This window comes from Anaerococcus obesiensis ph10 (assembly GCF_000311745.1).
Lineage (GTDB): Bacteria > Bacillota > Clostridia > Tissierellales > Peptoniphilaceae > Anaerococcus > Anaerococcus vaginalis.
On record NZ_HE978532.1, the window covers coordinates 598,171 to 655,841 of the forward strand.

Below are 57,671 nucleotides of genomic sequence, written 5' to 3' on the forward strand. Positions count from 1 at the left end.
TAGTATTTTCTGGATACTTTGCCTTAAAGCCCCTGTGTGCATAATTTAACATAAAACCTCCTTATAGACGCAAAAAGCCCAGAAACAAATCTGAGCTTTTCTCCATCATATAAAATTACTTTTGTATTATAGCATATTAGTTTTTATTTGACAATACTTTGTTATCAAAAATATAATAACATTATTCAAACACAAAAAATGAACCCATACATAGGACTTCTTAGCTGTATAGGTTCATTTATTTTTATTTTAATCTGAAATTTTTTCAGGATTTTTTATTTTTTTAATTCTTACAATTTTAATTCGAGTTTCTTCAATATATAAAATTTTAAATTCGTAATCTTTGTAGATTACCGCTTTTTCACAGCCTTCATCTGGAATAAAGCCAAGTTTATCGATTATAAAACCACCTACTGTATCGTATTGGTCGTTTTCTTCATCTATATCTAGTCCCAAAAATTCATTTAAATCTTTTATTGATGTCGAACCTTTTACTATATAGGAACCCTTGGTTGAACTTCTAATATCTGGTAGGTCCTTGTCGAATGTATCGTCCATATCTCCAACAATTTCTTCAACCAAATCTTCCATAGTAACAAGTCCCGAAAATCCACCGTACTCATCTATCAAAATCGCCATGTGAGTGTGATCTTTTTGCATTTGAGAAAATAATTTATCAATTTCAATTTTTTCTGGCACAAAAAAGGCTGGTTTTATTAATTTTCTAATATCAACACTTGCAATTCCCACATCAAGTGCCTCTAAGAGATAATCTTTGGTATAAATTATTCCCAAAATATTATCGACTTCTTCATCGTAGACTGGAATTCTTGAATGTTTTAATTTGATAAATTCATCCAAATATTTTCTTTCCCTATCTTTTATATCAATCATAAATACTTCAGGCCTTGCAGTCATTATCTCCTCTGCCCACACGTCGTCAAATTCCATGATCGAATGAATCATTTTTGATTCTAATGGTCTTAAAACTCCTTGGTCTTCTCCAACTTGGACAATGGATTTTATTTGCTCTGCCGTAACTTCTTTTTCAATAGCCTTAGACTCAATTCCAAAAATATTCATAATGATATTTGTAATTTTATTTATAAAACTTACAAAGGGCCTTGTCAAAAACAAAATCAATTTTGCAAATCCTCTTGTCTTTTTAGAAATAGTATAGGGATTTCTAATTCCAATTCTTTGAGGAATCATATTGGCAAAAATTCTTTTTATAACTACAAAAACAATTACCATAAGAATCATTATAAGCATTTGCATAAAATCTGATTCTCTATTTAAAAAATTTTTCAAAGAATCTTTTATATTTAATAAAAGAAAGGCAATTGTAATTATTGACAAAACTCCATCTTGGAAATTTTGACTTTGCATAAGTCTTTGTTGGTCTTGAGATAAAATCAAAACATCTTTAGCTTTACTATCTCCATTTTCTACCATCTCTCTTAATTTTTGATGATTTAGGGAAGTTAAAGATGAAAAAATCATATTAACCAAGGCATTTAATAAAATAAGTGCCAAAACTATTAAAAAAATTATTAAATTCGCGTAGGGTCCTTCCGTATCCATTTGTTTCTCCTTCAAAATTTATTTATTAAAAGGACGCTTAACACGTCCCTTTTATCTTTATTACTAAACTATGAAATTTTCTATTTTCAAGACTTAGGCTTCGGATATAATATCTTTAACTTTCATAAGTCTTGAAATAGTTGCTCTTTCATTTTCTTCTAGCTTAGCTCTAATATATTTTATTGTTTCTTCCAAATCTGGAATTGTCCTATATTCTAGGGCGTTTACCCTTCTTCTTGTTCCTTCAATTTCATCTGCCATAAGTTGAGTTGACTTTTCAAGCTCTGCCAAGGTTAAAAGTTTATCCATAACCTTATTTAATCCTTTTATGGCAAGGTCCAAATCAGCTGATGTTTGGGCAAGACCATAAGGATACATGGAGGCATTTTCGTTTCCTCCCTTGTCAATTTTAAATTCCATTTGAGGAATTCTTACACTCATGACATTTTTTACCTTTATATCTACCCCAATTTTTTGTGTTGGAAAACTTACTGCTTCTTCCAAAAATTCTGGGCTCATAAATGATGATGCCATCAAAAATCCTTTTGATGATTCTTTCAAATCAGCTTCAACTTCTTCACGAAGTCTTTTATTTTCTCTGATTTTTTCAAGAAATTGTCTCATCAGCTCATCTTGTTTGTCTTTTAAAAGTTTATAGCCTCTTTTGGATGTGGCAAGTCTTTTCTTTAGGGTATTTAAATTCATCCTGGTTGGAGTTACATTAAGCCTTGTCATAGCCTAAGACTCCTTTTTGTTTTCGTCTTTATCCAAATATTTATCGATTAATTCGTCATCGATTCTCTTTAGTTCAGATTTTGGTATTATTTTTAATAATTCCCAACCAAGATTTAGGGTATCTTCTATGGATCTATTTGTGTAGAATCCTTGATTTATATATTTTTCTTCAAATTGTTTTGCAAATTCTGCAAAGGCAAGGTCAGCCTTTGAAAGGGCAGAATCTCCAAGAATTTTTTGAAGCTCTCTTGCGTCAACTCCGGATGCATAAGCTGCATAAATTTGGTTCATGGTATCTGCATGGTCTTCTCTTGTTTTTCCTTCACCAATTCCCTTATCTTTAAGCCTTGATAGGGATGGAAGAATTGAAACTGGTGGGTTTACTCCTTGGTTATATAATTCGTTTGATAAAATAATTTGTCCTTCTGTGATATAGCCTGTCAAATCTGGGATTGGGTGGGTTATATCATTTTCTGGCATGGTCAAAATTGGAATTTGGGTAATTGTACCTGGTTTTCCTTTTAATTTTCCAGCTCTTTCATATAAAGTTGCAAGGTCTGTATAAAGATATCCCGGATATCCACGACGGCCTGGAACTTCTTTTCTTGCTGCTGAAACCTCACGAAGAGCTTCTGCGTAGTTTGTCATATCTGTCATTATAACCAAAACTTGCATATTTTTTTCAAATGCCAAATATTCTGCTGCTGTAAGAGCCATTTTTGGTGTTGATAAACGTTCGATTGCAGGGTCATCTGCAAGATTTATAAACATTACTGACCTGTCCAAAGCTCCTGTTTTTTCAAAGTCTTGTCTAAAAAATTGAGCTTCTTCGAATGTAATTCCTATAGCTGCAAAAACAACGGCAAAGTCTTCGCTATCATTTAAAACTTTTGCTTGTCTTGCAATTTGGGCTGCAAATTTATTGTGTGGAAGTCCTGAGCCTGAAAATATTGGAAGTTTTTGTCCACGAACAAGGGTGTTTAATCCGTCGATTGTTGATACACCTGTTTGAATAAATTCTGATGGATAATCACGGCTTACAGGATTTATTGCAACTCCGTTTACATCTCTTTTTTCTTCAGGAATAATTGATGGGCCATCATCGATTGGTCTTCCTAGTCCATCAAAAGTTCTTCCAATCATATCTTCGCTTACGCCAAGTTCTAGTGGTCTGCCTAAAAATCTTACTGATGTTGATTTTAAGTTAATTCCAGAAGAACCTTCGAAAAGTTGGACAACAGCATTGTTTTCGTCAATTTCTATTACTCTTCCTCTTCTTCTTTCTCCTGTTTGAAGTTCTATATCAACTAGCTCTTCATAATCAACTCCACTAACATCTTCGACAAGCATTAGGGGTCCAACTACTTCTGATACGCTTTTATATTCTTTTAGCATTATTCATCCTCCCCCTTTGCTACAGCTTCTTTGCATTCTTTGTCGATTTGTTCTTTAACTTGGTCAAATTCTTCCAAGTTTTCATCTTTTATCAATTTTAATCTTGTGATTTTTTCTTTTACTTCAAGCTCTTCAAGTCTATCAAGATTTGCTCCATCAGATAGAGCTTCTAGACTTTTATCATAGAAATAAAGAATTGTATCAAGCATTAAATCTTGTTTTTCCATTGGACAGAAAGCATCTGTTTCGTGGAAGGCGTTTTGTTGCAAGAAATCTTCTCTTAGTGATTTTGTTACATCAAGTTTTAATTTATCATCATCACTTAACCCATCACGACCAATTAATCTTACAATTTCTTGTAGGGATGATTCTTGTTGGAGAAGACTCATTGCTCTCATCCTGTTTTTTGAGAATTTTTCATCAACAGTTTTATCTATATATGAATCCATCTTGTCTTGGTAGAGTGAGTAAGAATTTAACCAGTTTATAGCTGGGAAGTGTCTTTGGTAAGACAAATCATAATCAAGTCCCCAGAATACTTTTACTATACGAAGTGTTGCTTGGGTAACTGGTTCTGATAAGTCTCCACCTGGAGGAGAAACTGCTCCTATTACTGAAAGTGATCCTTCTTTTTCTACTTGTCCATTTACAATAACTTTTCCACTTCTTTCGTAGAAATCTGCTATACGGCTTGCAAGATATGCTGGGAATCCTTCATCTCCTGGCATCTCTTCCAAACGTCCACTCATCTCACGAAGGGCCTCTGCCCATCTTGATGTAGAATCTGCCATTAGGGCAACTGAATATCCCATATCTCTGTAATATTCTGCCATGGTAATTCCTGTATAAACACTTGCCTCTCTGGCTGCAACTGGCATATTTGATGTGTTTGCTATAAGTACAGTTCTTTTCATGATTGATTCGCCAGTTTTTGGATCGATTAGTTCTGGAAATTCGTCAAGTACATCAGTCATCTCGTTTCCACGTTCTCCACAACCTACATAAATTACAACGTCAGCATCGGCGTATTTTGCAATTTGGTGTTGGATAACTGTTTTTCCTGATCCAAATGGGCCCGGGATTGATGCAGCTCCACCTTTTGCAACTGGGAAAAATGTATCAATAACTCTTTGTCCTGTTATAAGTGGTGTGTCTGGATCAAGTTTTCTATTAAATGGTCTTGGAGATCTTACTGGCCATTTTTGAATCATATTTAATTCTTTATCGCCATTTTCTGTTTCAATTACAGCAACTGTTTGATCAACTGTAAATTCTCCATTTTTTATTTCTTTAACTTTTCCTTTTATTCCATTTGGAACCATAATTTTATGGTTAATTATTGAAGTTTCATCAACACTTCCTAGAATATCTCCAGGGATTACTTCATCGCCAACTTCTTTTTCCGCTTTAAATTCCCATAATTTTTCTCTATTTAGTGGTGGGGCTGTAACTCCTCTTTTTAGGAATTCTCCTGCCAATAATTCAAGTTTTTCTAGTGGTCTTTGGATTCCGTCATACATTCTTTCAAGTAGTCCAGGTCCAAGTTCAACTGATAGTGGAGCTCCTGTTGAAACTACTTCATCTCCAGGTCCAATTCCAGTTGTTTCTTCGTAAACTTGAATATTTGCAACATCCCCTCTCATCTCTATAATTTCTCCGATGAGCTTATCTTTTGAAACTTCGACCACATCATAGATATTAGCATCAGATAATCCCTTTGCCTCTACAAGTGGACCTGATACTCTTGTGATTTTACCTTTATTCAAATTTGGTCTCCTTTTAGTTCAAAATGTTAGCTCCAACAGCTTTTTCTACACTCTTATTTATATCTGCCATTCCAAGTCCAAGATCTTCTTTGTTGGATGGTATAAGTATAATTGCTGGAGTCATTTTTTCTCTGTATTTGTCTATAGTATCTTGGATTTTTGCTGCAAAATCTTCTGTAATAAATATTATTCCCACATCTTCTTGGGCAAGTTTATTTACAAGTTTTTTTGCATCTTCTCCATCTACTGCTGTATATACGTCAACTCCCAATGCCTTAAACATTAGGACAGAATCTTTATCTCCTATTACGGCTACCCTATACATACAAATCACGCAACCTTTCTTCCATAAATTCACGAGAAAGTGAATTTAGTTTGGCTGTTAGGATAATTCTCAAGTTTTTAATTTCCATTTCACGACTTATAAGATAACCCATAATTACTTCTGGACCATAACTTACTTTTTTGCTTTCTTTTGCAAAATCCATCAAGTGATTATCGATTATTTTTTCTATTTTTTGCATAGCCTTATACAAATCATCTTCTTCCAAAGCATTTTTTACTTGTGGGTAAATTTTTTCTTTGAAAAATAGATTTGAATATGAAGTTTTTTCTGCATTTAGTGAATCTCTAAAGAGATTTTTTTCAATATTTCCTCCATCTATTAGGGCTTTTTCTAATAAGTCTACACTTTGATCTTGACCTTTAATTCTTAAAAGTGTTTTTAAATTTGTAAGGTCAATTCTTTCTTTGGTAAATTTTATTAAACTTTCATAATTGAGATTTTCGCTATCTTCCAAAAGTTTTTCATAAAAATCTTTATCCAAAGATAAGTCTATATCTTGAGGATCCTTATTTTCTTTATAAAGGTCTAGGGCTTTTTTTGCATAAGAAAAATACTTGTCATTTTGATTTATGTCTTCTTTTAGATTTCTCTTTATTTTTACAAGGTCAATTTTTCCTATATCAATATAAATAGACTTGTAGTCCTCATCTTGAATAAGCTCTTTTAATAAAACTTTCAAATTATGAAAATTATATTTTTCTTCCAAATATTTTACCAAGTTTTTGTCAGGGCTTATTTTTATCATATCTTTGTATGAATTTAAAAGCATTTGAGATAGGGCTTTTTCATAATCTTCATATCTATCTAATTTTTGTAAAAGCTCGCCATATTTTGTATCGTTTAAGGATGATATAGCCTCATTTAGGTTATCTGTATCTATTAGCCTTTTCAAATTTTCTGAAGTAAGGAGATTTTTTTCGTATACTCTTGTAGTAATGGATGGGCGAATAAATTTTTCTCTATCCATCTAAATCACCTCACTTAAATATTTCATCAACTATAATTTTTTCTAAAGAATCTTTTTCAAAGTTTACCAAAGACTTGTAGGTGTTATCGTAGGAAATTTTTCCGTTTTTTACAACAAATCCACCTTCTACGCTTTCATTTGATACTTTAAGCCCATTAAAATCTTCTTCTTTGAAATGAAATTTCATATCTTTTTGTAAAAGTATTTCGCCTTTTTCGATTTTTGAATCTTTGAGTCTATTTAGGACAAAATCTTTGTAAGAATTAGGTCCAAGTTTTTCTAATTTTTCAATTAATTTTTCTAAAACTTCTTCTACAACTTGATTTTTTGCTTCAATTTTTATATCTCTTGCCTGTCTATTTACAGTTACTTTTGAATTTTCTTTTATTCTTTTTGCTTCTTTTTTGGCATTTTCTATAATTTTTGAAACTTCTTTTTGGGCTTTTTCTTCTGATTCTTTTATTATTTCTTCTTTTCTTTTTTGACCATTAGATAGGATATGATCGGCTTCTTTTTTGCCGTCTTCTTTTATTCTATCTAATAATAAATCAAGATTGTTCATAATAAAGCCTTATATATTGTTTACTAGAAGTAGGGAAATTACAAATCCTAAGATTGCATATAACTCAACCATTACTGCATAAACTATTCCTTGTACGAAATTATCTTCGTTTTTTGCAAGTATATTCATACCTGATACTGCTACTTTTGCTTGAGCTATTGCTGAGAAATATCCTACTACTCCAATTGGAAGAGCTGCGAAAATATAATAAAGTCCTTGTTGGAAATTAAGATCTCCACCTAATTTTCCTAAAATCATAAATCCTATTACGAATCCGTAAAGTCCTTGTGTACCTGGTAAAAGTTGTAGTACAAGTGCCTTACCAAATTTTTGTGGTTCTTCTACAGTTAAGCCCGCAGCTGCTTCTCCTGTCATTCCTGTTCCTTTGGCAGATCCCATTCCTGATAAGAATACTGCTATAGCAACAGCAACTGCTCCCATTATCTTTCCACCGTTTTCAACTAAAAAATCAACCATTGTATCCTCCTGTGATTATATTTATAAATTTACTGTTTTCTATCATTTGTCTAAATTTCTTGCCGCCACCTTCATAGAACTTGTTAAACATTTCTACATAAACAAGTCTTAATGAGTGAACGTATGCTGATAGGGTTGATAGGAATAAGTTAAATAATTGGAAAATTACAAAAACTATAATAGCTCCTATCTTTCCTAAAATTCCCGCTGGCCACAACATTCCTACAATCAAGTTTACTGAATAAGCTACAAATCCTCCTGAAAGAACAAGTGCCATAAGTCTTAAAAATGATACAAAATCTCCAATCCAAGAACTCATACCATATAAAGAATATAGACCTCCTGCAACTTTTCCTCCAACAGATTTATTTTCACGTCCTCCTGTAAGAACTATGCCTATCATGCCTATAATCATTATTATTTTTGCAACATTTTTTCCTGATCCATCAAGTAAATATAAGGCTATAGCTCCACCTACTGCCATATACCACAATAATACATCAAATATTGCACCGAGTGGATCGCCATCACGAATTAACATATAGGCTTTTACGCCCAAAGCTGTAAATAATGATATGCCACCGATTATAAGTGAAATAACCATTAGGGTGTTGAAATCTTTTTGTGTATCAATTAGACCTGGTAGTGGAATAATTCCTCCAAAAAATGAACCGAATATTAGTCCAAATACACATCCTGAAAGACCAACTCTTGTAAAAAGTCTTGCCATTTTGTCAGTTGACTCTGGCAAATCTTTGTATTTTCTAAGTAAAATTGTTCCAATAAAAAGTATTAATCCATATCCCAAATCCCCAAGCATAAAACCTGTAAATATTGTATAGAAAATTGAAACCAAAAGTGTTGGATCAACTTCGTTATATTTTGGTAGTGAGTAGGTTTCTACTACTGATTCGTAAGGTTTGATAAGCTTGTTGTTATCAAGAATTACTGGAACGTCTGGATCATCTTTGTCTGCTTCATTTATATCAAGTACAAAATCTTCTCCCAAAACTTCCTTCAAATCTTTTTTAAACTTTTCGTTTAGATTGTGAGGAATATAGCCTTCAACGAAGTCTATTCTTTTTGTTTTGATGAAAAATTCGCTACTTGCTTCTTTTTTTCTTAAATTTTCTAGATAAGTTTGGTAAAGGTAAAAATCTGGCAAAAATATTTTCATTTGCTTAATTTTTTCTTCACTATCTTTAAGCTTTTTGTCTAAATTTTCAATTTCTTCTAGATTTAAAGCTATTTTTTCACTAACTTTCTTTTTGGTCTTAATATTTGCTTTTGAAAAACCATGATCTCTTAGAAATTCTCTAAAATCTTTTGCTTCCTCAAGACTTGATATAGCTATTAGATAATTTAGGCTATCTTTTTTGGAAAGATCTACAACTAGGGCAGTTTTGAAATCTTTTTTGACTAAATCTTGGTCAAAATCTTTATAAAACTGATCTGCAATTGAGCCAATTTCTACGAAAAATCTGTGTGAGTTTTCAATAGAATTTATATCCAAATCCAAAGCCTTAAAGCTTTCTAGTTCTTCATTTGCTGCTTTTAAATTTTTAATCTTATCTTGACTTTTATCCCTTATATCAATGTATTCTTTTAGTTGAGGATATATTTCATCAAACCTAAAATTTTCGCCTTCTTTATAGAGATTATCAAGACTCATGTCCTTTTTTGTTAGGGAAGATTTTTCTTCCTTATCCAAAAACTTCTCTATAGAATTTATTGCATATTCTAGCTTTGATCTTTTTTCATCAATTCTTGTAAGATTATCTTGGTTAGATACCTTTTTGAGGTAGTCTTCCTTTTCGTCGACCACAAGATCGTTAAAATGAACATAGTTAAACTTTTGTAAAATATCTAGAAGGCTTTTTCTATTATTTTCAAAAGAGAAAAGATTAAACTTATCCATTTTAACTATTGCCATTATTTACAATCCTTTCTGTTAAAAGATTTAAAAGCCCTTCAATTTTTTCCTCATCTTGGTCTAAAATATCTTTGCTTTCATCTTTTGCCTTGTCAATAAGTGGAATCTTTTCTTCGCTTGCTTCTTTCTTTGCATTTTCGATTAAATCACTGGCATCTTTTTTTGCCTTTTCGATTTTTTCTTTGTAAGAATTGCTTGCTTCGATTTTTGATGATTCAATTATTTCCTTGGCTTTTATTTTGGCATCGTCTACAAGTTTGTCAGCTGCAATTTCTGCATCTTTAACTTGATTTATTACATCGCTTGCCATCCTTCACCTCCTACTATATATAGTTTAATTATAGCATATTGACCATATAGATGTATATTACCCATTTTAATCAATTTTTATAGAAAAATTCGAAAAGATTAAATAATTATTTTCAAATAATTTTTTAAATACATTCTTTTGAATTTAAAATTTTCTATAAAATTTTGCTTTGTTTTTTATTCTATTTTAAAAATTTATTTTTTTTATGTACTTTGTTGACAAAAATTTCTGATTTTATATAATAAAATTGATAACAGTTATCAATAACTTTGAGGAGTTTTTATGAAATCTTTTAATAAATCAAAAATTTTTAATAAAAAAATTTTCAATATAATAAAAAATAATAGAAAAGCTCTGTACTTTTCTTTGTTTGTTTTTACATATTTTTCTATGGCTTTTAATTATTTAATAATTAAGGATTTTGTTTTATCCAAAATTTTGTGCATTTTTTTGGGGATTATGAGTTTATTTTTTTTAAATAAAACTTACATAATCCCCAAGAAATCTCAATTTATTTTAAAATCTATCCTTATTATTTTTATAAGCTTGTCGTTTTTGTCTTTATTTTTGGTCTAGTTTTTGATCTAGTTTGTGGACAGAGTCGATGTATCTAATTGTTCCTGATGGAAGTCTTAGAAGTAGTGATTGGGTTTTTGCCATATTATTTTTTGTGTAGGATACGCCTTTTAGGAAAGTTCCATCGGTTATTCCTGTTGCTGCAAATAATACGTCATCGCCTTTTACCAAATCGTCTATTGTGTAAACTTTGTCGAAATCTACTCCCATTTTTAGGCATCTTTTTACTTGTTTTGAATCTGATGGGGCAAATACTCCTTGGAAATCTCCTCCCAAACATTTTAGGGCTGCGGCTGCTATAACGCCTTCTGGCGCTCCGCCTATTCCCATTATCAAATCAATTTTTCCATCTGATAATTCTGTGGCTATGGCTGTCAAAACATCACCGTCTTCTACCATAGAAATTCTAGCCCCTGCTTCTCTTATTTCTTCAACTAATTTTTCGTGTCTTGGTCTGTGCAAAACTGAAACTGTAATATCTGAAACTTTTTTGTTTAAAGCTTTTGCTACATTTTCTATATTTTCTTTTGTTGATTTTTTTATATCTATTACGCCTTTTGCCTTGCTTCCTGCGGCAATTTTATTCATATAAACATCTGGAGCATTTAGTAAGCAACCTTGTGGTGCAACTGCAATTACTGATATTGAATTGCTAGTTCCATTTGCAAGAGATGCTGTTCCATCTATTGGGTCTACAGCTATATCTACAACATCATCTTGGCTCATATCGCCAATTTCTTCACCTATATATAACATAGGAGCTTCGTCGATTTCTCCTTCTCCGATTACAACCCTGCCGTTTATTCCCAAATAATTAAACATTGCTCTCATTTGGTCTACTGCAATATTGTCAGAATCGTTTTTCTTACCCTTGCCTAAATATTTTCCGCTTGCAAGAGCTGCTGCCTCTGTTACTCTACATAAGTTGATACCTAAATCTCTATTCATTTTTTCTCCTCTAAATTCTCTTGTTAAAGTCAATAGGAAATAAACCATTTCCTACATTTTTATCATACCAAGAAGTGGAACTTTTTTAAAGACCTTTTTAAAATTTTTAATTTTTTGTAAAAATCTTTTTATTTGTTTAATTTTTAAGGATTTATGATATAATCAATAGGTAAAATAAAATTTGGAGATCGTATGAAAAAATTTTTGATTGTTTTATTTATATTACTTTTTTCATCTTGCATAAATTTCGATGAAAGTATAAATAAATCTAATGACTGCACAATAAAAGAAAAAATATCAGCAAATAGTATTTCAAGCGAAAAAGAAAAAAGAAAAGATTAGAATATAAGCACGAAAATATTGAAGGATTTCAAAGAGATAATTCCTTGTTCGTTGAAAGAATGATGGGAGATTATCCAAATGATATTTCCACTTCTTCCAATGAGCCTTATACAAAAGATGAGCTTAAAAATCTTGATTACGACAAAAATATTTTCTTGGAAGCTTTTAATATAAGGATACCAAACAGGTGCAAAGTTTATTCTAATACTTCTAATAAAAATACCTATGTGATTGATTTTCCAAAATCTGATGATTATGATATTTCAATTAATATAAAAAAATTATTAGAAGAAGGAAAAAAATCAGAAGACGAAATAAAAAATGAGCTTTATAAAATTTCTGACAAAGAAACATATAATTCGGAAATTGAAAATGCAAATGTAGTTCAAAAACCTGTTGGACTTGAAAGCGACTATAAGAAAACTTATTATTCAATTGTTGAAGATAATCAATTTTCTTACACAAATATATTTATGGCAACGCCTACAAATATTATTCAATTTCAAATTGTAGAAGATAAGGAAAAATCCCAAGCCTCTCCTTATATAATGGCAGATTTATTGTCGACAACCTATCCAGAAAGTGAAGATTTTAATATGGTTGCCAAATCATTCAAATCTTTTGACAAATATATAAATCTTTACGCAACAGAAAAAATTGATATGGGAGATTTTTCTTTTAATATTCCTCAAGATATGAAAAATATCCAAGAAAGCGAAGCTTTGACCGTTTATGAAAATCAAGTTTCAGGAAAAACAATAAATCAAATTATAATTTCAAAAATAAAAAAAGATAAGGCAATTGATTTGAAAAATTCTTTTGCCCAAAGTCAAGGCAGTCAAATTCCACCAGCTTTTATAAGCCCGATGGGAGAAGTAAAAGAAGAAATGGTAAAAGAAAAATTGTTTTTAAAATCAAAAGTAAGAATTTATACCGAGCAATTTTCACTAGAAGGAGAAAAAATAGCCTTTGAAACCAAAGATTATTTTGTAAATATTATCCTTGCAGGTACATTAAAAAATACAAATAAAACCCAACTTTTAAATGAAAATATTATAAATTCTTTGAAATTTGAATAAGAGATTTTTATGATAATTTTTCATAAATAAACTAAACGATACTTAACCCATATCGATTATTAGTCGGTATGGGTTTTTTCTTTACTTTTTTTGATAATTAATGATATTAATTTTTAAAAAATATCAATAGTCTTACAAATTTTTTCCAAATAATTATTGATAAACTTTCTCATTTTCTGGTAAAATATTAGGGGAGTTTCTATGAAAAAATTTAACTTTAATTTTAAAAATCTTTCAATACTTATACTTATTTTGATTTTTTGGCAATTTATTTATAAAATCGGAATTTTTTCGCCAATTTATTTGCCTGGGCCTTTTAAAGTTTTTGAAACTTTTTGTGCTATGCTTGTTGATGGTTCGATTTTTGCTAATCTTTTTGCAAGCCTTTTTAGAGTATTTGTTGGATATTTTTTGGCTTTTCTTGTAAGCTTTTTTTTGGCTTTGATTTTTTATTTAAAACCTAAAACCTACCCATATTTTTCAAATATTTTGAATTTTTTTAAAAGTATTCCGCCTCTTGGTCTTGTTCCCCTCTTGATTTTGTGGCTTGGAATTGGAGAAATTAGCAAAATCGCCATAGTTTTTTTGGCGTCATTTTTTCCTATTTTTTTAAATATTCAAAAGGGTTTTATGGTAGCAGAGCCTGATTTAATTGAAATGGCGCGTGCTTTTTCTTATAACAATAAGGAAATTTTTAAAAAAATTATCCTGCCATCAAGTTTGAAAGATATTTTTGTTGGCGCAAGAATTGGTCTTGGCTATGCTTATAGGTCAATTATTGCAGCAGAAATGATAGCCGCATCAAAAGGCCTTGGTTATCTTATAAATTTTTCAAGGCTTATGTCTAGGACTGATAAAGTTCTTGTGGGGATTTTTCTAATAGGCTTTGTTGGAATGATTTCTGACAAAATTTTTGTTAAATTTGCAAGCTTTTTTTTGAAGGGAGATCTTAAAAATGAATGGTATAAGTCTAATTGACCTTTGTAAAACTTATAATATCGACGATAAAAATATAAAGGCTTTGGATAAAATAAATTTAACTTTAGATCCTCAAAAAAGAAATATCCTAATAGGCCCATCCGGTTGTGGAAAATCAACTTTAATCAAGGCTATTGGCGGACTTTTGGAAATCGACTCTGGAAAAATTATTAAAAATGACATAAAAACTTCCATAGTTTTTCAAAATCCAAGACTTTTGCCATGGCTAAATGTCAAAGAAAATATTCTATTTTCAAATCAAAATGAAAATCTTTGCAAAAAGTGGATTAAAATAATTGGCCTTGAGGGCTTTGAAAACGCCTACCCTTCTCAGCTTTCTGGTGGTATGAAAGCAAGAGTTTCCCTTGCTCGCGCTCTTATTTTTCCAAATAATTTTATGCTTTTGGATGAGCCTTTTGCATCTGTTGATGAGATTAGCAAAGAAAGGCTTGAAAAAGAATTAATTTCTTATATGAAAATCAAAGATTCTGGATTTTTATTTGTAAGCCACGATCTTGAAGAAGCTCTCAATTTAGGTCAAAGAATTATAGTAATGAAAAATGGAAAAATAGTTTCTGATTTCAATCTTGAAGATAAAAAAATCTCCAAGGAAATTTTGAGAGAAAATTTTAAAAAAATAATAGGAGAAGAAAATGAAAAATAAATTTTTAAAAATTTTATCAATTTTTGCCTTAGTTTTTGCAATTACATCATGCTCAAACAAAGACAATGCATCAAACGAAAATATTTCAAATGCTAATATGTCAAATCCTTCATCAAATACCAAGGAAAAATTATCAATCGACGAATTAAATGTGACTTATGTAACATCGCCTTTAAATGTTCCATCAATTATCGAAAAAAATAAGGAAATTTTTGCAAAACATCTTCCAAATGTAAAAATTAATTACAAGGAAATCACAAGCGGTGCAGACCAAACAGCTGCTCTTGCAAGCGGAGACGTTGATTTGCTTTATGGACTTGGCGGTTCTTCTGCAATTCTTGCAAAAGCAAATGGTCAAGATTTGAAAGTTTTAAATATGTATTCAAAAGCACCAAAGGCATTTTCACTTTTTGCCAAAGATGATTCAATAAAAAATCCATCAGATTTAAAGGGCAAAAAAATCGGAGGCCCTGCAGGAACAAACTTACACCAAGAACTTCTAGCATATTTAGAAAAAGAAAAAATGAGCGAAAAAGACGTAGAATTTTCAAATATGTCAATTCCAGATGCAGCTGCTGCCCTTGATTCAGGAAATTTAGACGTAGCACTTTTGGGAGGACCTGCAGCTTATAAGGCAAAAGAAGCAGGACTTTATGAAATTACAAACGGCGAAGATTTAATTGACGCTATAATTTGCGTAGCAAGTTCAGAAAAATTTGCCAAAGAACATCCAGATGTAATAAAGGCAATAAATGATGCCCAAAAAGAAATAGCAGAATTTATGGAAAAAAATAAAGACCAAACAAAAGAAATTGTAAAAAAAGAATTAGACCTTGACGATAAAGCCTACGATTATATGTATCCAATGTATGATTTTTCAACAAAAATTACAGATAAAGACAAAGAAGGCTTTGAAAGAACAAAAAAATTCATGCTAGATAATAAAATGATAGAAAAAGATTTTGATATTAATCTTTTATTTAAATAAAATTTTAAAACCTATAAACCATCTCGAAAAAATCGAGGTGGTTTTTTTATAAAAAATTAAAGATATAATTTAAAGTAAGGATAGATTTGCTCAACTTTATACGAATATATAGGCAAAGGAGGAAATAATGGATGATAAAAATTTAATAAAAGGAATTAAAAACAAAGATGAAAAATATTTGATTGAATTCATTAACCTTTATGGGCCTATATTAAAAGGAGTTATTGTAAAAACTATAGGAAATAGGAGAAATATTCTAGATGAAATTTTAAATGATGCTCTCCTTGGAATTTGGGATAATATAAATTCTTATGATCCTACTAGGTCATCTTTTAAAAATCGGTGTGCAGGAGTTGCCAAATACAAGGCAATTGACGCAATTAGAAAAGAAGCAAAACACGACTGCCTTGACCTTGATGATATTTCAGGTTTTATTTATGATAAAAATTTAGAAAATTATGATGAAAGCGAAAAAATTCTTGAAATGTTGTCAAAAAAAGACAGAGAGATTTTCAAAAAATTATTTATAGAAGGATATTCATACGATGATTTAGAAAAAATCACAAAAATTCCAAAAGACAGACTCTATAACAAAGTAAGCCGTGCCAAAAAAACTTTAAGGAGCAAATTATGAAAAATATCTATGACAAAATAAATGATATGGATTTTGAAATTGAAAAAATCGAATTAAACGACTTTGAAAAAGAAAAATTAATAAAAACTGCAAAATCCTACAAAAAAAATAAAAAATCAAAAAAATTTTTGCCAATAGCAGCTGCATTAATCCTAGTAGCTGGACTTAATATTCCAATTGTAAAAGCAGAAGTTTCAAAATTTACAACAGACATAAAAGTAACAATGATGGAAGCCTTTGGTGCAAGTCCTGATTCCTACAAATATATGGCAGAAATTAATAAACCAGTAACAGTGGGAGAAGATTCATTTGTGATAGGAAATATAGCCTTTGAAGATAATAAAATATTTATAAATACCCTTAGAAATGGAAAAAATTTAGAGGAAAATACAAAAAACAATTCATATTTGTATAAGGTGGTAGTTGATGGAAAAACTTATAAAGCTATGAGCTCATCAGGAGGAGAAGGCCTATTAGAAGATAAAAAAACATCCTCAGAAAATCTTATGATAAGTTTTGACAAATCTTTTCCAAAAAAAGATAAGGCGAACGTAGATTTATATTTTTTAGATGCAAATAAAAGCCAAATAATTTCAATAGAATCTCCAATGAATACAATAAACGAAGAGAACAAAATTTTCGCTGAAAATTTAAAAATAAAAGGAACAAACGCCACAATTTCATTGATGAAAATAAATCCAATGACCCTTACAGCAACAATAAAAAATCTCGATCAAGCCTATGTTTATGAACTAAAAGGAGTTGACGAAAAAGGAAATAAAATTTCTCTAGATGAAAGAGTTGCAGATGAAAATTCAACAACTTTTATTTTCAACAATTATTTCTCAGACCTAAGCCTAGACGAAATAAAAGACGGAAGAAAATTTAATTTCACCCTAAGTCGTTCAAAAATTAATGAAACATCCGGCAAAGAAAGTGATGGAAACTTTGAAAAATTTGCAGAATTTTCATTAAGTGCCAAATAAAATAAGGACAAAAAAAATCCTCAAATGAAATTAAATTCATTTTGAGGATTTTTAACTTTATTTTGCCAATGATTTTTGCATTTTTATATTTCTTTTTCTTAATCTTAGGATTATATAAGCCAAATATATAAGAGTATATATAACCACTCCTAACATATTTTCTTTCCAATTAGCTGAATATAACACCATAACGTGGACATATATTCCTATGAAAAATGGATATGCCATTTTTTGCAAATTTTTCCAACTTTTAGCTTTCATTTTGCGACGAACTGTCTTAAAAGAAGTTACAAAAAGAGGAATCAGCATCAACAATAAAAATATTGTTATTATTGATGCTATTAATTGTCTTTGAGGCATAGAGCTAGGATTTGTAAAAAGAATTGGGAAATAACGCAAACCAAATATTATATTGTGGCTAAAAACTAATAAGCTTGCCATTATAGACATTTCTCCACGAATTGCCATCAATTTTTTTGAAAAATCATTATGTTTTGTAATAGTTCCTAAAAACATTACTATCATAAATGAAGCTGTAGCAAATATCCCCCTTGAAAATATCTTCATAAAATATTCATTAAACCAAGTAGGGAAATTTCTATCAAAGCCCATATTATAATAATAAACTACAAATCCTGTCCAAGCATATATTCCTAGATAAAATATGACAGGATATTTTTTAATCAAATCCTTAGTTAAACTATAAAAAATTATAGTAAACAAAATTCCAGTAATTAAAGTCATCTTATTCTCCTTTCTATTTTCATAAGCTTATTGTTCCTTTTGTGTAGGATTTTTACTTTCATCAATGATAATTTCCTCTTTATTTTTTTCTAAAGGGGGCAATTGAGAGTTTTTTGTGCTTTGAATTTTGAGAGAATCTTTTTCGCTTTCACTATTTTCTTTTTCAGTTTTTTCTAACTCTTTATTACCAGAATCTTTATTCGATTCATTTTTATCAGGATATTTTTTCTCATTTACAGAAGGTTTTAAAGAAGGTTTCTCCTCTATTTTATTTTTAGAATTTTCCTTTTTCTTTATAGCCTTTTTGCTAGAAGATTTATCTTGACTATTTTCTTTTTTAACAGCTTTTTTCACTATTACCATCACGTAAGCTTCGCCTACTTCTTTTGTTCCTTTGCTTTTGAATTGTAGGTACACTCTTTGTGGGGCTTCGCTTACTTTGCTATAGTCTGGTTCGTTTTTAAAGCTTACTTCTACTGAACCGTCTTTTGGTATGTTTGAAAATCTTTCTTTGTAGTCTTCTAGCCTTGGGGCTTTCCCTTCTACTATTATTGGTTTGCTTGAGCTTCTTTGTGGTGTGAATTTTTCGCCGTGATCTTTATCTTCGTCATCGGATATGCCATCTCTATCTTTGTCTCTGTATAACCAATATGTGATTTTTCTTACTAAGAGTTTGCCTTTTTTCTTTGCTTTGAATTTTAGTGTTATTGTTTTAAATCCACTGCCGTCTTCTGGCCAACCTTCATTGCTTGGTTCTGGGATTCCTGTTATTGTTTTTCCGTCAAAGATTAAGCCTTTTGGTAATCCGTCTATTTCTTTTAATATTTCTGCGTCTTTATCTAGACTTGTTACTGTTGCTGGTCTTATTTCTTTGCCTTCTATCCACTGTTGACCGTTTGATTCCATTAGACTTGTGTCTATTACTTTTTGGTCTACTTCTATTTCTTCTTCTTGTGGTTTTGGTTTTTCTTCTTTTTCAACGGCTTTTTTCACTATTACCATCACGTAAGCTTCGCCTACTTCTTTTGTTCCTTTGCTTTTGAATTGTAGGTACACTCTTTGTGGGACTTCGCTTACTTTGCTGTAGTCTGGTTCGTTTTTAAAGCTTACTTCTACTGAACCGTCTTTTGGTATGTTTGAAAATCTTTCTTTGTATTCTTCTAGACTTGGGGCTTTCCCTTCTACTATTATTGGTTTGCTTGAGCTTCTTTGTGGGCTGAATTTTTCGCCATGATCTTTATCTTCGTCATCGGATATGCCATCTCTATCTTTGTCTCTGTATAACCAATATGTGATTTTTCTTACTAAGAGTTTGCCTTTTTTCTTTGCTTTGAATTTTAGTGTTATTGTTTTAAATCCACTGCCGTCTTCTGGCCAACCTTCATTGCTTGGTTCTGGGATTCCTGTTATTGTTTTTCCGTCAAAGATTAAGCCTTTTGGTAATCCGTCTATTTCTTTTAATATTTCTGCGTCTTTATCTAGACTTGTTACTGTTGCTGGTCTTATTTCTTTGCCTTCTATCCACTGTTGACCGTTTGATTCCATTAGACTTGTATCTATTACTTTTTGGTCTACTTCTATTTCTTCTTCTTGTGGTTTTGGCTTTTCTTCTTTTTCTTTTTCTTCTACTAAATTTTTATCGGATTCTTCTCCTGATAATTGGAAGTTTACATATATTGTCTTTGGTGTATTTGGATTTTCTTCTTTGAGCAATGTATATTTTACTTGTCTATTTACTGGCAATTTATCGCCTGTGTACTCATAACGATTACCATTTTTTGATACTGCTCTAAGTTTTACTTTTTCAAATTCAAATGATGTTGGTGCATCGATAACTTGATGGTCGGAAATATTTCTTTTATCTACGTAATCCATTTCAACTTTATCGACTTTGTACCACTTATTTCCATCTGCGCTGTATTCTAATCCGATTATATAATCTTTACTATATTTTCCGATTAAAATTCTAAAGTCATCATAGGATAGTGATTTTTGGTGCATTACTTTTGCTTTTATAATTTTTTTGTCAGCATAATTTTTTAAGTCGCTTCCGTTTTCTATTATTTTTCCGTTTTCGTCTGTAATGCTAATTCCATTTTCTTTGAAATCTTTCCATTCTACTTCTTTTTGACTTCCATCTTTTTTGATTAAGTTTACTTTCATTTCTGTAAAATCAACTCCATCGCCTTTGTTTACTTCTATGTTTTTATTTTTTGGAGCTGTTATTGTGATTTCTTTTACATCTGAATTTGTAATGTAATCATTTGATGATTTTTTTGTAGCCTCTCTTGCTGCTGATGATATTCCACTAGCACTAACTGTTGCACCTGTAACGCTATCAAATAATTCTTTTGACTTATATTTTTTGGACATATAAGCTTTAACTGTTCTTGAAATTAGTGTTAAATCTGATTCTGAATTATCATTTCTATATCCGTTAAGATTATTTGCATATTCTGCACCAAAAAGTTCTAATGCTTTTGCTTTTGGGTTACTACTTTTTCTTATTGTTTCAAAATACTCTCTGTATAATCCCATTTTTGCAAGATTTAGTCTTGCTTCTTTTCCTTTTATAAAGGATAAAACTTTTTCTGCTTTTTGTCTAAATGGTCCCATATCATCGCCGTATTCTGAATTTTCTCCTACTCTTATTTCAGAAATTTCTCCATTTTCGACTTTTATATATGTTCTGATTTTTCTTGTATTAATATATCCAATGCCCCATCCTGTATATTCGCCGTCTTTTAATGGTTGATCGTTATAATATTTTTTAAGGGCTTCATCTATTTTTTCTTCGCTTGGTTTTTCTGGTTTCTTATCTTCTTCTGGTTTTTTATCTGGCTTTTGTTGGTCTGGCTTTTTGTCAGGTTTTGATGGACTATTTTCAATTCCAGCTTTTGATACTGCATTATTTATAGCATCTATTATTCCTTTGCTTGAGAATGTTGCTCCTGATACTGTATCCACGTTTTTGCCAGGCTTACCAAGCATTTTTGAGATTACTCCTTTTGATTTGCTAAAATAAGGATCATCTTCTTTGTGTGAAAGGATTTCTACTTTTGTTATTGAACCTTTTGCTATGGTTACTTTTACTTTTATTGGACCATTAAAGCCTTCTGCTACTCCTTCGTATACACCATCTTTGTATTGTTTGTAAATCTTATTATCTTTACTTGGTTTTTCTGGTTTTTTATTTGGTTTTTTTGCTTGATTTGTATTTGATGGTTTTTTATTTTTATTATCAACATTTTTGCTTCCACCCGCTTTTGATAGAGCATTTCTTACTGCATCAAGTATTCCTCTACTTGAATATGTTGCACCAGAAACTGTATCAACACTTTTGTCAGCTTTTCCTAAAATTTTTGATATAACTGCTCTTGCTCGACCAAAATATGGATTGTCATCGCTGTGTGAAAGTATTTCCACGTTTGTTATTGAGCCTTTCGATATGGTTACTCTAACTCTTATTGGTCCATTAAATCCTTGACCTGAGCCTGTGTAAACTCCATCTTTAAGGTCTTTATTTCCAATTGCTACTGTCCCTTTAGCATTTGCTCTTTTATTATTGCTTGATGCTTTATTTACAGCTTGCACTTTTGCATTTTCCTTAGAGCCAGCTTTGTGAAGGGCATCAGCTACTGCCATTTTTATAGCGTTTGATGATACTGTAGCTCCTGTTACTGAATCTACATTTACACTTCCACTACTTAAAATTTTATTTATTACAGCATAAGCTCTATTAAAATATTCTGGTGTTTCATTTTGTGAAACAACTTCTATTCCACTTATTTTTCCATTTTTTATGATTACTTTTACGGTTAAATTTCCACCATATCCATTTGCGCTACCAAAATACTCTCCATCTTTTAACCCTTCTACTGGTTTTTTATCTTCTTTTTTAGCTTTTTCTTTTATTTTTTCTTTCGAACCAGCTTTTTGGAGTGCTTTTAAAACAGCATCCTTTATAGCATTTGATGATATGGTTGCTCCTGTAACAGAATCTACATCTACTTTTCCTGTTCTTAAAATTTCTTTTATTATCGCTGAAGCCTTTTTAAAATATTCCTCAGTTTCATTATGGGATAAAATCTTGATGTCTGTTAATTTTCCATTTTTAACAGTTATTCTAACAGTCAACAAACCACCATAACCTTCAGAACTTGCTTCGTATTGACCATCTTTTAAATCTGTTGCAAGACGAGCGCTATCGCTTACTATTTTGTCTTTTTTTTCAGCCGCAAGCTTATTTTTTTCTAAGACAAACATAGACGATTTTATCATAGCCATAGACGCTAATCCTACAATAATAAAGGTCAATACTTTCTTTAAAAATGTATTTTTCATCTTTCCTCTTTACAAAATATATTTAGGTTATTAAAGGTAACCTAAACCTTTTTGATTTTCATTTACATAAAAATCTTAAAAATTATTGAGTTGTGGAGTATAAACTCCAAATTGCAAATAAATTAAATAATCTATTTTGCAAGGATGAATTTTTAGATATTTTTCAAAATGTTTAAATCAATTTTAATTTCTATCTAAAATATTCGGTTTATAAGTCTTGATATTGGTAAAAATAACTTTGCTTTTCTCATTTTTATAGTATTTTTAAAAATAACTAATTTTTATTTGATATTCTTAGTAAAGTTTTCCATAATATTTTTATCTAATCAAATATTTTGCCGAATAAATACAAATCTAAATCCTTATAAATTTTTATAATTAAAACCTTTATATGATTACTTTATTCGCTTTATAATCTAGCTATATTTTTTCAATATCAATTTTTATTTTTTCACTTTTCCCCCTTTCTAAAAATTTATAAATTCTTACAAGTTTTTTATTTAAAAACCCGTTAGTTCTAATAGTGATAATCACTATCTGTTCTATTATACAAAATTGTAGAAAAAAACACAATATTTCAATTTATTTTTTTGTTAAATATAAAAATTTTTAAAAAAACTAAAAAAACAACAAAATCCAAGTCTTTAAAATATTTTTACTATAAATTAAATAAGGCTAAGTATAATATTTTAAATTAAATTTATATCAAAAATTTTCAAAGATTTCAAATCAAACACCATTTCCTTTAAATTAATTGAAACTTTGGATTATTTTTAAATATCTTCTATTTTTACAAAAAATTTTTATAAGGCAAAAGTCTAATTTTCTTAGATTTTTTGCAAATAAAAAACTGCTGTAAAATAGAAATATCTATTCTACAACAGTTTATAAAATTTATTTTATAAATCATCTTCAATAACTGAAGATTTAGAATAAGCTGAAACTTTTCCTTCAAAGAAATCTGTTTTTACTTGGTTTGGATCTGAATATTCACTAACCCATTTCATTGATTGAGGTTCATCTTCATATCCTTCATAAATTGTTCCAAGTCCAAGTCCTTTTGCTCTTAGATTTCCCAAATATTTTATATAATCTTCAATCATTTGTGAATTTAATCCTTGGATTTCATCTCCAATGGCATATTTTCCCCAGGCAATTTCTTGTTCTACTCCCTCTTTTAATAGTGATAAGTAGAATTCTTTTAATTCGTCAGTAAATAAGTCTGGTCTTTCTTCTTTCAAATCATTTATCATTGACCTAAAAAGCCACAAGTGAGTATTTTCATCTCTATTTATATATCTAATTTCTTGGACAGTTCCTGGCATTTTGCCATTTCTTCCAAGATTGTAGAAAAATGAAAAGCCTGAATAGAAATAAATTCCTTCAAGTATATAATTTGCAATCAAAACTCTCATCAAATTAAATTCGCTATCGTCTTTTATAAATTCATTGTATTGGTCGCCGATAAATTTATTTCTTTTTAAAAGGTGGTCATCTTCCTTCCACAAATACAAAATTCTAGTTCTCTCATCAGGAGAGCAAATTGTATCAAGTATGTAGGAATAAGATTGGGAGTGGATTGCCTCTTGGTAGGTTTGAATAGCAAGGCAAAGATTTATCTCGTTTGCTGTTATATAGGTTTGAAGATTTGGCAAATTTGCAGTTTGAATTGAATCAAGATAGGTCAAAAATGACAAAATCCTATCATAAGCCTTTTTTTCAGCCTTAGATAAATTTCTATAATCTTTTATATCTTGGTTTAAATTAATTTCTTCAGGAATCCAAAAATTATTCATAGCTTGTCGATACCAATCACTTGTCCATGTGTATTTTACATTGTTAAAATCATTAAGATTGGTTGTATTTCCATTTATTATTCTTCTTTTAGAAAGATCAATATCCCCATCCTCATTAAAAATTCCTCTTTTAGAAACTTCTTCCTTATATTTTTTTTCCATATTTACTCCTTTATTAAAATAAAAAATAAGCCTTTAAATATATTTACCCATTCATCTAAATCAAATAATAATATATTTTTCTTACCTATATTATATCCTATATACCGAATTATTGACATATATAAACTTTCTGATACAATATAGATAAGGAACAAGGCCTTGCCATACGTGGCGGGGCGTTTTTTTATGAGGTAATTTACTATGAAACCATTTAAAACCTACGATGAACAAATTGATATTTTAAAATCTAGAAATTTAGAAATTAAAGATAAAAGTAAAGCCAAAGACATACTTTCACAAATAAATTATTATAATTTGATTAATGGCTACAAAGATCCTTTTTTAATAAAAAATGATAAATTCAAAGATAATGCTAGCCTTGAAGAAATCTACTCCCTCCATGAAATGGATAGAGAATTAAAACAAGTTGTATTTTCTTCACTTTTAAAATTTGAAAAACTTTTAAAAACATCCTGCGCCTATAATTTTTCTAATCTACATAAAGATGGATTATATCCTTACTTACAAGTTGAAAATTATTCAAATTCTAAATATCAATTTTCTTACGTTCTAAATAACCTTGCTACTTTGTCTAACGCTATTAGAAAACAAACAAGAAATTCAAATGCTAAAAAACCTATAAGACACTACATCGACAAACACGAAGATATTCCCCTATGGGTTCTTGTAAATTTTCTTACCTTTGGAAATATTTCTCATTTTTATAATTCTCTAGATGAATCTCTTCAAAATACCATTGCTAAAGATTTTGGACAAAGATATAAAGAAAATTATAATTCCAAAGAAAAAATAAGCAAAAGTGAGCTTATAGAAGTTATTAAAATATGTAATTTTTTCAGAAATATCTGTGCTCATGATGAGGTTATGTATTCTTTTACTTTAAATAAATCTTGTCAAACTGCTATTTTTGAAAAGTTTTTTGACGAAGAATTTAGTGGTAAAAATTTACACGATTTAATTTTATCTTTAAAGTTAGTTTTGCCAAAAAATGAATATCAAAACCTAATAAATTCAATATCAAAAATCAAAAATAAATACAAAGATGAATTTAAAAGTATAAGTATAAATAAAATATTCGAAATTTCAGGCTTTAAAAATCAGTAATTTAGTATTTTCTAAATTACTGATTTTTTAATTTTTTATATTTTATACATTATTATCTTATGGGAAATAATTTTTTATAAACTAATATTTTTAATTTTATACCCCATTTTCAAAATCGAACTTATATTTTTACTTTTAAATAATTATAAAATATTTAAAAACTATTAAAATTTTTTTCTTTGCTAAATATTTTATTTAAATTAATACAATACTTCGTTAAGTTAGGGCGGAGGAAATGGGGGAGTTTCGAATTCTCCCCCTTTTTCCTCCCCCTAACAACCCCCACTTTTTTGCCCCCCTGCAAACGACCGCTGCGCGGGCTAAATTTGTAAGAAGCTTCGCTTCTTTCAATGATTTTATAACAGTAATAAATCATCAAGCTAAGAAAGTAATAATGAGAAAATTATTTTAATTTAAATTTTTAAAATAAATCTATGACGCACATGAATCACAATCTTCTACTTCAAGTGATTTTCCTCTTACATAATATAGGGATTTTACTCCTGCTTCCCATGCTGTTAGGTAAATATTTAAAATTTGTCTCATTGTGTATTCTGTTGTTATATAAACATTTACTGATTGGGCTTGGTCGATGTGTCTTTGTCTTACTCCGCATGCTCTCATTGAAATATTTTGGTCAATATTATAGGCATTTTCGTATAGCCAGAAGGTTTTTGTATTTAGTCCTGGAGCAACTCTTGGTACTATTGCTCCCTTTTTTTCTTCTAGGAAATATTTGTTCATTATTGGGTCAACTCCTGCTGATGTTCCTGAAATTATTGAGGTTGATCCTGTTGGAGCTACTGCCAATAAATATCCATTTCTAAGTCCGTTTTCGTGAACGTCTTTCTTTAAATTTTCCCATCTTTCGCTTTCATATCCTCTTTGTTTGAAATAATCTCCATTATCCCAATCACTTCCATCAAAACAAGAATATGATCCCTTTTCTTTTGCAATTTCATTTGATGCTTTGATTGCAAAATAGTTTATATCTTCATAAACCTTGTCCACAAAATCAAGATGAGCATCTTCTTCTGACCATTTTATATCATTTTTTACCAACATATGATGGTAACCACTTGTTCCAAGTCCGATTGCCCTGTATTTTTTATTGGTTACTTTTGCATAAGGAGTTGGGTAATAATTTAAATCTATTACATTATCCAAAGCTCTAACGATTGTAGAAACAACTTCTTCTAATTCTTCTTTGTCGTTTACATCAATATTTCCAAGAGTTAGACTTGCAAGATTACATTCTACAAAATCTCCAGGCTTGGTTGTATTTACAATTACAGTTTCTCCATCAACAGTTTTTATCTCTTCGCTGACCGTCTCTGATGGGCTCATATTTTGGGCAATTTCAGTACAAAGATTTGAGGAATATATAATTCCCTTGTGCTTGTTTGGATTCGCTCTGTTTACTGCATCTCTATTAAATACAAAAGGTGTTCCTGTTTCTGTCCATGATTTTATCAAAAGCCTAATCAAATCTTTTATGGCAATTACTCTTTTTGAAATTTCCTTGTCATTTACAAGTTTATGGTAAAATTCTTCAAATTCTTCCCCGTAGGTATCTTCGATTGATTTGCCATATTTTACCAAAACTTCGTGAGGATCAAACATATACCAATCTCCACCAATATTGTCCCTACATTCTTTCCAGAATAAATCTGGCACACATACTGCTGGGAAAATATCATGGGCCTTCATCCTGTCATCACCATTATTTGTTCTTAGAGATAAAAATTCTGGTACATCCTTATGCCAAATATCCAAATAACAAGCCACAGCCCCTTGTCTTACACCTAATTGGTCAACGGCTACTGCTGTGTCATTGGCAAGTTTTATCCACCTTATAACTCCACCTGCTACATTTTTTATTCCCCTAATATCAGAACCTTGGGCCCTAACTTTTCCAAAATAAAGACCCATTCCACCACCGTGTTTTGAAACTTGGGCGAAGTTTGTAATTGAACGGTAGATTCCCTTCAAGGTATCAGGAACTGTGTCTATAAAACATGAAGAAAGTTGGTTAAATGGCTTTCTCGCATTGGTCATGGTTGGAGTTGCCATGGTTGCCTTTAATTGGGATAAAATATCATATAATTTTTTGGCAAAAGAAACTTGGTCTTTTTCTCCAATGGCAAGGTGCATGGAAATTCCCATAAACATTTCTTGGACGCTTTCAATATATTCACCTTCAAATGTTTTAATCAAATATCTTTTTGCAACCAAGTCCAAACCAGAATAGGTAAATAATTTATTCCTATCTTCTTTTAGATAAGCTCCCAATTCCTCCAAATCCTTATTTGTGTAGGATTCTAAAATATATTTTCCATAAAGACCAGCTGAAGTTAGGTATTGAACTTTTGACCTAAAATCAACAATTCCATATTTTTCTTCGCTAAGGCTAATTTTTAAATTAATCAAATGAATCATAAACCTTGCAGCAATAAATTCCCAATCCGGAGCTTCCTTGCTGGTAAGCTCACTTGCAGCCTTTATAAGGGCATTTAGCAAGGCTTCCTTGGTCATATTTTTCTTGGTAAAAGATTCAAATTTTAAATACAAAGACTCGATTGGATATCTTTGGTTGTCATACTCATCATTAATATCTTTGATTATAGAAAGAGTATATTCATCATCAATAAAAGATTCAAAATCGGTTAGGACCTTCCTGTCCATATTGTGTTTTGCCCTATAAAGAATGTAGGATTTAACTTCCTTATAGTAATTATTTTCAATAAGCTCAAGCTCAACCAAATCTTGAATTTCTTCAACAGTAACTACATGGTCTTTTGGGTATCTTTCCTTGATTGTTTTTTCTATATTAAGAGAAATTCTATCCAAATTTTCATCGCTAATAACAGAATCAACAGACCTAAAAGATTTAAAGATTGCACGATTAATCTTTTCCCTTTCAAAGTCAACAACTTGACCATCTCTTTTTTTAACTTCCATATCCACCCCTAAATATTGTTATTTTTATATTTAATCCACTATATATAGTGGTAATTCCGAAATTTCTACCTAACAATCATATCACAAGATAGGAATTTTAAAAAGTATAAAGTACTTATAATTTTTTAAAAAACAATCCCTATAGATTTAATATAAAATCTTATAGGGATTATTTTTTAAAATTGATATATTTTTTATTTTTATTTTTAATTTTCTATTAAATGAATTTAACAAATTAGGATTTGTCGAATGGCTTACGCAAATAATTATTTTATTTTCTATCTCTTTAATTATTTGAGCTACTAAATTTTCATTATATGTATCAAGACCTGATGTTACTTCATCAATAATAATCATAGATTTATCTGAATAAATAGCTCTAGCAAGATCTATCCTCTTTTTTTCTCCTCCCGAAAGAGTTGTTTTATCTATTTTGTAATTGAGATTTCTGTTTTTTATTAAATAGTTTAGACCTACCATATCTAAAATTTTTAAGCATCTATCATAATTTTTGTCCTCATCAAACAAAGTTATATTATCTATTATTGATCCAGTAAAAATAATTGTATCTTGAGGGATGAAATATATATTTTCATAATAAGATTTTTTATTCAATTGAGATAGGGCATATCCATTTATAAATATTTTCTTATTCTCATTTGCAAAAATTCCTAAAATTAAATTTAGAAAACTAGATTTTCCACTTCCACTATCTCCTAATATAAGACATTTATTACCAGATTTGATTTCCAAATTTATATTTTTTATTATGTAATTATTCGCAAATTTCAGATCAATATTATCAAATCTTAACTTATCAATTTTTCCTATCTCTATAGTTCCTTTATCTATATTAGTTTCTTCTAAATATTCTAAATATTTATCAAAAATTTTTTTAGATGAAATAATTCCACTATATGAATCTGCAATTGACTGAATAGGACCTGCTATTGTTACCATAAGTGTTGTCATAGCAATTAGCGATGGTAAATCTATCAAATTTTTATATACAAAAAATCCGCCGACTATCCAAGTCCCTGAATATAATATATTTCCCAAACCATAACTTATGGCAAATGTTTTTGCCAATGATGATTCGAAAATAATAGATTTATCTTTCAAAATCTCTGCTAATTCGCCTAGTTTATTATTAAAATATGAGCCTAGCTTGGATATTTTTATAAATAAAATATTTTCTGAAAATTCATCAAAATTTTCAAGATAAGCACTCTTAGAATCAAGTTCTTCTTCTTTTTTATTGGATAAAATTTTTCTAGAAATAAAAGGTGATAAAAATGGTATAAATGAAAATAATAGCATTATAAAAGTTAAAGTTCCTTGTATATAAATAGCTGATAAAAGAGATATAAAAAACATAAATATATACAATAATGAAGATAAAATGCCATTAAAATAATTATTTATAGCTTCAAGATCATTAATCATCTTGTTTTTAAAATCTTTTTTGTAATCTAAATTAAGATATGATATATCTTCCCTATCAATTTTTATAATCAAATCCTCCCTAAGTTTTTTAATTATATTATTAATAATTTTAGATTTAAATTTTCTAGGAAAATAATCAAACATAGCTTCAATAGTTAAATATGGAATTGCTATAAACCCCAAAAAAATAAGCTTTTTAAATTCCTTAGATACAGCAAAAAAAGTTAATTTTTGATATAAAAAAGCAGTACCCGCACTTAAAATTGCCGCAAAAAAACAAATAATAATATAAATAATTAAATTTTTTTATTTTCTAATAAATATTTTCTCATAATATCACATATCTAAAAAAATTTAGAATTACCCTTTCTAACTTTTTAACATATTCTTTAATATAGTAATTAAAATCATAAGCATTGTTTGTACTACATTTGTAATTATTGCAATATATTAATCCTCTACAAATACCATAATCATTACAGTTTTTGCATCTAAAATGTTCTTTTGAATTCTTATTAATGTTAAAATTTTCGAAAAAATATGGTTTAAAATAGACTAAGCTATTTTAAACCATTTTTTTAATTTTCAAAAAGATAATCTACCACATCATCTTTTATAACAACCGTATCAACCAACATATCTGCCAAAGATTGTTTGTTTGGGGTAAATCCTATAATTAGGTACAAAATTTTTATAAAATTTTGAATATATCTTGCGAAAACTTCTCTTACCAAACAATCAAAAAAACTAAGTTTTTCGTCGTTTAAAGAAATAACCCTAATTCCCATTGCCATTTTTCCTAAAGTTTGGCCGTTGTTCAAATAAGTTAAGATGAAAAAATATAACAAACAAATTCCTGTTTCAATCAAAGGATTTATTTCTATATTCATAATTGTTAAATCCGTTTTTATTTGAAAAATTTTCATAATAATATTTGAAAAAGAATAGGCAACTATAGAGTCTATTGTAAAAGCCACAAGTCTTAGGAAAAAACCAGCATAGGCAAATTGAGGTATGGATATTGTCTTTTGTACATTCAAAGAATTATTTTCTATTGTTTCCATATTTTCCATAATTTCACCTATTTCCCATAATAATACATTGGTAGTGGAGATTCTTTTTCCATTAATTCTTTCAAAACACTAAGATCAGATGAAGAATTTTTTTCTACTAAATTTTGAGCTTTTGAAAATAATTTTTTTAATGAATAATCACTTCCTTCATATTCAAAAACTTCTGGATTATTTAATTTATAATCTTTTTTCATATCTTCAATTGCATCATCAAGATTTCCAATTTTATCTACAAGACCATTATTTTTAGCTTGAGCTCCATCATAAACCCTGCCGTCTGCAAGTTTTTTTACTTGATCTTCTTTCATAGATCTACCTTGAGAAACAATTTTTATAAACCTATCAAATGACGAATTTATAAGGTCTTGGAAATATTTTTTTTGCTCATCTGTCATATCTTTTCCAAGAGATCCTGCATCTTTCATCTTGCCTGTTGTAATATTTTGTTCTTTAATTCCATATTTTTCAAACAAACCTTGGAAAGATCTTGATGACATAATTACACCAATAGAACCCGTTAAGGTTTCATTTGAAGCATAAATTTTATCAGTTGGGGCAGAAATATAATATCCACCACTTGCAGCCATTGTCTTCATAACTGTAAATACAGGGATTTTTTTGTCAGTTTGAATTTCTTTTATCTTATTTGCAATTTGTTCAGAATTATAAACAGCTCCACCTGGAGAATTTACTTGCATAATTACACCCTTAACAGAATCATCCTTGTATATATCATCAAGTTGTTCCATAAAAGAATCATAAACTTCTCCATCTCCGATTGCTCCCTCATAAGAAATAAGAGCAATTTTATTTTTCTTATCCCCATCTTCTACAATATTTTTATTTGCAGTAGCTGAAAAAGGATTAAATTGATTTAAATATTCATTTTTCAATTTATCTGCCTGTTTTTCAGATATTTTATCGCTCCTATTTGATACGATAGAAGATGCTACAAACAAAAGTAGAGCAATAGCCACAGCTATCCATCTTTTGCCATTGTTTTTTTTCATATTAACTCCTTTAATTTTATATTTTATAATAACACTATATTATTCTAAATTTAAAGAATCAAGGATAAGAAAATAAGTTTTGATTTTTTTTAACAATTGAGTACAATGAAAAGGCAAGACAATTATCGTTGACACTAAGAGAAATTGTTTTTGTATAGTCTCTTAATTGAGACTATTTACATAAAGGATTTTTACCAAAAATCAAAAGGTAAAAGTCCATTTTTTTGTATGTTTTTAAAATTTATTAATTTTTTCTTTAAAATAATTTTTATTTCAAAGAAATTTTTGCAAAAAAAATCCTGCCCTAAGGCAAGATTATTTTTTATTTAATTAAAATTTAAAATCTATACTATCTACTATGTCTTCTCCGTCTATATATTTTTTATCTATTCCAAATAAATATGTTAGTATAAATCCTCCAACATATCCACCGATAAGTCCAAATATATATCCTAGGGCTTTTCCATTATAAATTAGTGGAATTAGGGCTAGTCCACTTGGACCTACTGCTGTTGCTCCTATTGATCCTATTGCACCAATTATTGCTCCTCCTACTCCTCCACCAAGACACGCTGTTATAAATGCTTTTCCCATTGGTAGAGTTAGGGCATATATTAATGGTTCTCCAATTCCTAAAATTCCTACTGGCAATCCACCTTTTGCTATTTCTGTTAATCTTTTATTTTTTCTACATTTTACAAGTATTGCTATTGCAGCTCCTACTTGTCCTGCTCCTGCCATGGCAAGAATTGGCAATAAATATGTTGCGCCTTGTTGTTCAATCATCGCAATGTGGATTGGTGTTAAAATTTGATGTAGTCCTAGCATTACCATTGGTAAAAATACTGCACCAAGAATAAATCCTGCAATCGCTCCACCCAATTCTATTACAGAGTTAATTATTCCTATAAGTCCGTTTGATATTAATCCTGCTATTGGCATTATTATAAATATTGTCAAAATTCCTGTAACTAATAAGGATATTGTTGGAACAATAATTATATCTAGTGAATCTGGAATTACATTGTGAAGGGCATTTTCAATTTTTACAAGTATAAATACTGCAAGAATTACTCCAATTACTCCACCTTGTCCTGGTAGTAGGGCTGAATCTAAAAACATATTTTTTAATGGCTCGTCTGGATTCATTGCTGAAAGATATACCATACCTCCAATTACTCCACCCAAGCCTTCGTTTCCTTTAAAGACTCTTGCTGCATTTATTCCTATAAATATATTCAAATATCCATAAAGTCCAGTTTTTATTATATTTAAAACTTGAAGTACTGCTCCAAAATTTTCTTGTGAAAGTGAACCTGCTGTTATCATATTTTGCATAACTGAGGCTATTCCACCTATAAGTCCTGCTCCTACAAAAGCTGGTATTAATGGAACGAAAATTGATGCTATTGTTGCTGAAAATGATTTAAATTTTGATTTATTTTGTTTTTCTTTTACTTTTGCTTTATTTTCTCTAGTTCTTTTTTCTATATCGCTTTTTATTTCTTCAGAAAATTTTGCATTTGCCATATTTGACATTTCTTTTGCTATTTTTTCACTTTTGCCAGGGCCTGTTACTATTTGAATTTGTTCTCCTTTTAAAACTCCCAAAACTCCATCAATTTTTTCAATTTCTTTGAAGTTTACCTTGCTTTCATCTACAACTTTTACCCTTACTCTTGTCATACAATTTATAACTTCTGTTATATTATCTTTTCCACCAAAATTTTCTATAAGGTCTGTGGCGATTTTTTTGTTATCTTGTTTCATTGTATTCCCTTTCTTAAAAATCCTTCGTTTTCTTCCAACAATTCAAGCGCTTCTTTTTTGCTAATTGATTTTTTTTCCATTAAAATTGCACATTTTACCCTGCCATCTGCATCATCTAGTAATTTTTCTGCATAACTTTTATCAATATTGCAAATATCTTCAATCATTTTCAAAGCCCTATTTTTTAATTTCTCATTTGATACCCTAAGATCAACCATAAGATTATCGTAAACTTTTCCGATTCTTACCATTGAAGTTGTTGAAATCATATTCAAAACCATTTTTGTTGCAGTCCCTGCTTTCATTCTAGTAGAACCTGTCAAAACTTCGCTTCCTGTGTCTATTTCTATTGGATAATCTGCAAATTTTGAAATTTCAGAACCTATGTTGCAAGTTATCGAACCTGTTTTTGCCCCAAGTTTTTTTGCATATTTTAATGCTCCAATAACATAAGGTGTTCTTCCACTGCTTGCTATTCCTACAAGCAAATCATCTTTTGTAAATCCATGGTCTATCAAATCTTTTTTTGCCAAATTTTCATCATCTTCTGCGTTTTCAATTGGATTTCTTAGTGCCTTATCTCCTCCTGCAATAATTCCTTTTATCATATTTTTATCTACGGAAAAAGTTGGAAATGCTTCAGACGCATCCAAAACTCCAAGTCTTCCGCTAGTTCCTGCGCCAATATAATATAAATGACCGCCCTTTTTAAACACATCTACAATAGCATCTGTTAGTTTTTCAATATCTGGGATTTTTTCGCCAACTTTTTTAGCTATTGTCATATCTTCATTATTAATTATTTTTAAAATTTCTAGAGTTGACTTGGTGTCCAAGCCCTTGCTCTTGTTATTTCTTGATTCTGTTGATGACAAGTCTATCACTTCCTCCTATCAAATCTAATATTCCAAGATGAGACTTATCTACATGTCCAATAATATTTCTCATCTTATCTTCTCCTATATCTTTTCTAATTATTTCAAGCTCTCCAGAATATCTTTTGGCATTTTTATTTAAAATTACTAAATCGCCCTTTTTTATTTCTCTATCATCGATTTTTTCAATAAATTTATAGGACCTTTTATTTCTTATCAAATAATCGCTTATATCCTCTCTAACTTCAATTTTTTTCAAATCTTTATAATCATCTTCCAAAAAAACATCTAAATTTATTAGCTTATTTTTCTCATAATCTTCTATATATTTTTTATTTTTTTGTGAGATTCCTTCAGATAACAAGAGATTTTTTATTTTATACTTTCTTTTAAGTTTCAAATAAGAATAATAAGGATTTTCCCACCTATCTTCTTCCAAAGTTGGAAGACTTTCAAACATTGGTCCCCTAAAATCATTATCTCCTTGAAAAAAAGCAAAAATATCAACGCCAAATGCTTTTAACATTTGATTTTTATTAATAAATTCATCACTTCCAAGTCCTGAATATGAAAGAGGATAATAATTATGCCAAGCACTAATATTTGAAAAATTTGAATTTTTTTCTTTCAAATCCATTAGATTATTATAATCTATGGTCGATGCATTTATAGCCAATTTATTTTTTTTAGATAATTTAGCTATTAGTTCATTATTAAATCCAAAATCTAGCCTTATTATTATGTTTAAATCTAAAAGTTTAGGAAATTTTTTCAAAACTTCTCCATTTAAATCTACACAAACTTTCGTTTTTGAATTTTTTAACATATTCAAAAGCCACAATAATTTATCCATATTCTCGTCTTTTAGAGGATAGTGCATAGATGTAAACAAAAAATCATAATTTTTAAATTCTTCTAGCTTTTTTATAATTTCTTCTTTATTTTGATTAAGATATAAACTAAAACCTAACATAAATACTTCCTTTTTCTCATAGAAAAGCTTTTCACATTTACATTATAAAACACTTGAAATATAATTTCAAGTGTTTCTTTATATTTTTAAAATTAAATTTTAAGTTTGTCTGTAAATTCTTTGGTAACTTTTAAATTATCCACTACATAATCATAATTTAATCCTATATAAGAAAAATATAAAATATCCGTTATGATTAAAGATGAAAATCTCGACGCAATCGCTCCATACCTAATTTCTTTTTCACTTGATGGAATTTTTATAAAAACGTCAGAATCTTTTGCAAGTTTTGAATTTTCATTTTTGCTTATACTTATAAGAGAAGCTCCCTTAATTTTCGCATAATTAAATGATTCCAATACTTCTTTTGTTTTTGCCCCATAAGTTATTGCAATTAAAAGATCATTTTTTCCTATATGAGAAATTCTTGAAAGATTTGTATGGGCGTCTTTCTCATAATACACATCTGCCCCTGCCCTTAATAATTTATAATAAAAATCTTCGCATATAAGTCCAGAACCTGCCACTCCTGAAAGATAAATTTTTTTAGCCTTATTTAAAATTTGGCACGCCTTTTCAATTTTTTCTTCATCAATTAATGCATAAGTTTTTTCTATTGTTTTTTGTATATTTGCCTTAGACTTACTTATTATATCCTTTGTTTTGTCAGATTTTTTTATTTCATCTTCTATAAAATCACTTTCTTCTTCAAAGGCTTTTGCAATTGATATTTTCATATCCACAAAGGAATTATAGCCGATTTTTTTTACAAATCTTGTAACAGCAGCCTGAGATGATTTTGTATTTTTTGCAAGGTCAATGCTCGATTGTTTTATTATCAAGTCCTTGTTGTTTAATATATAAGATGCAATATTTTTATCTGTCTGAGTAAAACTATCTTTTTTATCTTCAATTCTAATTATATATTCCATATAAACCTCAAAACCCCAAAACATTTAATTTGAAGTTAATTTTTATTTTCTATTTTTAATCTTTTTCCCTTAAAACAAAAAGAGCCACTAAGGCTCTTTTTATTATTCATCTTCTTGATTTGATTGTTCACTTGAGCCTAGGGCTATTGTATCATCTAAATCTTTATCTGAAGATTTTTCTTCATTTTCATTCAAAGTTTCTTCCAATTCCTTTTTCAAATCTTCATTTGAAATTTCGCTAGAATTTTCTTTTTTGTCATCTGATGTTTTTATTTCATCTTCGATTGCTTTTTCTTCTAATTTATTTTCATTTGAAGGTTCTTGTTTAGGATTTTCTTTATTTTCTACAGGTTTTTTATTTAATATTTCCATAAATTGCTCGCCTGTAATTGTTTCTTCTTTTAAAAGAAAATCTGAAATTTCATGAAGTTTTTCTAAATTATCTTTTAAAATTTCTATAGCTCTCATGTGAGCTTGGGCAATAATTTTTCCTACTTTTTGGTCAATCTTATCTCCAGTTCCATTTGAAACTATCATTGATCTTTGACCGCCAAGGTATCTTCCTTGGATTTGTTCAAGTTGCATAAAGTCAAAGTCATCATCCATACCATAAATTGTTACCATATTTCTTGCTATGGCTGTGGCTTTTTCTATATCGTTGCTTGCTCCAGTGGTTTTTGCATTAAATATTAATTCTTCTGCACTTCTTCCACCTGCCAAGGTTACTATTTCATCAAATAGCTCTTGTTTTGTCATTATAAATTTCTCATCTTTGTCGACAGTCATTGTATAACCCAAAGCTCCACCAGTTCTTGGTACAATTGTAATTTTGGTTACTGGGGTTTTTTGTGTTTGAATTGCTGCAACAAGAGCATGTCCTACTTCGTGGTAAGCGATAATTTTCTTTTGATCGTCTGAAATAACTGCATTTTTCTTTTGAGCACCAGCTATAACTGTTTCGATTGATTCTTCAAGGTCTGTTTGAGTTAGTTTTTTACGTCCTTCTCTAACAGCTCTCAAAGCTCCTTCGTTTACAATATTTGCAAGGTCAGCACCGCTTGTTCCTGCAGTTCTTTTTGCTATTTCTTCATAATCAATTTCATCTTCACGCTTAATTTTTTTTGCATGAACTTTTAATATATCTTCACGACCTTTTAAATCTGGTAATTCTACTTGAACCCTTCTATCAAAACGTCCTGGTCTTGTTAGAGCTGGGTCTAGAATTTCTGGTCTGTTGGTTGCAGATAATAAAACTACTCCCTCAGTAGCATCAAATCCGTCCATTTCGTTTAGCAATTGGTTAAGTGTTTGCTCACGTTCGTCATTTCCTGAATATCCTGAAACATCACGTTTTTTACCAATGGCATCTATCTCGTCGATAAATACTATACAAGGCGCTTTTTCTTTTGCTTGTTTGAAAAGATCACGAACCTTGCTAGCACCCATTCCTACAAACATTTCTACAAATTCAGAACCTGAAATTGAGAAAAATGGAACATTTGCCTCTCCTGCAACAGCTTTTGCAAGAAGAGTCTTACCAGTTCCTGGAGGGCCTACAAGAAGTACTCCTTTTGGTAAAACCGCACCGATTTCCTTGTATTTTTGTGGTCCATGCAAGAAATCTACTACTTCATTTAAGCTATCTTTCGCTTCTTCTTGACCTGCTACATCTGCAAAGGTCTTGCCAGTTTTGTTTTCCATATAAATTTTGGCGTTTGATTTACCAAAATTCATAAAGTCTCCGCCGCCACGGCCTCCCATAGTCTTTGATAAAGACCTATTTGCCATATAAAATATAAAAAGTAAAAACAACAATGGCAAAATACTTGTAACAAACAAGGTAAGCCATGGGCTCATCTTTGTTTCAACTTCCTTGGTAAAGGTCAAGTTTTTGTGTTTTTTGCTAGCCTCAAGAAGCCTTTCAGTAAGGTCAGTATCAGGCCACAAGCCTGTGATGAATTTTTGCTTATCTCCATCAACTACCGCTGTGAAAGTGTAATTATAATCATCTTTTGTAACTTCTCTAACTTGTCCATTATCAATCATTGATACAAATTGAGAATAAGTTATCTCTTTTGGTTTTCCCTCAGCCCTAATTGGTTGCAAAATTTGTTGAATAACCAAAAATGCCACAATGGCAATAATCCAATAATAGACTAGAGGCCTTTTGCCTTTTTTAAATGATGGCATCTATAAACCACTCCTAACAATGTAATCGTCTAATAAATTATCTAGTGAATCTAATTCATTAATTATTGTTTTTAAATTAGAATTTATACTTTTTTCGTCATCTTTAGGTCTAATTTTATCAAAATATTTGCTTACCTTTTCAGCAGCATCAAAACCCTTTTGTGTTAATTTTACATTAACAACTCTTTCATCTTCATCAGATCTATTTCTATCAACAAATCCTTGTTTTTCCAATTTCTTGCAAATATTAGAAATATTTCCACCATTTACTCCAATTGATTTACCAAGATTTCCAATAGAAACTGATTCATCAGATGCTGATAGAGTCATAATCATTTTAAGTTGAAGAGTTGTAACGCCCATTTCTTGAGCTGTTTCTTGTAAAAGCAAATCTATCTTATGTGATATTTCCCTAATCATTGAAAATATAGAGTTATTAAATTCAAAAAATTCTATGTGTGTTCTTGTCATATAAACCTCCTTACAATTTATAGACTGTAATCTAGAATAGAATAATCTACTTAAATATTATTCTACATATAATACGACATTTTTCAAGTAAAAAGAAAGAATATTTTTGATAATTAATTTTAATTATGTATTAATTATGTTTTTTACAATTTTTATATTATTAGAGCTAAAATTATGATAAATTTTTTTGAAATTAAAAAATCTCCAAGCATAAAAAAATAAATTATAAATGAATTTTTTAAAAATAAATTTAAACAAAAAAATAATGCCACACTTCATTGCATGACATTAATTGTTTCACGTGAAACATTTTATTTATTTTTACTTATATAACTTGCCGCATTTAATCCAGCAATTTGTCCTTGACCTACCGCCTTATTTATTTGATAAGGTGTGCCAACTATATCTCCACAGGCAAATAGACCTTTTATGTTTGTTTTCATATCTAAGTCTACTTTTATATGGCTATTTTCAATCTTCACTGATGGAACAAGACTTTTTGGCTTTGAAGAATTTTTTATTACAAAAAATCCATCAGCCTTCAATTCTTCCCCATCTTCTAATATAAGACTTTCGGCCTTCAAAGCTCCTAGAAATTTTTTTGGCTTTTTGTTTATAATTTTAATTCCATCGTCAAGTTCTATAGGTTTTTTATTAGGATTTACAAAAATTGTTTGGCTTGCCATTTTATTTATAAAATTTGCTTCTTCAATAGCTTCTTCATTATAGCCAACCAAGACTACTTTTTTTCCTTTATATAGGCTGGCATCACAAGTTGCACAATAAGAAATTCCTTTGGCAAAAAATTCATCTTCTCCTTCAATGCTTTTTCCCATATCAATTCCTGTTGCAATTATGCAAGCTTTTGATGTGAGCATTTTTTCGCCCAAATCTATTGAAAAATATTCTCCCATGGCATAAACTGCCTTTATTTTCCTATCCAATATCTTAACAGGATAATTTTTTATATGGTCTCTAAAATTATTGTATAAGTCCAAGCCTTTTATATCACTAAATCCCAAATAATTTTTTATTGAGGGACTTTTTTCCAAGGCTTTTGATTTTTTCCCAATAATTAGAACTTTTTTTCCTCTTATACTAGCATTTAGACCTGCAGAAATTCCTGCAGGCCCAAATCCTATTATTATTAAATCATAATCCATTATTTAAGTTTTTCTATTTCTTCAAGTATTACTTCTTTAGCTTGAAAACCTACTAGAGTATTTTTTAAAACTCCACCTTTAAATAACATCATTGATGGAACTGCATTTACATTATATCTTCCTGCAAGGTCTGGATTTTCATCTACGTCTACTGAATATATTTCAAAATCAACTTCGCCTTCCATTTCTTCAAGAACTGGTTTTTGCATTTTGCAAGGTCCGCACCAAGTTGCTGAAAAATCTACTAAAACTATTCCTTCGTTTTCTAAAACGTGTGTATCAAATTCACTTGTATTTATTTCTTTCATAATATCCTCCATTTTTTCTCTTTAAATTATACCGTCTTAATTTTGCTCAACAAGCCCGCGCACATCTGTGACAGGAAGTGAAAATAAAATCCCCTTCGAATTTTCATCCAAATTCATTGCATCATAAATTGCTGATTTTACTTTCTCTGAAATTTCCTTTTTTATAAGCATTATGACAATATCTTTTTCAGGCTCTATAGTCATATTTAAAAACACAGATTTTTTTTGAATTCCAGATCCTCTGCCATGAACAACAGTTGCGCCTTTTGCTCCTTCTTTTTGGGATATTTCTATAACTTTATCTGCATTTTCCTTATTAACTATTACATACAAAGCTTCATATTCCATATCTATTTCTCCTTTGTAATCTACTGGTGTCGTAAACATTATAGATGTGTTTTTCTTATCAAATTTATCTTTTATTTGGTCTAATAAATCATTTACCAAATCATCGTTTACAAGTGCTGAAACTATTTCTTTTTTTTCCTTATCAATTTCTAAAACTTCAAGAATATGTGCATTGGCAGATCCTTCTGCCAAAAGGCAAGATATTGACTTAGCACCTTTTTCTTTTAATTGGTTCATAATTTTTGACCCTTTTGATCTTGGTGTTATTATTCTTAAATATTTCATTATCCTTCTATGGCCTCCTTATAAAAAGATCCCATTATCATAATTGTAATCACTGGCATTAAAGCTACAAAGGCAATCACTCCAAATCCACCTTCAATATTTCCTGCAACTCCTTGACAAAAACCTAATATAAAAGTCGCAGTCATTGGCCCTGACGCAACTCCTCCCGAATCAAAAGCAATTCCTACAAAAAGTTGGGAAACATTTCTTGATAAAATTAGAGCTATTAAAAATCCTGGAACAATTATCATCCATAATTTAAAGCCTTCTATTTTTATTCTAAGCATAGCAAGCATAACTGCAAAAGCAACTCCAACAGAAAGAGCTTTCATTATTGAAGATTTATGGATTGAACCTCCTGTAACTTCTTCGACTTGTTCTGCCAAAACAAAGACAGCAGGCTCTGCCAAAACTACCAAAAGTCCCAAAATAAATCCAATGATAGGTACAAATCTAAAATCAGAGTAATTCTCTCCCATAAATCTTGCAAGTTCCATAAATCCACCTTCTACACTTGCCAAAAATATAATCAGTCCTAGGTAAGTGTAAATCAAACCAAGATTTATTGATTTTTTATTTTTAATTTTAAAAACTAGCTTGTCCATTATAAAAAACACCAAAGTTATTGGCAAAATTGCAAAACTTGCCGATTTAAATCCTGAAATCAAAGCTAGTTGATGAGCTTGTTCTTCTAGCAAAATATTTTTTGAATTTATAGACATAGTCATCAAAAGTCCCGCAAGAATTGGTCCCGTTGATGCGATTCCTACAAGGCCAAATGAATTTTCTTCTCCCTTTTTTTCTCCCTTTAATTTACTTACTCCAAGACCTAGAGCAATAATAAATGGAGTTGTCATTGCACCCGTAGTTGCTCCCGATGCATCAAAAGCTATAGCGTGACCCAAATCATTTACTATAAACATTAAAATAAAAATCACACCATAAATTATAAACATAAGTGTTGAAAGTTTTATTTCTTTAAATATCCTAAAAAGACCAAGAGAAATCATAAAGCCAACCCCAATCGAAATTATAGCTACTATTAATAAGGAAGAAAGCCCGATAGCACTTCTTACTTGATTTGCTAAAATTAAAAGATCTGGTTCTGCAATTGAAATTATAAATCCTATAAAAATTCCAAAAATAATAACTTTAATTATTTTTTCAGATTTTGCAATAAAATCTCCCATATATGTTCCAATTTTTGAAATTGATAGATTAACTCCAGTAAGAAAAATAGAAAGACCAAAAATTATTCCAATACATCCTATTAAAAATTTTATAATAATTTTGTTTTCTACTGGTCTAAATAAATTTAAAATTAAAACTAAAACTGCTATAGGAACAACAGCTTTGGCATTTTGTTTTATTTCTTCTCTAAATATTATCATCACCCCTTTTTGTTTTATTATTTTTATATTTTATATATTAATTTTTTGTATAACAAAAGAGGCAATCTAGCGACTGTCTCTTTTGAAATTTTTATTAATCTCTAACTTGATTTGCTGTTAGTATTGTTAATTTATATACGTCTTCTTCGTTACATCCTCTTGAAAGGTCGTTAACTGGTTTGTTTAATCCTTGAAGTATTGGTCCTAAAGCTTCGTATCCACCAAGTCTTTGTCCAATTTTATATCCAATATTTGCAGCTTGTAGGTCTGGGAAAATGAATACTTTTGCTTTTCCTGCTACATCTGAATTAGGAATTTTCTTTCTTGCAACTTGTGGTGAAATTGCTGCATCAAATTGCATTTCTCCATCAACTTTAAGATTTGGATCCATTTCTTTTGCAAGTTTTGTAGCTTCTTCTACTTTTCTTGCAAGTTCGTGTTTTGCAGATCCTTTTGTTGAAAATGATAGCATAGCAACTATTGGTTCAATTCCAAATTCTTCTGCTGTTTTTGCTGCTTCTACTGCAACTTCTGCAAGTTCGTTTGATTGAAGAGTAATATTTATTGCTGTATCTGCAAATAATAATTTTTCTCCATTAGGTCCAAGCATAATCATAACACCGGATACTCTATTTACACCTTTTCTTGTTTTGATAAGTTGTAGGGCTGGTCTTACAGTATCTCCAGTTGGATTTGATGCTCCTGAAACCATTCCATCTGCTTTTCCAGTTTGAACTAGCATTGTACCAAAGTAATTGTTATCTTTCTTTAATATATATTCACCATCTTCTCTGGTGTTTTTGCCTTTCCTAAGTTCAACGTATTTATCTACTAATTCATCAAGTAGTTCGCTTTCTCTAGGGTTTATTATTTGAATATCTCCTAATTTTACCCCTTCTTCTTCTGCTACTTTTTGAATTTCTTCTTTATCTCCTAAAAGTATTGGTACTATAAGACCATCATTTTGATGTCTAATAGCTGCTCTTAATACTCTTGAGTCATTGCCTTCTGGAAATACTATTTTGCGATTTTTGCCCCTAATATTTTCAGTAGCAAGTTCCATAACTCCATCGTTTGCCATAATTACCTCCTAATCATAAATCGATTTTAGCATTAATATTATACCCCAATAATTTTAATTATCTTCTATAATTTTGCTTTTTCTAAAGATTCCTTTTCCCTTTCGGAAAGCTCTATGTCACATTCTCCATTTGTAATCTCTTTTAAGTAAGTATTTGAGCCATCTTGTGAATATAAATTTGTAAGAATTATTCCATTGTGATATGAATCTAGGAGAGTTAATGAAAACGAATTTCTTCCTCTTTGGCTATCAAAAGCATCATAATGAACAACTGCCATTTTGCTAACAGCTCCCATTGTAGTATTTTTTGTATCTGATGATCTTTGGTCAAGAGATTTTATTTCTCTATTTGATTGTTCGATTTGGTCATTTAATTGTAAAATTAATTCTTCAAGATTTACATCAGGATTTTTGCCCCTAAGTAGATGATCGTATCTTCTTTTTTGTCTTTTTAGTTTGTTATTATTAGCTTTTATCATAGAATATTCAAAAATAACAAGAATAAATAAGATCACTATAGCTATTATTTGTCCCATTTCTTTTCCCTTTCTTCGATGATTTTCATATTATCCTTATATAATTTATCACAGAAATTTATAATAGATTTGTAATTTGTTTTTTCATGATTTGGATCAGTAATATTTTCCTCATTCAAAATAAGGTTTATAAAAGAAGAATGGATTGATTCTTTTACAAGTCTAAGCCCTATTTCTCCATCAGAAATCGCATCAATATTTCCATATTTTAAAATAAAATCACAATCTTGCATAACAATTATCATAAGCTCTATAGTTCTTTTTGGAGCCTTGTTTGCCTCTATAATATAGTCATCGTAATTTTTTATTTCCTTATTTTTATAAGCTTTTATTAAAAGATTTACCTTATCAATATCTTCTTGCATAAGTTCTTTTAATTCTTCAGAATATTTTTTGAATTTCTCTTCGATTTTTTTGGATTTTTTATTTAATTTTTCATCCTTATAATCTTTTTTTGCCATCATCAAAATAAGGTTTAAGCCTAGGTTTCCAACAAGACTTGTAATAGCTCCTCCGCCTGGATTAGCTGTTTTTTTTCTGGTATTTTCTATAAGATGGTCTACAGAAAAATCTATCATTTTATTCTTTTCCATTTTTTAATCTCCAATATAAATTTTCTATCTCCTCAATAGAAAAACAATCAATAGTAACCCTATAAGTTTCATTATTTTTTTTAATTTCTACCTTTGAATTAAGTAGGTCAATAAATTTTTCCTCAAAATCCTCAAATAAAATCCTATCTAAATTATCTTCCTTTTGATTTTTTTTATTATTTTTAGAACTAATCTTTTCAACTTTTCTTATATTTGTTTTTTTATTTTTAAAATCATCAAGGCTTTTTTTTCTATCTTCTTCATCCTTTATAGAAAGAAGTGTTCTTGCTTGGGATGAAGAAATATTTCCCTCTTCAAGCTCTTTTTTTGAATTTTCATCAAGTTTTAAAAGTCTTAGGGTATTTGCAATGTAAGATCTTGATTTGCCAACAGTTTTCGCTATTTCATCTTGAGTCATACCATAGTTTTTTGAAAGCTCATTATAAGCATTGGCCTCTTCAAGACCAGATAAATCTTCCCTTTGAACATTTTCAACAATAGATAATATATCAATATCCTTTGTATCCACATTTTTTATAATTGCATCAATTTCTTTTAAACCCAAAAGCTTACTTGCCCTAAACCTACGTTCTCCAGCAATTATTTCATATCTTATCCCATTTTTTTTAAGAACAATTGGATTTAATAAGCCATATTTTTCTATTGATTGACTAAGACCTTCAAGTGATTTATCATCAAAATTTTTCCTAGGTTGGTCTTCCCTCGCATAAATTTTTTCCAAAGGAATCCTAACTATGGCCTTATTTTTTTTGTTATTTTCTGGTATTAGAGATCCAAGTCCTCTACCCAATGTTTTTTTCGTCATAGCTAATCCCTCTTTTCATTATTTACTAGTTTATTTTGATTAAAAGAAAATTTGTTTTTCTTTACTATTGTCTCATCAGAATTTTCTTTTTTATCATTCTTAACTATGTTTTTATCTTCCTTAGATTTTTCATCACGGATTTCTTTAGTTTTTTCTGAATTTTTTATCTCAGCATTATTTAAATTATCATTTTTTTCTTCAATCTTTGAATTTTTTTCTAAGTTTTCCTTTTTTCCAAAAACATTTTCTACAAGCTCTTTTGCCAAAGACAAGTAAGCTCTAGCTCCCTTAGATTTTTCATCATAAGATATAACAGATTTTCCAAATGATGGTGCCTCTGCGAGTTTTATATTTCTTGGAATCATAGTAGAAAATACTTTCTCTTTAAAAAATGATTTTACTTCTTCTACTACTTCATAAGATAAATCCGTATCCTTATCAAACATACAAAGCAAAACTCCCTCAATTTCCAAATCTTCCTTTATTGATTCTTTTATTGTTTGATAAGTTTTTAATAGCTCGCTCACTCCCTCAAGAGCATAGTATTCTGTTTGAATAGGAATAATTATAGAATCACTAGCTACAAGGGCATTTAAAGACAAAAGTCCCAAAGATGGTGGGCAATCTATCAAAATAATGTCAAAATCTTTTTTTATTTCTTCAATGATTTGGCTAAGCATTTTCAATCTTTCCTCTTCATCAAGACTTACAAGCTCTACTTCAAGACCTGACAAGGAATTTTCGCTAGCTATTAGATAAGGACCTTCCTGACTTTTTAAAATATAATCCTTGTAATTATCCCCTTCATCATAAAACATCTTGTATATTGATTTTTCAAGTTCATTTTTATCAAAACCAAGACCTGTTGTTGTATTGGCTTGTGGATCAAAATCAATAACCAATACTTTTTTATCCAGTTTTGACAAGGCTACCGCAAGATTTACAACGCTTGTAGTTTTTCCTACTCCACCTTTTTGATTAAATATCGATATTGTCTTCATACTTACCTCTCATAATAATTATAGCAAGATCCAAGGCTCGATTTTTTGCAAAAAGTCTTGCCTTATTCCTATCAGCTGAAAATTGAAATTTTTTTATAACTTTTTGGTTCTTATATTTTATAGCAAGAATTACCTCTCCCTTGTGAGCATAGCCAGTTGATCCTATACAAAGACTTGAATTTGTAATTTTGTATAAGCCTTCGATCATTTCGTTTGCACACTCAACACTTACCGCACTATATTTGTCTAATGTTTCACGTGAAACATTTAAAATCTTTTCTTTAATTTTATCTGAATAAGTTATATAGGATTCTTCTATTACCTCACTTGCTCCACTTATATCTATTATTGATGAAGCAATCAATCCACCTGTTATAGATTCACAAGTAGAAACTTTTTCATTTCTTTCTTTTAATAAATTTATTAAAGTTTCTTCTTTTCTCAAACCATCATCGGAAATAAACAAATTTCCAAAAACATTTTTAACTTCTTTTTCTTTTTCATTTAATAAAAAATCTGCTTCTTTTTCGCTTTTAGCCTTTGCTGTAATTCTTAAAAATCCACCTTCATTATCAAAATAAGGAGAAATTGTAGGGTTTGTTGATGACAAATCAATTCTATTCGCCATATCCCATTCTCCCAAAAGTCCTATTCTTAAATTCTTCGATTTAATAATAGCATCTTTTTTTAAATAACTTGAAAGTTTATTTTCAAACATATATTCCATTTCTCTTGGTGGTCCTGGAAGAAGAATTATCTTAGTCTTATCTCCCATTATACAACCTGGAGCTGTTCCTTTGTCGTTATCTAAAATAATTGCACCATTTGGAAATTTTACTTGCTTTAAATTTACCTTAACAGCTTTTTTGTTATTAGAAAAATAACTTTCAATTCTTTCTTTTGATTTTTTATCAATTTCTACTTGGCCTTCTTTGCCAATAACTTTTATGGCAACTTCTTTGCTTATGTCATCTTCAGTTGGCCCAAGCCCTCCTGTTACAAAAATATAATCAACTTTTCCATAAGCATTTTTCATTGCTTGGAACAATCTATCAAAATTATCTCCAATAGTTACCATCTTATAGACATCTATTCCATACTCTGTAAGTTTTTGTCCTATAAATTTCGAATTTGTATCTGTAATATTTCCTAATAATATTTCTGTTCCTACAGAAAAAATTTGTGCTTTCATAAATCCTCTTTTCTCTATAATAGTATAACATATTTTCAATAAAAAAATGTTTCACGTGAAACATTTTTTTCTTTTATTTATTTTATTTTTTTATAAAGGATTTTTCTTTGGTTGATTTTTTCCTCTAGGATATTTCTTTTTCGTTGACCTTACTTTTTTTATCAAAATATTTTTTCTTGTATTTCCGTAAAGATCAATTGTGTCAATATTAATTAATTCTCCTCCCAAAATTTTCAAAGCATTTTGTGCTTGTTCATATTCTTCTTCTGCCTTTGGGCCTTTCATTGCTATAAATATTCCGCCAACTTTTAAAAATGGAAGAGCATATTCTGAAAGTGTTGATAAATTTGCAACAGCTCTTGAAATAACCATATCAAATTCTTCCCTATGATCTTTTGCGTAATCTTCTGCTCTGACATGAATAGCTTTGGCTTTTTCAAGTTTTAATTCTTCTATTACTTCATTCATAAAATTTACTTTTTTATTTACTGAATCTATCAAAGTTAAATCAAAATCTTTTTCAATTCTTAGAGGTATTCCTGGAAATCCAGCTCCTGATCCTATATCCAAAACTTTCATTCCTTTGTTTATATATGATTTTATAGTAAGAGAGTCTTCAAAATGTTTTATCCTTATTTCTTTTGGGTCATCAATGCTTGTTAGATTAAATTTTTTATTTGTTTCTATGAGCATTTGTTCATATATTTTAAACTTATCCATTTAAATCTCCCGACTTGAGTCTTATAAGAAGTACATTTATATCTGCTGGCGAAACTCCTGAAATTCTTGAGGCTTGACCTATTGAATCTGGCTTTATTTTATTTAATTTTTCTGCTGATTCTTTTTTCAATCCATTTATTTTACTATAATCAATATCATGGTCTAGTTTTTTGTTTTCTAGTTTTTTAAATTTTCCTATATCTGCCATTTGTTTTTTGATATATCCTTGATATTTGATTTCTGTTTGAACTTGAATTTGTTGGAATTTTGGTAATTCTGGTCTATCAGGATCCAAAACTTCCAATTTTTTATAGGTTAATTCTGGTCTTTTTATAAGATCGAACAAACTATATCCAGTTTTTATAGGATTTGAACCTATTTTTTCTAGAATTTCATTATTTTTTTCGTTAGGACTAATCATTACATTTTTTAATCTAGAAATTTCTTTTTCAATATTTTCTCTTTTTACAACCATTTTTTCATAACGTTTATCTGATACAAGTCCTATTTCATGTCCTTTTTCTGTAAGCCTAAAATCAGCATTATCTTGTCTCATTGTAAGTCTATATTCACACCTTGAAGTCATCATCCTATATGGTTCATTAGTTCCCTTAGTTACTAAATCATCAATCAAAACTCCAATATAAGCATCAGACCTATCAAGAATTAATGCATCTTCTCCTCTTAATTTTAAAGCTGCATTTATTCCTGCAATAAGACCTTGCCCTGCAGCTTCTTCATATCCACTTGAGCCATTTATTTGTCCTGCAAAAAATAAATTTTCAATCTCTTTTGACTCTAAACTTCTTTTTAAATTTGTAGAATCAAGACAGTCATATTCAATTCCATAAGCAGGTCTAATGATTTTACAATTTTCTAAGCCTTCTATGGTTTTATAGAATTCTTTTTGAACTTCTTGAGGAAGAGTTGATGAAACGCCTTGAATATACATCTCATCTGTTGAAAGACTTTCTGGTTCAATAAAAACTTGGTGGATGTCCCTATCTGGAAATCTTACCATTTTATCTTCAATTGATGGGCAATATCTTGGACCAATTCCCTTTACAAGGCCTGCGTACATTGGTGACCTATCCAAATTTTCCATAATAATTTCCTTAGTTTTTTCTGTTGTATATGTCAAATAACAAGCTTCTTGTTTTTTATCTGAAAAATCTTTGTCTTCATTTAAAAATGAAAAGGCAACAACATTTTCATCTCCTTTTTGAATTTCAGTCTTTGTTAGATCTAGACTTTTTTTATCAACTCTTGCTGGGGTTCCAGTTTTAAAACGTCTTAATGAAAAACCTAATTGCTCTAAACTATCGGATAAATGAGTTGCTGCAGATAAACCATGTGGACCTGATGTTTTTTGAAAATCTCCCATCAAAATTTTTCCATTTAAATATGTTCCTGTACAAACCACACAAGCTTTTGTAGGAAAAATTGCCCCTTGAATTGTTTCAACGCTTTTTACTTTGCCATCTTCAATATTAATTTTATCTACTTCTTGTTCAAACAAATCAAGATTTTCTTGATTTTCAAGAGTTTTTTTCATCTCTTGATGGTATTTGATTTTATCAGCTTGAACTCTCAATGAATGAACAGCAGGTCCTTTTGATGTATTTAACATCCTTGATTGTATAAAGGTTTTGTCAATATTTATTGCCATCTCTCCACCAAGAGCATCAATTTCTCTTACTATATGTCCCTTTCCAGTTCCTCCAATATTAGGATTACATGGCATATCAGCCACCGATTCCATACTTGTTGTAAGAACCAAAGTTTTAAATCCAAGCCTAGCAGAGGCAAGTCCTGCCTCACAACCAGCATGACCTGCACCTATAACAACTACATCATATGCTTCGTCTATATATTTATGATTTTTATTTTCTAACTTATTATTTTCCAACACAAAACTCCCTAAATACCTTATCCATTATTTCATCTGAAACAGTTTCTCCTATTATAAGTCCCAAATCATCATAAGAAGATCTCAAATCAACTTCTACACAATCAATAGGAACAAAAGCTTTTATATCATCTAATGATGATTCCAGTTTTTTTCTTGAAGAATTTAATAATCTTTCATGTCTTAAATTTGTAATCATCAAAGATTCTTTATTTAATTCTTTTGAATCAAAAATATCAAAAATAGCTCCTTCTAATTTATCAACTCCATCTCGTGAAACCATAGATGTTTCGATAATTTTAAAAGAATCATCAAAATCACTTTTTGAAATTTTTGAATCCAAATCAATTTTGTTTAAGATTATAATAGCATTTTTTCCCTTTAACATATCCAAAATCATCTTATCTTCGTGATCTAGTTTTCTGGACCTATCAAATATTGCTATAATAAGATCTGCATCTTCTGCTAATTCTTTTGATCTTTGCACTCCTATTTTTTCAACTTCATCGTGGGTTTCCCTAATTCCTGCCGTATCATTAATTTTTAAGGTTAAATTTCCAAGATTTATATACTCAGTTATAGAATCTCTTGTAGTTCCAGGAATATCTGTAACAATTGCCCTATTTTCATTTAATAAAACATTTAAAAGTGAAGATTTTCCTACATTTGGTTTGCCAATTATAGTTGTTTCAATCCCATCTTTAACAAGTTTTCCCTTATTTGCTGTTGCTAGAAGTTTTGAAATTTCATCATATGCCTTTTGCATAAAAGCTATAATATTATCAACTGGCAAATCCTCTCCATCTTCGGTAAAATTAATCGAATATTCTATTCTTGATAAGGCCTCAAGTTCTATATTTCTAATTTCCTCAATTTTTTCTCTCAACAAACCTGATAAATGCTTTAAACCTTGTTTTTGTGATAATTCATTGGTTGAATTTATAATATCAAGAACTGCCTCAGCTTGAGATAAATCAATTCTTCCATTTAAAAAAGCTCTTTTGGTAAATTCTCCCCTATCTGCAAGCTCACAGCCCATATCCAATAATAAATTCAAAATATCTCTTACAGAAATCATTGAACCGTGGCAATTTATCTCGCAAATATCTTCTCTTGTGTAGGTATTTGGTCCTTTCATAAAATTAACCATAACTTCATCAAAAATACGGCCGTCTTTTTCTATATGACCGTATCTCATCATCCTATTATCTTTTTCTCTATCTAAAGGTCTGTTATTTATTGGCTTAAAAATCTTTTTTATAATGTCAAAAGATTTATCGCCACTCATACGAACTATAGATATACCACCACTACCTTGTGGCGTAGAAATTGCTGCTATTGTAGATTCACTCATAATTCATCCTTTCTAAAATGACTGTTTACCTTTGACATAAACAAAATTTTCATTCTTTCCATATTATACATTAATTTTATCAATTAAAAAAGATGTTTCACGTGAAACATCCTTTATGTTAATCTAATTTATAATCAACTACAACATATCTTTTTGGCTCAACTCCTTCTGAGTGAGAATCAAGCTTATCATATTTTGAAATTTGCTCGTGAGCAAGTCTTCTTTCATAGGAATTCATATATTTTAAGTTCCAACTTTTTCTTGTTTTTAGAACTTTTTTGCACGCCTTATCAGCAAGCATTACAATTTTATCATCGCGTCTTTTTTATAGTTGTTTATATCTATATTAAGCTTAACCTTATTTGATCTTGCTTTTATAATTTTTCTTATTACAGTTTCAATTGCATCAAGGGTTCTTCCATTTTTTCCAATTACGATTCCTGTATCTTTTGGATCAATTTTTGCATCAAGCTTAATTATGTTATCTTCTAAATTTCCAATAACTTTTACATCTTCAAAGTGCATTTGGATTAAAATTTCTTCTAACAAATCTTTTGCTTTGTAATAAAGACTTACTTCGTCTTCTTTTTGGTCAGAATCTTCTAATTCATCTTCAAAATCTTCTTCTATTAAGTCTTCAAAAGATTCATTTATTTCATCTAAATTTTCTTTTTCATCCAATTCATCTTCAAAAGAATTTTCTTCTTCTATTTTTTCTGATAAATCTTCCAAATCAAATTCTTTTTCTAGCTCTTTTTTGCTATCTTCTTCAATTTCTTTCATTAATGAATCAATTCCCTCATTAATATCTTCATCGTAAGAAATTTTAACAACAGCATCTTTTTGTCCAATTAAACCTAAAAATCCTGTAGATTCTTCTTCTATAACTTCAATATCAACTTCATTTATTGATTTATTAATTTCTTTCAAAGCTTCATTAATAGCTTCATCTTTAGTTTTTGCTGTTTTTACTATTGATCTTTTCATCTTTTTCCTCTTTATCTCTTTTGCTTAGGCCAACTAAATATTGTCCTCCAAGAATTAAAAGTCTTGCAAGTGAGCTTGTTGTCCAATATAAAGGCAAACCTGCAGGAAGGTTTCTAAATACAAAATAATAAATTACTGGCATAGCCAAAAGCATATTATTCATAGAACCCATACCAGGAGTATTTTGAGCTTGACCTTGAGGTGATGTTTTCATTGTGAAAAGTTGAACACCTAATTGGCTTATACTTGTTAAAAGTGGCAAACCATAGAATAAAGGATCTGCCTTAGAAAGGGTTGGTACCCATAAAAAATTATCTTTAACTTGGTGCATATCACCTGCAAATATAAATTTATTTGGATTTTGAATAACCCTATATAAAGATAAAAGTATTAATAATTGGAAAATCATAACCAAACATGAAGATATTCCTGGTCCTACGCCTTCTTCCTTATATAATTGTTGCATTTTTTGTTGCATAATTTGAGGATCATAGGCATATTTTTTCTTAATTTCTTCAACTTTTGGCTGAATCTCTCCACTTTTTGCCGCTTGTTTTTGTTGATTCATAGTCATTGGTATAGTAATTAATGATACCAAAACTGTCATTAAAATTATTGAAATAGCATAAAAACTTATATTAGATGGTTCAGTAAAATTATTTACTAAAGAATCATAAATAAATTTCATTAAGCTACCCAATATTTGTGCTATAAAACTTAACATTATCTCTCCTAATCTCTAGTGTAAATATAAAAAATCAATTGCTAGGCCGGATCGTATCCTCCTTTAGAAAAAGGATTGCACCTTAGAATTCTCCAACAAGCCTTAAAAAAGGCCTTAAAAAAATTGTACTTTTTAAAACAGTCAATAGCATATTGGCTACAAGTAGGATAATATTTACATTTTCCAGAGCCTAATAGTGGAGAAATAAACAATTGATAAAATCTAATTAATATTAGAAAAAGTTTATTTAACATATCTAATTTTCTTGTCCTTAAAGGCTTTACTAAGTACGTGTCCCAAAGAAGATTTAAGTTTTTGGTAAGTAAAATCTGTGGTATGTTTTTTTGGAATAATAATTATATCTACATTATTAATATTCCTATAATTTTCATAAACAATTGCCCTAAGTCTTCTTTTAAGTTTGTTTCTTTGATTTGCCTTGCCTATTTTTTTAGAAATAGAAAAGCCAAACCTTGGCCTATTTACACCGTTATTTTTTATAAAAACGGTAAAATCTCTATTGTAGTAGTGCTTAGATTTTTTATAAACTCTTTCAAAGTCTACATTCTTTCTTAAACTAAATTGTTTTTCCATAAGAATAAAACCTAACTTCTAACTTATCTACAATATAAAAAAGCCGCAGCTTTTTTATTATGCAGATAATTTCTTTCTTCCCTTTTGTCTTCTGGATTTTAAAACTCTTCTACCAGCGGGAGTTGACATTCTTTTTCTAAAGCCATGGTCTTTTTTTCTTTTTCTTCTATTTGGTTGATAAGTTCTCTTCATATTATCACCTCCTATTATTTTACGCTGTCTTTTATTATATTTAAATAATGGTAGAAAGTCAAGGTTTTAAATATAAAAATACAAAAATTTAAATTAAAAATTAATGCTTAAATTTTATAGGTTTATATTTTTATTTGAAAATAAAAAATAATCCTTTAAATTTTTTAAAATTTAAAATTTTTGTGTGTAAATTTCTAATTTTTTTTGAAATTTTAATACTAATATAAGTTTTATAAATTTTATGCAAATATCCATCGAATTTAAATTATTATTTATGTGTGGATAAGTTTTTTTAATTATATTTTATACACATACAATTTTGATTGTTCTTTATTTGAATAATTTTTAAATTTCTTGAAATATTTTTTTAATAAATTCCTATAATCAAAGATTTACTCATAAAAATATTTACAAATTTTTATATTTTATCAAGATATCCACATTATCCACATAGTTTTAATTTTTATAAATTTAAATTTTTTTAGCTTATCCCAAACTTATCAACATTTTGTGGATAACTTTACAAAATGGCTATATTAGTGTATAATCTCTTGTGTAAAAGATGATGATAAGTCTATTTTTTATTGATTTGCTTATATTTTTTGTGGATAAATTAATTGTATTATTTTATTTTTTTAAAAATAAGCAAAAATTTTCTCTAAAAATAAAGATTTATCCTATCCACATTAAAGTTATCCACAACTTATCCAAAATTTGGGGATAAGTCGAAAAATATAATTAACTTATTACAATTTACCATTTTGTTAAGTGTGGATAATATTTTATGAAAGAGAGCTGTAAGATGAATCTAGAATACATAACTAATGAATTAAAAGAAAAAATGAAAATGAATGTTCCAGATCTTCAACAATACGAAACTTGGATTGGAATTTTAAAGCCACTAAATAAATATGAAGATACTATTTATTTAGAAATTCCAAAAAATGATACTAAGTTTATTTTTGACCAAATTTGGGTTCCTCAACTCCAGTCTATTTTAAATGATATAAATAAGAGAGAAAATAAGGCATATAAAATTGAAATTGTTGCCAAAGATGGACCTAATTATGATGAAGTTTTAAGCCTTGGAAAAAATGTTGATGATGATGGGCAACTAAGACTTAATAATGTAAATAAGTATCCTAAACCTCTTCTTGAAAAAAATAATGTTTTTAAAAATTTTGTCCAAGGAAAATCAAATCAATTAGCTCTTGCAGCAAGCCAATCTGTTGCTGAAAATATGGCTAATTATAAGGTTTCAAGAGTCTACAATCCGCTTTTTATTTATGGAGCAAGTGGTCTTGGCAAGACTCACTTGATGCAGGCAATTGCTCATGAAATTCTTGAAAAAAGAGATGATTGCTATGTGATGTATCTTTCTAGTGAGAAATTTACTAATGAAATGATTTCTGCTGTTAGAAATAATACTAATGAAGAATTTAGGAAAAAATATCGTTCTGTTGATATGCTTTTGATTGATGATATTCAATTTATTGCCAATAAAACTGGTACTCAAGAAGAATTTTTCCATACTTTTGAAGATTTATATAATCAAGGAAAACAAATTGTAATTTCATCAGATAGGCCACCTAAAGAAATCAAACACTTGGAAGATAGGCTTGTATCAAGATTTGGTTGGGGAATTATAGTTGATATTTCAAAACCTGATTTTGAAACAAGGGTTGCAATTTTACAAAAAAACAAGATGAGCTTGGAGCTGTTGTTGATTACAAAATTTTAGAATATATTGCAGAAAATATTGAAACAAATATTAGGGATCTTGAAGGAGCCTTGGCAACTTCAATTGCTTGTGCAAAATCAAATAATAGATCATTTGTAAGCCTTGAGGATGCAAGACTTGGTGTAAGTTCAAGAGTTCATAATGATAGAAAAAAAATAAATGCAGAAGATATTCAAAAAAAAGTTGCTGAAAGATACCATGTAAAACTTGCTGATCTTAGAGGTAAATCTAGAAAAAAAGAAATAGTTATGCCAAGACAAATTGCTATGTATCTTTGCAGGGATCTTTTATCAATTTCTTTGGTAAGTCTTGCCAATGAATTTAATAGAGATCATACAACTGTTATGCATGGTCATGATAAAATTAAAGATTTAATGGAAGAAGACCAAGATTTTAGGCAAGAAATAGAAGAAATTATTAAAGAAATAAAAGCTTAGTTATCCACAAATTGTGTATAAGTTTGAGGATAAGCTTGTTTATAAGCTTAACTTTCTAAAAAAATTATTTTAGTCTGTGGATTGTGTGGAAAAGTGGATGACTTATAAAAACTTATCCAGAACTTATTATTTGAGTTTTTAATTTATAAATAAAGCTTTGTAAGACTTATCCACATATATACACTACCTAATACTAATACTACTAAGTTTATATAATATGTTAGGAGCAAATATGAAAATAGAAATTCAACAAAAAGATTTATCAAATAAAATTTCCATAGCTTTGAAAGCTGTTTCGAGAAAAACCAATATACAAATACATGAATTAATATACTTTGAAGCAAAAAATGATACTTTAACACTAACATCATCAGATGGAGAAATATCTATTGTAACAAAAGCCAATTGTAAGGTAGTACAAGAAGGCGAAATGGCAATAAATGCAAATATAATTGCAAATATCGTAAGAAAACTTCCAGATGAGCTAATAAAAATTGAGCTAGAAGATTCAAAAATAAAAATCAAATGCAATGGTTCAAACTTTAATATCCTAGCTTTTGATTATTATGAAAAGAAAAATTTCTCTATACCAAGCGTTGATTATTTAGAAATTCAAAATGATAAATTGAAAAGATCAATTTCACAAACAGAATTTGCAACAAGCTTGGACGAAACAAAACTTGCCCTTACAGGAATTTTGTTTGAATTAAAAGATGGATATTTAAATTTTGTAGCCCTTGATGGATATAGGGTTGCCCTTAAAAAATTAAAATTATCATATCCATCATCAATGGATAAGGCTAGACTGATTATTCCAAGAAAATCTATTTCTGAATGGACAAGGATAATTGATGATGAAAAAATTACAAAAATTTATAAGGACGACAAGGATATAATTTTTGAATCTGGAGACACTACGATGTATTGCAAGGTAATTGATAAAAATTATATTGATTACACAAATATAATTTCAGATATTTCTACAACAAGCCTTGTTGTTGATAGGCAAGAACTTATTAATTCTTTGGAAAGAGCTCAATTATTAAACAATACCCAAAGAGCAAATCTTATAAAAATAAATATAGAAGATGATAAGTGCCTAATCGAATCAAATTCTGAAATTGGAGATTTGAAAGAAGTTTTACAA

The 57,671-nt window shown here is 29.4% G+C and carries 52 protein-coding genes and 1 pseudogene (1 of these 53 running past the window's edge); 10 read left to right on the forward strand and 43 right to left on the reverse strand.

Features of this window, described 5'->3' with window-relative positions:
* Window positions 1-249: 249 nt before the first annotated feature.
* The 11 genes from HGAG_RS08880 to glpX form a co-directional block, all read right to left on the reverse strand.
* Window positions 250-1,584: a hemolysin family protein gene (locus HGAG_RS08880; RefSeq protein ID WP_019118812.1), complete on the reverse strand. Its 1,335-nt coding sequence runs from the start codon at window positions 1,582-1,584 to the stop codon at window positions 250-252.
* Between the two features lie 93 nt (window positions 1,585-1,677).
* A complete protein-coding gene (locus tag HGAG_RS08885; protein WP_004839560.1) occupies window positions 1,678-2,319 on the reverse strand; it encodes a V-type ATP synthase subunit D in 642 nt (213 codons plus the stop codon).
* Window positions 2,320-2,322: 3 nt separating this feature from the next.
* Window positions 2,323-3,714, reverse strand: coding sequence for a V-type ATP synthase subunit B (locus HGAG_RS08890; RefSeq protein ID WP_019118813.1), 1,392 nt, complete (start codon window positions 3,712-3,714; stop codon window positions 2,323-2,325).
* Window positions 3,714-5,480 carry a V-type ATP synthase subunit A gene (locus HGAG_RS08895; RefSeq protein WP_019118814.1) on the reverse strand — a complete coding sequence of 589 codons (1,767 nt, stop codon included), beginning with the start codon at window positions 5,478-5,480 and terminating at the stop codon, window positions 3,714-3,716. Before HGAG_RS08895 ends, HGAG_RS08890 begins: the two co-directional genes overlap by 1 nt.
* Before the next feature lie 13 nt (window positions 5,481-5,493).
* Window positions 5,494-5,805, reverse strand: a complete 312-nt coding sequence (locus tag HGAG_RS08900) for a V-type ATP synthase subunit F (RefSeq protein ID WP_004839563.1) — start codon at window positions 5,803-5,805, stop codon at window positions 5,494-5,496.
* A complete protein-coding gene (locus HGAG_RS08905; RefSeq protein WP_019118815.1) occupies window positions 5,798-6,793 on the reverse strand; it encodes a V-type ATP synthase subunit C in 996 nt (331 codons plus the stop codon). Before HGAG_RS08905 ends, HGAG_RS08900 begins: the two co-directional genes overlap by 8 nt.
* A gap of 10 nt (window positions 6,794-6,803) precedes the next feature.
* Window positions 6,804-7,355: a V-type ATP synthase subunit E gene (locus HGAG_RS08910; protein ID WP_019118816.1), complete on the reverse strand. Its 552-nt coding sequence runs from the start codon at window positions 7,353-7,355 to the stop codon at window positions 6,804-6,806.
* Window positions 7,356-7,364: 9 nt separating this feature from the next.
* The gene (locus HGAG_RS08915; RefSeq protein WP_004839566.1) at window positions 7,365-7,832 is read right to left on the reverse strand and encodes a V-type ATP synthase subunit K; all 468 of its coding nucleotides are present in this window, start codon (window positions 7,830-7,832) and stop codon (window positions 7,365-7,367) included.
* Entirely contained in the window at window positions 7,825-9,765 is a 1,941-nt protein-coding gene (locus tag HGAG_RS08920) for a V-type ATP synthase subunit I (protein ID WP_019118817.1), read from the reverse strand. Before HGAG_RS08920 ends, HGAG_RS08915 begins: the two co-directional genes overlap by 8 nt.
* Window positions 9,752-10,075 (reverse strand): V-type ATP synthase subunit H, encoded by a 324-nt coding sequence (locus HGAG_RS08925; RefSeq protein WP_019118818.1) that lies wholly within the window; start codon window positions 10,073-10,075, stop codon window positions 9,752-9,754. The genes HGAG_RS08920 and HGAG_RS08925 overlap by 14 nt, the downstream gene beginning before the upstream one ends.
* 561 nt (window positions 10,076-10,636) lie before the next feature.
* Window positions 10,637-11,599, reverse strand: coding sequence for a class II fructose-bisphosphatase (gene glpX / locus HGAG_RS08935; protein WP_019118820.1), 963 nt, complete (start codon window positions 11,597-11,599; stop codon window positions 10,637-10,639).
* Window positions 11,600-11,791: 192 nt separating this feature from the next.
* On the opposite strand from glpX, the gene HGAG_RS12190 reads away from it, so the two are divergent.
* The 7 genes from HGAG_RS12190 (at window position 11,792) to HGAG_RS08970 (ending at window position 17,270) form a co-directional block, all read left to right on the forward strand.
* A complete protein-coding gene (locus HGAG_RS12190; RefSeq protein WP_019118821.1) occupies window positions 11,792-11,941 on the forward strand; it encodes a hypothetical protein in 150 nt (49 codons plus the stop codon).
* A gap of 59 nt (window positions 11,942-12,000) precedes the next feature.
* Window positions 12,001-13,020 (forward strand): hypothetical protein, encoded by a 1,020-nt coding sequence (locus HGAG_RS08945; protein ID WP_244263849.1) that lies wholly within the window; start codon window positions 12,001-12,003, stop codon window positions 13,018-13,020.
* Between the two features lie 201 nt (window positions 13,021-13,221).
* Window positions 13,222-13,998 (forward strand): ABC transporter permease, encoded by a 777-nt coding sequence (locus tag HGAG_RS08950; RefSeq protein ID WP_019118823.1) that lies wholly within the window; start codon window positions 13,222-13,224, stop codon window positions 13,996-13,998.
* On the forward strand, window positions 13,976-14,662 hold the full coding sequence (locus HGAG_RS08955; RefSeq protein ID WP_019118824.1) for an ABC transporter ATP-binding protein: 687 nt from the start codon (window positions 13,976-13,978) through the stop codon (window positions 14,660-14,662). Before HGAG_RS08950 ends, HGAG_RS08955 begins: the two co-directional genes overlap by 23 nt.
* On the forward strand, window positions 14,652-15,650 hold the full coding sequence (locus tag HGAG_RS08960) for an ABC transporter substrate-binding protein (protein WP_019118825.1): 999 nt from the start codon (window positions 14,652-14,654) through the stop codon (window positions 15,648-15,650). The genes HGAG_RS08955 and HGAG_RS08960 overlap by 11 nt, the downstream gene beginning before the upstream one ends.
* A gap of 127 nt (window positions 15,651-15,777) precedes the next feature.
* Complete coding sequence (locus HGAG_RS08965; protein ID WP_019118826.1) at window positions 15,778-16,284, forward strand: sigma-70 family RNA polymerase sigma factor; 507 nt, start codon at window positions 15,778-15,780, stop codon at window positions 16,282-16,284.
* Window positions 16,281-17,270 (forward strand): hypothetical protein, encoded by a 990-nt coding sequence (locus HGAG_RS08970; RefSeq protein WP_019118827.1) that lies wholly within the window; start codon window positions 16,281-16,283, stop codon window positions 17,268-17,270. Before HGAG_RS08965 ends, HGAG_RS08970 begins: the two co-directional genes overlap by 4 nt.
* A 57-nt stretch (window positions 17,271-17,327) precedes the next feature.
* On the opposite strand, the gene HGAG_RS08975 is transcribed toward HGAG_RS08970, so the two are convergent.
* The 3 genes from HGAG_RS08975 to HGAG_RS08985 all read right to left on the reverse strand — a co-directional run bounded on the left by HGAG_RS08975 (window position 17,328) and on the right by HGAG_RS08985 (window position 24,316).
* Window positions 17,328-18,014, reverse strand: a complete 687-nt coding sequence (locus tag HGAG_RS08975; protein WP_019118828.1) for a ferric reductase-like transmembrane domain-containing protein — start codon at window positions 18,012-18,014, stop codon at window positions 17,328-17,330.
* A 27-nt stretch (window positions 18,015-18,041) separates the two neighbouring features.
* Window positions 18,042-22,358, reverse strand: coding sequence for an FMN-binding protein (locus HGAG_RS08980; protein WP_019118829.1), 4,317 nt, complete (start codon window positions 22,356-22,358; stop codon window positions 18,042-18,044).
* An 899-nt stretch (window positions 22,359-23,257) separates the two neighbouring features.
* Window positions 23,258-24,316 carry a ribonucleotide-diphosphate reductase subunit beta gene (locus tag HGAG_RS08985; RefSeq protein WP_019118830.1) on the reverse strand — a complete coding sequence of 353 codons (1,059 nt, stop codon included), beginning with the start codon at window positions 24,314-24,316 and terminating at the stop codon, window positions 23,258-23,260.
* A 201-nt stretch (window positions 24,317-24,517) separates the two neighbouring features.
* Between HGAG_RS08985 and HGAG_RS08990 the strand changes: the two genes are divergently transcribed.
* The gene (locus HGAG_RS08990; protein ID WP_019118831.1) at window positions 24,518-25,441 is read left to right on the forward strand and encodes an Abi family protein; all 924 of its coding nucleotides are present in this window, start codon (window positions 24,518-24,520) and stop codon (window positions 25,439-25,441) included.
* A gap of 432 nt (window positions 25,442-25,873) precedes the next feature.
* Here the strand turns inward: HGAG_RS08990 and HGAG_RS08995 are convergent, their stop codons facing one another.
* From HGAG_RS08995 to rpmH, 29 genes are all read right to left on the reverse strand, one after another.
* Entirely contained in the window at window positions 25,874-28,402 is a 2,529-nt protein-coding gene (locus tag HGAG_RS08995; RefSeq protein WP_019118832.1) for a ribonucleoside-diphosphate reductase subunit alpha, read from the reverse strand.
* 147 nt (window positions 28,403-28,549) lie between these two features.
* Entirely contained in the window at window positions 28,550-30,145 is a 1,596-nt protein-coding gene (locus HGAG_RS09000; RefSeq protein ID WP_341871716.1) for an ATP-binding cassette domain-containing protein, read from the reverse strand.
* 281 nt (window positions 30,146-30,426) lie between these two features.
* The gene (locus tag HGAG_RS09005; protein WP_019118834.1) at window positions 30,427-30,921 is read right to left on the reverse strand and encodes an RDD family protein; all 495 of its coding nucleotides are present in this window, start codon (window positions 30,919-30,921) and stop codon (window positions 30,427-30,429) included.
* An 8-nt stretch (window positions 30,922-30,929) separates the two neighbouring features.
* Entirely contained in the window at window positions 30,930-31,931 is a 1,002-nt protein-coding gene (gene sppA / locus HGAG_RS09010) for a signal peptide peptidase SppA (protein ID WP_019118835.1), read from the reverse strand.
* Window positions 31,932-32,261: 330 nt separating this feature from the next.
* On the reverse strand, window positions 32,262-33,701 hold the full coding sequence (locus HGAG_RS09020) for a PTS transporter subunit EIIC (protein ID WP_019118837.1): 1,440 nt from the start codon (window positions 33,699-33,701) through the stop codon (window positions 32,262-32,264).
* Window positions 33,698-34,585 carry an N-acetylmuramic acid 6-phosphate etherase gene (murQ, locus tag HGAG_RS09025; RefSeq protein WP_026074089.1) on the reverse strand — a complete coding sequence of 296 codons (888 nt, stop codon included), beginning with the start codon at window positions 34,583-34,585 and terminating at the stop codon, window positions 33,698-33,700. The genes HGAG_RS09020 and murQ overlap by 4 nt, the downstream gene beginning before the upstream one ends.
* A complete protein-coding gene (locus HGAG_RS09030) occupies window positions 34,551-35,549 on the reverse strand; it encodes a MupG family TIM beta-alpha barrel fold protein (protein ID WP_019118839.1) in 999 nt (332 codons plus the stop codon). The genes murQ and HGAG_RS09030 overlap by 35 nt, the downstream gene beginning before the upstream one ends.
* A gap of 92 nt (window positions 35,550-35,641) precedes the next feature.
* A complete protein-coding gene (locus HGAG_RS09035) occupies window positions 35,642-36,481 on the reverse strand; it encodes a MurR/RpiR family transcriptional regulator (RefSeq protein WP_019118840.1) in 840 nt (279 codons plus the stop codon).
* 102 nt (window positions 36,482-36,583) lie between these two features.
* Window positions 36,584-38,671 (reverse strand): ATP-dependent zinc metalloprotease FtsH, encoded by a 2,088-nt coding sequence (gene ftsH, locus HGAG_RS09040; RefSeq protein WP_019118841.1) that lies wholly within the window; start codon window positions 38,669-38,671, stop codon window positions 36,584-36,586.
* Window positions 38,672-39,142 carry a MarR family winged helix-turn-helix transcriptional regulator gene (locus HGAG_RS09045; protein WP_019118842.1) on the reverse strand — a complete coding sequence of 157 codons (471 nt, stop codon included), beginning with the start codon at window positions 39,140-39,142 and terminating at the stop codon, window positions 38,672-38,674.
* A 311-nt stretch (window positions 39,143-39,453) separates the two neighbouring features.
* Window positions 39,454-40,305, reverse strand: coding sequence for an NAD(P)/FAD-dependent oxidoreductase (locus HGAG_RS09050; RefSeq protein WP_019118843.1), 852 nt, complete (start codon window positions 40,303-40,305; stop codon window positions 39,454-39,456).
* Entirely contained in the window at window positions 40,305-40,625 is a 321-nt protein-coding gene (locus tag HGAG_RS09055) for a thioredoxin family protein (RefSeq protein WP_004839593.1), read from the reverse strand. Before HGAG_RS09055 ends, HGAG_RS09050 begins: the two co-directional genes overlap by 1 nt.
* A 24-nt stretch (window positions 40,626-40,649) precedes the next feature.
* Window positions 40,650-41,246: a P-II family nitrogen regulator gene (locus HGAG_RS09060; protein WP_004839594.1), complete on the reverse strand. Its 597-nt coding sequence runs from the start codon at window positions 41,244-41,246 to the stop codon at window positions 40,650-40,652.
* Window positions 41,246-42,637, reverse strand: a complete 1,392-nt coding sequence (locus HGAG_RS09065; RefSeq protein WP_019118845.1) for a DUF1538 domain-containing protein — start codon at window positions 42,635-42,637, stop codon at window positions 41,246-41,248. Before HGAG_RS09065 ends, HGAG_RS09060 begins: the two co-directional genes overlap by 1 nt.
* Window positions 42,638-42,731: 94 nt before the next feature.
* Entirely contained in the window at window positions 42,732-43,718 is a 987-nt protein-coding gene (gene pta, locus HGAG_RS09070) for a phosphate acetyltransferase (RefSeq protein ID WP_019118846.1), read from the reverse strand.
* Between the two features lie 65 nt (window positions 43,719-43,783).
* Window positions 43,784-44,254 carry a DUF4446 family protein gene (locus tag HGAG_RS09075; RefSeq protein ID WP_019118847.1) on the reverse strand — a complete coding sequence of 157 codons (471 nt, stop codon included), beginning with the start codon at window positions 44,252-44,254 and terminating at the stop codon, window positions 43,784-43,786.
* Entirely contained in the window at window positions 44,242-44,847 is a 606-nt protein-coding gene (locus HGAG_RS09080) for a cyclodeaminase/cyclohydrolase family protein (RefSeq protein ID WP_019118848.1), read from the reverse strand. Before HGAG_RS09080 ends, HGAG_RS09075 begins: the two co-directional genes overlap by 13 nt.
* On the reverse strand, window positions 44,834-45,673 hold the full coding sequence (locus HGAG_RS09085; protein WP_019118849.1) for a ParB/RepB/Spo0J family partition protein: 840 nt from the start codon (window positions 45,671-45,673) through the stop codon (window positions 44,834-44,836). The genes HGAG_RS09080 and HGAG_RS09085 overlap by 14 nt, the downstream gene beginning before the upstream one ends.
* A gap of 2 nt (window positions 45,674-45,675) precedes the next feature.
* Entirely contained in the window at window positions 45,676-46,674 is a 999-nt protein-coding gene (locus tag HGAG_RS09090; protein ID WP_019118850.1) for a ParA family protein, read from the reverse strand.
* Window positions 46,652-47,866 (reverse strand): CinA family nicotinamide mononucleotide deamidase-related protein, encoded by a 1,215-nt coding sequence (locus HGAG_RS09095; protein WP_019118851.1) that lies wholly within the window; start codon window positions 47,864-47,866, stop codon window positions 46,652-46,654. The genes HGAG_RS09090 and HGAG_RS09095 overlap by 23 nt, the downstream gene beginning before the upstream one ends.
* A 90-nt stretch (window positions 47,867-47,956) precedes the next feature.
* Window positions 47,957-48,586 (reverse strand): 16S rRNA (guanine(527)-N(7))-methyltransferase RsmG, encoded by a 630-nt coding sequence (gene rsmG / locus HGAG_RS09100; protein WP_019118852.1) that lies wholly within the window; start codon window positions 48,584-48,586, stop codon window positions 47,957-47,959.
* Window positions 48,579-50,495, reverse strand: coding sequence for a tRNA uridine-5-carboxymethylaminomethyl(34) synthesis enzyme MnmG (gene mnmG / locus HGAG_RS09105; RefSeq protein ID WP_019118853.1), 1,917 nt, complete (start codon window positions 50,493-50,495; stop codon window positions 48,579-48,581). The genes rsmG and mnmG overlap by 8 nt, the downstream gene beginning before the upstream one ends.
* On the reverse strand, window positions 50,485-51,849 hold the full coding sequence (gene mnmE / locus HGAG_RS09110; protein ID WP_019118854.1) for a tRNA uridine-5-carboxymethylaminomethyl(34) synthesis GTPase MnmE: 1,365 nt from the start codon (window positions 51,847-51,849) through the stop codon (window positions 50,485-50,487). Before mnmE ends, mnmG begins: the two co-directional genes overlap by 11 nt.
* Before the next feature lie 118 nt (window positions 51,850-51,967).
* The gene (locus HGAG_RS12195) at window positions 51,968-52,150 is read right to left on the reverse strand and encodes a R3H domain-containing nucleic acid-binding protein (protein WP_244263850.1); all 183 of its coding nucleotides are present in this window, start codon (window positions 52,148-52,150) and stop codon (window positions 51,968-51,970) included.
* Window positions 52,150-52,836: a protein jag gene (locus HGAG_RS10955; protein ID WP_244263851.1), complete on the reverse strand. Its 687-nt coding sequence runs from the start codon at window positions 52,834-52,836 to the stop codon at window positions 52,150-52,152. Before HGAG_RS10955 ends, HGAG_RS12195 begins: the two co-directional genes overlap by 1 nt.
* On the reverse strand, window positions 52,802-53,560 hold the full coding sequence (locus HGAG_RS09120) for a YidC/Oxa1 family membrane protein insertase (RefSeq protein WP_019118855.1): 759 nt from the start codon (window positions 53,558-53,560) through the stop codon (window positions 52,802-52,804). Before HGAG_RS09120 ends, HGAG_RS10955 begins: the two co-directional genes overlap by 35 nt.
* Before the next feature lie 41 nt (window positions 53,561-53,601).
* Window positions 53,602-53,814: a membrane protein insertion efficiency factor YidD gene (gene yidD / locus HGAG_RS09125; RefSeq protein ID WP_004839607.1), complete on the reverse strand. Its 213-nt coding sequence runs from the start codon at window positions 53,812-53,814 to the stop codon at window positions 53,602-53,604.
* On the reverse strand, window positions 53,804-54,154 hold the full coding sequence (gene rnpA / locus HGAG_RS09130; RefSeq protein WP_004839608.1) for a ribonuclease P protein component: 351 nt from the start codon (window positions 54,152-54,154) through the stop codon (window positions 53,804-53,806). Before rnpA ends, yidD begins: the two co-directional genes overlap by 11 nt.
* A 57-nt stretch (window positions 54,155-54,211) precedes the next feature.
* Window positions 54,212-54,346, reverse strand: a complete 135-nt coding sequence (rpmH, locus tag HGAG_RS09135; protein ID WP_004815746.1) for a 50S ribosomal protein L34 — start codon at window positions 54,344-54,346, stop codon at window positions 54,212-54,214.
* Between the two features lie 802 nt (window positions 54,347-55,148).
* On the opposite strand from rpmH, the pseudogene dnaA reads away from it, so the two are divergent.
* Both dnaA and dnaN read left to right on the forward strand, forming a co-directional pair.
* A pseudogene (gene dnaA / locus HGAG_RS10960) lies at window positions 55,149-56,524 on the forward strand (chromosomal replication initiator protein DnaA).
* Window positions 56,525-56,756: 232 nt separating this feature from the next.
* A protein-coding gene (dnaN, locus tag HGAG_RS09145) for a DNA polymerase III subunit beta (RefSeq protein WP_019118856.1) crosses the window boundary here: on the forward strand, window positions 56,757-57,671 show its 5' portion. The gene runs 198 nt beyond the window's last position; only the first 915 of its 1,113 coding nucleotides appear in the window; the start codon lies at window positions 56,757-56,759; its stop codon lies beyond the right edge, outside the window.

Coding starts and splice junctions, on each gene's coding strand:
- HGAG_RS08945 (WP_244263849.1), top strand. CDS start 12,001: ATGATGGGAGATTATCCAAATGATATTTCCACTTCTTCCAATGAGCCT.
- glpX (WP_019118820.1), bottom strand. CDS start 11,599: ATGAATAGAGATTTAGGTATCAACTTATGTAGAGTAACAGAGGCAGCA.
- HGAG_RS08955 (WP_019118824.1), top strand. CDS start 13,976: ATGAATGGTATAAGTCTAATTGACCTTTGTAAAACTTATAATATCGAC.
- HGAG_RS09075 (WP_019118847.1), bottom strand. CDS start 44,254: ATGGGACAAATAATAGCTATAGTGATCTTATTTATTCTTGTTATTTTT.
- rpmH (WP_004815746.1), bottom strand. CDS start 54,346: ATGAAGAGAACTTATCAACCAAATAGAAGAAAAAGAAAAAAAGACCAT.
- HGAG_RS08900 (WP_004839563.1), bottom strand. CDS start 5,805: ATGTATAGGGTAGCCGTAATAGGAGATAAAGATTCTGTCCTAATGTTT.
- HGAG_RS09035 (WP_019118840.1), bottom strand. CDS start 36,481: ATGGAATATATAATTAGAATTGAAGATAAAAAAGATAGTTTTACTCAG.
- HGAG_RS09060 (WP_004839594.1), bottom strand. CDS start 41,246: ATGAAATATTTAAGAATAATAACACCAAGATCAAAAGGGTCAAAAATT.
- HGAG_RS08885 (WP_004839560.1), bottom strand. CDS start 2,319: ATGACAAGGCTTAATGTAACTCCAACCAGGATGAATTTAAATACCCTA.
- HGAG_RS08890 (WP_019118813.1), bottom strand. CDS start 3,714: ATGCTAAAAGAATATAAAAGCGTATCAGAAGTAGTTGGACCCCTAATG.
- HGAG_RS08970 (WP_019118827.1), top strand. CDS start 16,281: ATGAAAAATATCTATGACAAAATAAATGATATGGATTTTGAAATTGAA.
- yidD (WP_004839607.1), bottom strand. CDS start 53,814: ATGTTAAATAAACTTTTTCTAATATTAATTAGATTTTATCAATTGTTT.
- HGAG_RS08965 (WP_019118826.1), top strand. CDS start 15,778: ATGGATGATAAAAATTTAATAAAAGGAATTAAAAACAAAGATGAAAAA.
- HGAG_RS09030 (WP_019118839.1), bottom strand. CDS start 35,549: ATGTTAGGTTTTAGTTTATATCTTAATCAAAATAAAGAAGAAATTATA.
- HGAG_RS09045 (WP_019118842.1), bottom strand. CDS start 39,142: ATGACAAGAACACACATAGAATTTTTTGAATTTAATAACTCTATATTT.
- rsmG (WP_019118852.1), bottom strand. CDS start 48,586: ATGGATAAGTTTAAAATATATGAACAAATGCTCATAGAAACAAATAAA.
- HGAG_RS09005 (WP_019118834.1), bottom strand. CDS start 30,921: ATGGAAAATATGGAAACAATAGAAAATAATTCTTTGAATGTACAAAAG.
- pta (WP_019118846.1), bottom strand. CDS start 43,718: ATGGCAAACGATGGAGTTATGGAACTTGCTACTGAAAATATTAGGGGC.
- HGAG_RS12190 (WP_019118821.1), top strand. CDS start 11,792: ATGAAAAAATTTTTGATTGTTTTATTTATATTACTTTTTTCATCTTGC.
- rnpA (WP_004839608.1), bottom strand. CDS start 54,154: ATGGAAAAACAATTTAGTTTAAGAAAGAATGTAGACTTTGAAAGAGTT.
- HGAG_RS09055 (WP_004839593.1), bottom strand. CDS start 40,625: ATGGAGGATATTATGAAAGAAATAAATACAAGTGAATTTGATACACAC.
- HGAG_RS08950 (WP_019118823.1), top strand. CDS start 13,222: ATGAAAAAATTTAACTTTAATTTTAAAAATCTTTCAATACTTATACTT.
- HGAG_RS08985 (WP_019118830.1), bottom strand. CDS start 24,316: ATGGAAAAAAAATATAAGGAAGAAGTTTCTAAAAGAGGAATTTTTAAT.
- HGAG_RS09090 (WP_019118850.1), bottom strand. CDS start 46,674: ATGAAGACAATATCGATATTTAATCAAAAAGGTGGAGTAGGAAAAACT.
- HGAG_RS08905 (WP_019118815.1), bottom strand. CDS start 6,793: ATGGATAGAGAAAAATTTATTCGCCCATCCATTACTACAAGAGTATAC.
- HGAG_RS08910 (WP_019118816.1), bottom strand. CDS start 7,355: ATGAACAATCTTGATTTATTATTAGATAGAATAAAAGAAGACGGCAAA.
- HGAG_RS08975 (WP_019118828.1), bottom strand. CDS start 18,014: ATGACTTTAATTACTGGAATTTTGTTTACTATAATTTTTTATAGTTTA.
- HGAG_RS08915 (WP_004839566.1), bottom strand. CDS start 7,832: ATGGTTGATTTTTTAGTTGAAAACGGTGGAAAGATAATGGGAGCAGTT.
- HGAG_RS09050 (WP_019118843.1), bottom strand. CDS start 40,305: ATGGATTATGATTTAATAATAATAGGATTTGGGCCTGCAGGAATTTCT.
- HGAG_RS08960 (WP_019118825.1), top strand. CDS start 14,652: ATGAAAAATAAATTTTTAAAAATTTTATCAATTTTTGCCTTAGTTTTT.
- HGAG_RS10955 (WP_244263851.1), bottom strand. CDS start 52,836: ATGAAAAGATCAATAGTAAAAACAGCAAAAACTAAAGATGAAGCTATT.
- HGAG_RS09020 (WP_019118837.1), bottom strand. CDS start 33,701: ATGAAACAAGATAACAAAAAAATCGCCACAGACCTTATAGAAAATTTT.
- HGAG_RS08880 (WP_019118812.1), bottom strand. CDS start 1,584: ATGGATACGGAAGGACCCTACGCGAATTTAATAATTTTTTTAATAGTT.
- sppA (WP_019118835.1), bottom strand. CDS start 31,931: ATGAAAAAAAACAATGGCAAAAGATGGATAGCTGTGGCTATTGCTCTA.
- HGAG_RS12195 (WP_244263850.1), bottom strand. CDS start 52,150: ATGCTTGCTGATAAGGCGTGCAAAAAAGTTCTAAAAACAAGAAAAAGT.
- HGAG_RS09085 (WP_019118849.1), bottom strand. CDS start 45,673: ATGACGAAAAAAACATTGGGTAGAGGACTTGGATCTCTAATACCAGAA.
- HGAG_RS08980 (WP_019118829.1), bottom strand. CDS start 22,358: ATGAAAAATACATTTTTAAAGAAAGTATTGACCTTTATTATTGTAGGA.
- mnmE (WP_019118854.1), bottom strand. CDS start 51,849: ATGAGTGAATCTACAATAGCAGCAATTTCTACGCCACAAGGTAGTGGT.
- HGAG_RS08920 (WP_019118817.1), bottom strand. CDS start 9,765: ATGGCAATAGTTAAAATGGATAAGTTTAATCTTTTCTCTTTTGAAAAT.
- HGAG_RS09065 (WP_019118845.1), bottom strand. CDS start 42,637: ATGATAATATTTAGAGAAGAAATAAAACAAAATGCCAAAGCTGTTGTT.
- HGAG_RS09095 (WP_019118851.1), bottom strand. CDS start 47,866: ATGAAAGCACAAATTTTTTCTGTAGGAACAGAAATATTATTAGGAAAT.
- HGAG_RS09080 (WP_019118848.1), bottom strand. CDS start 44,847: ATGGAAAAGAATAAAATGATAGATTTTTCTGTAGACCATCTTATAGAA.
- HGAG_RS08995 (WP_019118832.1), bottom strand. CDS start 28,402: ATGGAAGTTAAAAAAAGAGATGGTCAAGTTGTTGACTTTGAAAGGGAA.
- HGAG_RS09120 (WP_019118855.1), bottom strand. CDS start 53,560: ATGTTAAGTTTTATAGCACAAATATTGGGTAGCTTAATGAAATTTATT.
- ftsH (WP_019118841.1), bottom strand. CDS start 38,671: ATGCCATCATTTAAAAAAGGCAAAAGGCCTCTAGTCTATTATTGGATT.
- HGAG_RS08990 (WP_019118831.1), top strand. CDS start 24,518: ATGAAACCATTTAAAACCTACGATGAACAAATTGATATTTTAAAATCT.
- HGAG_RS08925 (WP_019118818.1), bottom strand. CDS start 10,075: ATGGCAAGCGATGTAATAAATCAAGTTAAAGATGCAGAAATTGCAGCT.